Below are 57,528 nucleotides of genomic sequence, written 5' to 3'. Positions count from 1 at the left end.
GCCTCCTGCACGCGCCAATCCTGACGCCGTGCCGGCCGCGCGATTGGCTTTCCAACACTGGCGTAAAGGTCCGGGTTGCCGCCGGATGGATACTTGTACCCACGCTTCGTCATTCCCGCGCAAGCGGGAACCCAGTTCAACGGTTGCTGCTGGGTTCCCGCCTGCGCGGGAATGACGAAAGGGAGGAACTCACCCACACCCACACCCACACCCGCTCATCCTGAGCCTGTCGAAGGACACGCGCTGAGTTCTGGACTGGGCGCACTGGAACATTGCGATTGGGGAAATGTTTCGCATATCCTTCGACAAGCTCAGGACGAACGGAGGTTGGAGGGCTCGGAGATTGGAGGGCTGGGCCAACCCATCCCTCACCCGAATCCCGGCATAACCTCCGCCGCGAACAATTCCGCCGAGCGGGTCACTTGCGGCAGGCGCATGTCCCCGAAGGCGAACCAGCCGACCATATAGGTAATGCCGCGCTCCACTTCCCGTTCCACAAAGGTACGGACCGTGGCGGGCGAACCGGCGCAGCAATTGCCGCGGGCCTGCAATTCGTCCCAGCTATCGGGATAGATCTCGGTGAAGGGCCGGGGATAACCGCGCTCGATCCACAATTGGGCAAAGCTGTCGCGCCAGCGCAGATAGGCCGGGCGGGCGATGGCCAGTGCCTCTTCATCCGTATCGGCCACCACCATGTGGCGGCTCACCCCCACCAGCGGCATATGGGCGAGGTCCCCGCCATGGCTCAGCCATTCGCTGCGATAGAGGTCCGCCACCTGTCGCACCCGTTCCCCATGGGCGAGCGTGACGATATTGATCCCCTCGCGCGCGCACCACTGGATCGAGGCCGGGCTGCCCGCGCCATACCACAGCGGCGGGTGGGGCTGCTGGACCGGCTTCACGCGCATCGGCACCCGGTCGAAGCGGAAATGCGCGCCTTCGTAAGTCAACTCATCGCAAGTGAGGCCCTGCAGCAGCACCTCCAGCGCCTCGTCGAACAAGGCGCGCTGATCGTCCATCTCCACGCCGAAGAACCCCGCCTCGATCAGCGAGGCCCCCTTGCCCACCCCCAGTTGCAGCCGCCCGCCCGAGAGGCTGTCGAGCATCGCCACTTCCTCGATCAGGCGCAGTGGATGGTAGAGCGGCAGGCAATAGACCAGCGGGCCGAATTTCAGCCGCTGCGTCCGCTGGGCCAGTGCCGCCAGCAGCACCGAGGGCGAAGGGGATCGGCCCAGCGGCGTGCCGTGATGCTCGGCCACATGATAGGCGTGAAAGCCGCAGCGATCGTAGACTTCCGCCATGCGCAGCCGGTCTTCCAGCTGGCGGTGGAGCGGCTGCCCGTCATCGTCCACATGGTCGAAAATGCCGAAGCGCATGGTCCCTCCCCCTTGTCCTTTGGGCGGGAGGCTAACCCATTCGCCGCCTCAGGAATAGCGGCGGGCGAGCTTCACCAGCAGGGCGATCAGCGGCGGCACCAGCACCAGCGAGAGCACCACCTTGGCCAGTGCCTGCCCGAGGATCAGATTGCCGATGGGGCGCACGCCCAGGAAGGCGATGGTGATGAAGATCAGCGTATCGACCACCTGGCTCAGCATGGAGGCAATCGCGCCGCGCACTGCCACCAGCCGCCCGCCAAATGCCGCCAGCCTGGAAAAGATCAGCACGTTCAGCGTCATGGAGACGCCATAGGCCGCGATGCCCGCCAGCATCAGCCGCCAGCTCTGCCCCAGGATGATCGGGAAGGCTTCCTGCGCCGGGGGATACATGCCCGGATCGGTGGGCAGTTCGATCACCAGCCAGGTGAGCAGGATCGCGGTCGCCAGCGGTACGAAGCCGAAGCGCACCAGCCGGTCCGCTACCGGGCGTCCGTAAAGCTCCGCCACGGCGCTGGAGATCGCCACCAGCATCAGAAAGGGGAATATCCCCGCCTCCACCGCCAGTGGCCCCAGCCCCACCTGCTTGGCCCCCAGCACGCCTGCAATGCAGGTCATCCCGCCATAGAGCAGGGCGAACAGGAACAGCGGCTGCGGGATGGCCTTGAGGGCGGCGGAGGATGCGGCGGCTTGAGGCGCGTGATCGGCAGAGTCCATGGCCCTGCCTATTGCGCGGCGCGGCATTTGGGAAGTGGTTCGGGCTGCAACCTGTTTGACCTTGCTGCACTGCACACGGCATAGTCGCCCCAAGACGGGATTCGGGCGCCGCCGCGGCGCCGCCGTGGAACAGGGGCCGCCCACTTGCTCATCAACCTGGCCGGGATCGCCGCGATCCTCCTGATTGCCCTGTTGCTCTCCACCGGCAGGCGGCGCATCCGCCTGCGCGTGGTGGGCGCGGCCTTTGCGCTGCAGGCGGGCATTGCGCTGATCGTGCTGCGCACCCCATGGGGCAAGGCGGCGATCCAGGGCATGGCGAACGGCGTCTCCGCCCTGCTCTCCTATGCCGACAAGGGCACGGAATTCCTGTTCGGCGCCCCGGCGGACAATCCGCTGGCCGGCACATTCGCGCTGGGCGCGCTGCCGGTGATCATCTTCTTCGCCTCGCTCGTTTCCATCCTCTATTATCTCGGCATCATGCAGCGCGTGGTGCGCTGGGTGGGCGGCGGCATCGGCTGGGTGACCGGCATCGGCCGGGTGGAATCGCTGGGCGCGGCGGCGAACATCTTCGTCGGCCAGTCGGAAAGCCCGCTGGTGGTGCGCCCCTATCTCGCGGCGCTGTCTCCCTCGGGCATCTTCACCTTGATGACCGTCGGCATGGCCGGCGTGGCGGGCACGATCCTGGCCGCCTATGCTGGGGTACTGGGCAGCGACTATCTGCCCTATCTGCTCGCCGCCGCCTTCATGTCCGCCCCCGGCGGCATCCTGATGGCCAAGATCATCATGCCGGACGAGAGCCCCACTCCGCCCGAACCGGAAGGCGAGATCGCGCTGCCCAAGGCCCGCATCAGCGCCGAAGGCCCCGCAGCCCTCACCGAAGGCGGGGAAAAGCCGCATGAAGTGGAGGTCGCCCAGACTTTCGAGGAAGGCGAAAAGCCCGCCAACATCATCGAAGCCGCCGCGCAGGGCGCGCAGACCGGGGTCAAGCTGGCCGTGGCGGTGGGCGCGATGGTGCTGGCTTTCGTGGCGCTGGTGGCGCTGGCCAACGGCATACTTGGCGGGATCGGCGGCTGGTTCGGGATGGACGGGCTGACCTTCCAGAAACTGATCGGCTATGTCTTCGCGCCGGTGATGTATCTGCTGGGCATTCCCTGGAACGAGGCGCAGATCGCGGGCGGATTGTTCGGCACCAAGGTGGTGCTGAACGAATTCGTCGCCTTCATCGAACTGGGCGGGATCGATGCCGCCACGCTGTCTGACCGCAGCCGGGCCATCGTCACTTTCTCGCTCTGCGGCTTTGCCAATTTCAGCTCGATCGCGATCCAGATGGCGGTGACGGGCGGCCTTGCCCCCAACCAGCGCCCGGTGATCGCGAAGCTGGGCCTGCGGGCACTGGCCGCCGGTTCGCTCGCCAATCTGATGAGCGCCGCGCTGGCGGGCCTCTTCCTGTCGTTCTAAGGTAGTTCAATGGACAAGATCGCCACCGTCTCCCTCGCCCGCCCCCTGCCCGACATGGCGGACGAGCTGGGCCAGAGCTTCCGCGACTGGGGCTTTGCCGTGGTGTGCGACCATGGGCTGCCCGCCGATCTGGTGGCAAAGGCATGGGACCTGACGCGCGAGTTCTTCGCCCTGCCCGACGGGGTGAAGCGCGCCTATCACATTCCCGGCACCGGCGGCGCACGCGGCTATACCCCCTTCGGCACTGAGCGGGCCAAGGATGCGCAGGTCCACGATCTCAAGGAGTTCTGGCATATCGGCCGCAGCCTGCCGCCTGGCGATCCGCTGGAACAGTTCATGCCGCCCAATATCTGGCCGACCGAAATCCCCGAATTCCGCGAAACCTTCGAGGCGCTCTATTCGGCGTTCGAAGTGGCGGGCGGGCGTATCCTGGCCGCCATCGCGCTGCATCTCGGCCTGCCGGAAGACTGGTTCGCACCCACGGTGAAGGACGGCAATTCGGTGATGCGCCTGCTGCATTATCCGCCCCTGCCCGAAGGCGCGCCGGAAGGCGCGATCCGCGCAGCCGCCCATGGCGACATCAACACGATCACCCTGTTGCTGGGTGCGGAAGAGGCGGGGCTGCAGGTGCTTTCCGCCAAGGGCGAATGGACCTCGATCACTCCGCCCGAAGGCGCCCTCGCGGTGAATATCGGCGACATGCTGGAGCGGCTGACCAACAACCGGCTCAAATCCACGCTGCACCGCGTGGTGAACCCGGTGGGCGAGGCCGCGCGCCGCTCGCGCTATTCGATGCCCTTCTTCCTGCATTTCCGGCCGGACTTCACGATCGAGACCCTGCCCGGCTGCGTGGACGAGGCACATCCCGACCTCTATCCGCAGCCGCTATCCAGCCACGAATTCCTGCTGCAGCGCCTGCGCGAGATCAATCTGGCCTGAGTCGCCTGCGCTGCCCATAGGCATTGCAGCGCAGCAAATGGGCCTGTCCGGCCTGTGGATTTGCTGTGGGAAATGGCGCGCGAGCGAAAATTCCCAGATTGTTGCAACGCGGCAACAAGACGCAAAAAAGCCGCGGAAATCAAACATTGCGGCGACAAATTCCGCTGCGTTGCAATAGCCGGTTCCGCCTGTAACCAACCTGTCACGAAAGAGACATGGTTGCGTCTCGAACCATCCATACGCACCCCGGCATCACGCTAACAGGGAGCGTCAGCCCAATGAAACTGAAGTATCTTCTCGCCGCCAGCGTCGCGAGCCTCACGGCCGCCGTTGTGCTCCCGGCGCCTGCCGCCGCCCAGCAGATCACCTCCGGCATCCAGGGCCGCGTGACGGCCGAGGATGGCAGTGCACTGCCGGGCGCCATGGTGACGGTGCGCGACGACCGCACCGGCGTGGAGCGCACGCTGATCGCCGATGGCGAAGGCCGCTTCCGCGCGCCCAACCTGACCACGGGCGGTCCGTACACCGTAACCTCCGACCTCGACGGCTATGAGGGCCAGTCGGTCGGCGGCGTGTTCCTGACCCTGCAGGGTGAAACCAGCCTGACCTTCACGCTCATGCCCGGCTCGGGCGCGATCGTCGTTTCGGCCGCCCGCGTCAGCGCCACTCAGCTCGCAGTCGGCCCCGGCCAGAGCTTCACCAGCGAATTGCTGACCGACGCGCCCAGCTTCAACCGCGACGTGCGCGACGTGATCCGTATCGACCCGCGCGTCAGCCTTGACCGCGATGACACCGGCTCGGGCCAGGACCGCATCTCCTGCCTTGGCGGCAATGATCGCGGCAACGCCTTCACTGTCGACGGCATCAGCCAGGGCGACATTTACGGCCTGAACGACACCGGCTTCTCCTCGCGTAGCTCTACCCCGATCCCCTATGACGCGGTGCGCGAAACCCAGGTGCAGTTCGCCCCGTTCGACGTCGATTACGGCGCCTTCACCGGCTGCTCGATCAATGTCGTCACCAAGTCGGGCACGAACGACTACCATTTCGGCGGCTTCTTCGAATATTCGGATGACGGCCTGCGCGGCAACACGGTCGACGGCACCGCCGTCGCCCCGGTCGAGCCGGAAAAGCGCTGGGGCGCCTATCTCGGCGGCCCCGTCGTCAAGGATTACGTCTGGCTTTACGGCGCTTACGAGCATCAGGAAGCCGGTCAGTCGCAGGACGATGGCCCCGCGGGTGACGGTTATCCCCTGCCGATCACGCAGGTCAGCATCGATCAGTTCAACGAGATCGCAACCGTCCTGAAGGACGTCTACGGGATCGAAGCCGGCGCTCCGATCAAGAGCCGCCCCTACAGCAACGATCGCTATTTCCTCCGCGGCGACTTCCAGCTTTCCGACCGCCATCGTGCGGAGCTGACCTATCAGCGGCTCGAGGAAAGCACGACCCGCTCGGACGACCAGGCGCGCACCGGCACCTTCGGCGGCACCGTGGTGGGCGGCAACACCTTCTACCTCAGCGGCACTCGCTCGAACTATTATTCGGCGCGCCTCTATTCGGACTGGACCGACAATCTCTCGACGGAAATCCGCTACTCGCGTTCGGAAGTACGCGACGTGCAGGATCCGGTCGGCGGCGGCGAGGCGCAGGATGCCAACCCGATCCCGCGCATCATCGTGGGCGTGGCGAACGGCGCCGGCAATGCCGATGACGGCGCCGTGGAAGTGGGTCCGGGCTTCTCCCGCTCGGCCAACGACCTTCGTACCAACGTCAATCAGTGGCGCGTCGCCGCCAAGCTAGACCTAGGCGCGCATAAGCTGAAGTTCGGCGGCGAAATCAACCAGGCGAACCTGTTCAACCTGTTCGTCCAGAACGCCACCGGCACGCTGGTCTTCCGCAATATCGACGATCTGAAGGCTGGCCTGCTTTCCCCGGGCACCGGCAACAACAATACCACCAACACGCCCAACGGCGTGGTCTCGGGTGCGGTCGAAGGTGCGTTCGGCAACTTCTCCAGCACTGGCGACATCAACGATGCGGCGGCCAGCTTCCGCCGGACGATCTACTCGCTCTTCGCGCAGGACGATTGGGAAGTAACCGATCGCCTCTCCGCCACGGTCGGCCTGCGGGTCGACTGGTACGATGGCGGCCATCCGGCGCTGAACCAGAACTTCGTCGACCGCTACGGCTTCGGCAACGACACCGGCTTCGACGCGCTCGCGCCGGTATGGATGCCGCGCCTCGGCCTGACCTACGATCTCGATGATTTCTCGGTCTTCAGCCGTACGCAGTTGCATGGCGGCATAGGCATGTTCTCGGGCGGCGACCCGGTGGTGTGGTTCGGCAATGCCTTCCAGAATGACGGCCGTGGCTTCGCCCAGGGTACCACGCAGGATGCCCCCTGCCCGGCGGGCCAGATCGACGTGGTGGTGGACGGCCAGTTCACCGGCGTTCCCGAATGCTTCAAGGCCGCAGGCGTCGCCAGCGCGGCAGCGGGTCGCGGCGATACGCAGTCGATCGATCCGAACATCAAGATGCCGTCCGTACTGCGCGCCAATTTCGGCATCGGCACCGATCTGAACTTCACTGACAGCGGCTTCTTCAGCGGCTGGCACGTGGATCTGGATTACATCTACAGCCACTACATGGACCCGTTCAACGTGGTGGACCTGTCGATGGTGCCGGACATCGCAAAGGGTCTGAACGGCTATACGATCGACGGCCGTCCGATCTACGCAGCGATCGATCCGACCCGCGCGGGCTGCGATGCCACGCTCGTCGACGTTCAACCCAAGCCGACCTACAACAACGTCACCGCAGCCTGCTTCGGCACCAGCCGCGACGACGAACTGATGCTGACCAATACCGGCAGCTATGACAGCCACATCGCCTCGATCATCCTGTCCAAGCAGTTCGACGGCGGTATCTTCACCTCAGGCGGTTCGACCAACTTCACCTTCGGCTATTCCTATACCGATGCCCATGACCGCCGGAGCATGTACAACTCCACTGCCGGTTCGAACTACGACAACGTCGCCGCTTTCGACCGCCAGAACCCCGCGGACTCGACCGGCTTCTATTCGAGCAAGCACAACTTCACGCTCAGCACGAACTTCCGCGAGGAATTCTTCGAGGATCTCGATACCCGGCTGGGCATCACCTTCATCGGCCGTGCCGGCCGTCCCTACAGCCTGACCTTCGCGGGCAGCGGCGTATGGGGCGATTCCGTCTCGGGCTCGGACAATGCGCTCGTCTACCTGCCGACCGGCGTCGACGACCCGAACATCGCACCTTCGTCCAACATGACCGCCGTGGCCGACCTCGCCAGTTGGGCTTCGTCGCTGGGCTGTGCCAAGGGCTATCTCGGCAGCACCATCGCCCGCAATACCTGCGCGGGCGACTGGTACTTCGATGTCGACCTCTCCTTCTCGCAGGAGATCCCCGGTCCGGGCCATCTGTTCGGTTACAAGGAAGACAAGATCAAGCTCTACGGCACGATCGACAACTTCCTGAACCTGCTTGACGACAGCTGGAACGTGCAGCGCCGCCGCGATTATCGCGGGCTGCAGGATGTCGCCTCCTCGAGCGGGGTCGACGCTCAGGGCCGCTACATCATCACCGGCTTCAACGGGGCAGCATCGATCGACAACGACAATCCGATCAACTTCAGCTCTTCCGTATGGCGGATCAAGATCGGCCTCAGCTACGATTTCTGATTGCGGCACCGGTCAATTTGAACAGGAAGCGGCGGCACCTTCGGGTGCCGCCGTTTTCGTTTGCGCGCATCACTCGCGCCGTTACTCTCCCGACTCGATAACGGACCGCGCTTCACGCGGCCGATTGCTTGGGAGAGACTTGTGAATCCACGCCGTGGGGAAGAACCCGCGCTCGTAGCGCTTATCGAAGGCCTGCGTCAGGGCGGCCCGAATTTCGCCGATGATCCGGCAAAGGCACGAGCCGATTTCGAAGAAACGCTGGCCATGGTGCCAGTGGCGGAGGACCTCGTGTTCACGCCCGGCGAACTGGGCGGCATTCCGGCCCTGCACGGCACCTATCCCGGTGCGGACCCGGAGGCGGTGCTGGTCTATATTCACGGCGGCGCCTTCGTGGCGGGCAGCGCCCATGGCTATCGCGCGCTGGCGGGCGAGTTGGCGCGGGCCGGCGGGCTGACCCTGTGGTCGATCGATTATCGCCTGGCCCCCGAACACCCCTTCCCGGCCGCGCTCGACGATTGCATCAATGCCTATCGCGCCTTGCTGGAACAGGGCATCGCGCCGGATAGGATCGTGCTGGCAGGCGACAGCGCGGGCGGAGGGCTGGTCATGTCCGTGCTGCTTGGTCTGCGCGAAGCTGGCGATCCGCTTCCCGCCGCCGCGATCCCGATCTCGCCCTGGGCCAACCTGCTGTGCGACGGTTCGACTTACGAGACCAACGCCAAGGCGGACCCGTCGCTGACGGCCGAAGGCCTGCTCACTGCCGCCATCGCCTATATGGCGGGCAATGATGGGCGTAACCCCTATGCCTCCCCGGTCTTTTCGAGCCTGCACGGACTCCCGCCGCTGTTGATACAGGTCGGCTCGGCCGAGATCCTGCTGGAGGATTCGATCCGCCTCGCCGCCAATGCCGCCACCAGCGGCACGGCCGTGCGGCTGGATGTATGGCCCAACCTGCCGCATGTCTTCCTGGCATTCCACTTCATGCTCGAGGCCGGGAAACTGGCCATAGAGGACGCCGGCGCCTTCATGCGCCAGTCGCTCGGGAGGGCCTGATGAGCCGCAATCCCGTCCCTTCGACACTCGACGTGCTGGTTGTGGGGGCGGGGTTCACCGGCCTCTACATGCAGTTGAAGCTACGTGAGGCCGGCTTTTCCTCCCATGTGGTGGAGGCCGGCTCCAGCGTCGGCGGCACATGGTACTGGAACCGCTATCCGGGCGCGCGCTGCGACATTCCCAGCATCGAATATTCCTATTCCTTCTCGCCCGAACTGGAAAAGGAGTGGCGCTGGAGCGAGCGCTATGCCGCGCAGCCCGAAATTCTCGCATATCTAGAACATGTGGCGGACCGTTTCGACCTGAAGCGAGACATCACCTTCGACACACGCGTCATTTCCGCCCGCTGGAACGAGACGCAAGCGAACTGGACGGTCGAAACCGATATGGGCGACACCGTCACCGCCCGGTTCGTAGTTCTGGGCACGGGCGCGCTTTCGGCCCCGAAGACGCCTGACCTGCCGGGGATCGAGAGTTTCAGGGGACGCATCCTCCATACGGCGACGTGGGACGATACAGTCGAGCTAGAAGGCAAGCGGATCGCGATCTTCGGCACTGGCTCGTCCGGCATTCAGGCGATACCGCAGCTGGCCAGGGTCGCCTCGCAGCTCACCGTATTCCAGCGCACGCCGAACTATGCCGTGCCGGCCAATAATCGCGACCTGTCCGACGAGGAATTCTCCGCCGCCCAGGCCACCTTGCGACAAGACCGTGAGGCCGCGCGCAATTCCCCGCTGGGCTTCTTCGGCGCGCCCCATCCCGGCGCCGCCAAAGCCCAGAGCGAGGATGCCCGCTCGGCACGGTTCGAGCAGCAATGGGGCGCAGGCACGACCGGCATGCTGATGGCCTATGAGGATCTGCTGTTCGACGAGGAGAGCAATTCCTACGCCGCCCGCTTCATCAACGACAAGATCGCCGGGATCGTGAAGGACCCTGCGAAAACCCGCAAGATGAGCCCCCAATATCCGCTCGGCTCCCGCCGCATGTGCTCCGAGATCGGCTTTTACGAAACCATGGCGCAGGACAACGTCACGCTGGTGGATGTGCGCGAGGACCCGGTGTCCGAAATCACCGCCGATGCCATCGTGACGAAAAGCGGTGCGCATTATCCGGCGGATGTGATCGTCTTCGCCACCGGCTTCGATGCCTGCGTGGGCGCGATCAAGGCGATCGACATTCACGGGCGCGGCGGCGTGAGCTTGCGCGACGAATGGGAACTGGGGCCGCGCTGCTATCTGGGGCTTGCCGTCGCGGGCTTCCCCAACCTGTTCACCGTCACCGGGCCGGGAAGCCCTTCGGTGCTGTCCAACGTGGTTGTTTCCATCGAGCAGCATGTGGAATGGATCGCCCGCTGCCTCGAAGATCTGCGTGAACGGGGCGCAGCGACCATCGAGGCCGATCCAGATGCCGAACAGGCCTGGATGACCCATGCCGACGAAGTGGCGAACATGACGCTCTTCCCCCGTGCCGACAGCTGGTACAAGGGCCGGACGCGCGACGGGCGCGAAGTGTTCATGCCCTATGTCGGCGGCGTGGGCGCCTATCGCGAGAAATGCGATGCAGTCGCCGCAGAAGGCTACACAGGGTTCGCCATAACTGCCCCTTCCCCCGGCTGATCGCCTCCCGACTCACTGACAACGCCGACGCGCGCGGAGCCCCGGTTCCGCGCGCGTTTTCCTGTGCGGCGCCAGCCCTCACTTGGGAGCCCGCAAGCCCGGTTAGCTCCCTTCGCGACTTCCCTCATCGCTCCGATTGACGTTTTATGAATATGTATTCATATTCATATTAGCGAGTGAGGCTTCGAACCATCGTAGCCGGCTCGCCGCCTGAGAGGGCGAAGGGGATTGGAGCCGGGGCGCGGGATGCACCGGCCAACAGGATTGGGGAGGTAATTCCAGTGAACCGGAAGATGCATTTTGCTGCCCGCATGACCTTGCGCGGCATGTTTGCCTGCGGCGCGAGCGCGGCGGCACTGAGCCTGGCGGCCACTGCCGCCCATGCGCAGGACGATCCCGCAAGCGAAGAACAGGCCACCATCGTGGTGACGGGCTCTCGCCTGGTCACCAGCGGGATGGAAACACCTGTGCCAGTCACCGCCGTGCAGGCGGAGGAACTGGAGGCGATGGACCCCAGCTCGCTGATCGCCTCGGTCAGTCAGCTACCGCAATTCTATGCCAACCAGACACCGGGCAACGCGGCATTCTTCACCCGCTCCGGCACCGGGACGCTCAATCTGCGCGGCCTTGGCGTCAACCGCACACTGACCCTGCTCAATGGCCGTCGTTTCCCCTCCTCCAGCGCCTTTGGCGGGGTGGACATCAACGTCTTTCCCGAAGCGATGATCAAGGGGATCGAAACGGTCACCGGCGGCGCTTCGGCCGCTTATGGCACCGATGCCGTGGCCGGCGTGACCAACTTCCTGCTCGATACCGATTTCACCGGGGTCCAGCTGGACCTGCAGGGCGGCATGACCTCGCGCGGGGATAACGAGAATTATGAAGGCAAGCTGGCCTGGGGCACCAATCTGGGAGACCGGGGCCATCTGCTGATCTCCGGGTCCTATGCCAAGACCGAAGGCGTCCACTCCTATGAAGGCCGCGACTGGTACAATGCGACCGGCGCGCTGCAGATCAACGGCGTGTGGACAGACTATGCCAATGTCCGATCCATGCATGGCAGCTTCGACGGCATCATCTCATCCGCCAACCCGCTGCTCAACGGCCTGCAGTTCAACGCCAATGGCACCACGTCGCCCTTCGTGCCCGGATCGATCTCGACCGGGGCAGTCGGCACCAGCGGCGCGCGCAGCGTGGGTGGCAGCGGCGACGATATCGGCGGCGGCGAGGTCAACACGCTCTATCCCGATACGGACCGCTATTCGATCTTCGCCTATGGCGATTACGAGCTGAGCGACAATTTCAAGGTCTTCGCCCAATATGTTCGAGGCTATAACCGCCAGTGGCAGCACAGCTTCCCGCGCGGTTATTTCCTCGGCAATCCTCAGGGCACGATCACGATCTTCAAGGACAATGCGTTCCTGCCGGACAACATCCGCGACATCATGAACGACAACAACATCGCGTCGTTCAACCTGCGGCGTGTGGGCAGCATCGAGGATGTCGGGCAGTCTTACTGGGAAGACCGGGTGACGCAGAATGTCGGCACGGCGGGCTTCGAGGCCGAGATCGACGGCGACGGCTTCCTTGGCGGGTGGAAAGTCGAAGGCTTCTACCAATACGGCCATTCGCGCCGCGTGTGGGACCAATATACGATCCGGCTCGACCGTATCTATGCCGCGCTCGACGCAGTGGACGACGGGTCAGGCAACATCGTCTGCCGCGTCTCGCTCGATCCCGAAGGCGCCGCTGCTTTCCCGGGCTGCAAGCCGCTCAACCTGTTCGGCCGCGGTAACGCCTCGGCAGAGGCGGTCGACTATGTGTTGGGCAACGATGTCGGCGTGCATGTCGATACGCCGCTCTATTTCGCCAATCTCGGCTATACGGGCGAAACGCTGTCCTATGACTCCGTTGCGCCGAAGCGGAACATTACGACTTTCGAGCAGCATTTTGCCGAAGTTTCTGCACGTGGCGCATTGTTTGAAAATTGGGCCGGCCCCGTCTCGCTCGCGCTGGGTGCTTCCTATCGCGAGGAATCGATCCATCAGGTCGTGCAGGATACCACCAACCGCACGTCCGACTTCGACACCAAGCCCTACACCGTAGTGAAGTGCGACAGCGCGGCGCTGGGCCTGCGCGGGGTGCCGGCGGGCGATTGTGCGAACAATGCGGTGGGCTTCCAGTTCTCCAAGGTCTCCAACATCCAGGGCGCGACCAAGGTCAAGGAAGCCTTCGGCGAACTGCTGTTCCCGCTGGTGAGCGACCAGCCGTGGATGGATTCTGCCGTCATCAACGCGGCGGGGCGCTGGGCCAACTACTCCGGCGCGGGGGACATCTGGGCCTATAAGGTGGGCCTCGACCTCTCCTTCTCGGACTCGTTCCGCCTGCGCGGCACCTATTCGCGCGACGTGCGCGCGGGCAATCTTTCCGAACGCTTCGACAAGACCGGCGGCGCCGCCAGCGTGGACGATCCGCGCACGCCCGCGCAGGAATCGATCTCCATCACCACCTTCAGCGGCGGCAACCCCAACATCAAGCCCGAGAAGGCCGATACGCTGACCGCCGGAATCGTGTTCCAGCCCAAATTCCTGCCGGGCTTCTCCGCCTCGGTCGACTGGTATCAGGTGAAGATCAAGGATGCGATCGGCCGCGTCGGCCTCAACGAAGTGCTGCGCCGCTGCCTGGTCGATAACGAGGCGCAGTTCTGCGATCTGGTAACGCTGGTGAACGATGTGCCCACCAATGTGGGCGACCAGTATGTAAACGTAGCCCAGTCGAAGGTGGAGGGCATCGACGCCGAGATCGGCTATCGCAGCGACCTCAAGCTGTTCGGCGGGGACGAATCCATCTCCGCGCGCATCTTTGCCGCCTGGCTGCTGGATCGCAGCGACACGGGTGCGACCGGCACGGTCACTCAGTTCGACGGGATCACCGGCCTTGCCCCCGACACGGCGACGGCGGGCCTGTTCCCCAAGTTCAAGGCGACCGGCAATGTCACTTACCGCAATGGCCCCCTCACGGGGTTCCTGCAGGGCCGCCTGATCGGATCGGGCGTCCGCACCTATCTGATCGGCGGTGCCGACGCAGTGGAGGGTACTAATATCGCGGACAATTCCGTGCCCGCGATCTTCTATCTCGATGCGCGGCTGAGCTACGATTTCGAAGTCGGCGGAAGCGAGATCCAGGCCTTCGTCTCGGCAACCAACCTGCTCGACAAGGACCCGCCGACCACCGGCGCCTTCCCGGTCAGCCTGGGCGGCTATGCTGTGCAGACCAATGCCAGCATGTTCGACCTTCTGGGCAGCCGCTTCACCGTGGGGCTCAAGCTCAAGATGTGACCTCTCCTGAAAGGAACATGCCGATCGGGGCGGGTGGCGACATCCGCCCCCTTCTTTATGCGATCCTATCGATTACGCACTGTTCGCAGGCCGTTTTTGTAATGCCGAACTCGCTTCGGCATCCATCCCCCTGATCAGGCGGCGTGGACAAATTCTAGTGTAAGCTTCCATAACCGCTTTTCAGAATTTCGACCAAGAAGCCGCCATTCCGGATAGCGCGCCTTTGCAGAGGCATGCACCATCGTCATCCTGAACTTGTTTGTGCAAGCACAGCTTCGCTTCCAGGATCTATTTCTCCGGATCGAACCGCGCCCATGAGGATGGATGCTGAAACAAGTTCAGCATGACGAGTGTAACGATTTCCGCCTCCCATCCAATTCTTGCCGAATGCTGCCGTTCCGGACACGACAACATTGCGGACATTGATCTAATCGAATTAGCGAGTGAATGTAGCAAGAAATGCTGAGGTGACGGGGGATGACGATGGGTGATGAACTGGAAATGCGCATGTCGAGAGAACGTCTGGAAAATTTGGTCGCCATTGCGGAGTCTAGACCAGAGGATGGATTTGAGCTGGATGTCATAGAGGCAGCACGTAGGGAAATAATAGCCAGAGAAGTCGATTCTGAAGTCCTGTCGGATGTCCGAAGCAATCATGAAGCACTGCAAAGTGAGGAAAATAGCCGATCCGGAATATCGTTAAGTCACTCAGCTTGGATTGGCTTTGCCGCAATTGGCCCCATTCTGATTTTATCCATTCCTCTGGCGCTGTCTCTTTTGGCGAAGGGGTATAAGCAAAAGGGCAAGGATGCATTTGGTGGAATTCTAGCCGGATTTATGATTTGGGGGATTGGAATTCCAGCGATCCTGTTTGCTTTGGACTGGTTTGGGATTGCATAGGCGCACTCAGCTTGGGCGCCATTCAATGTGCCAGCAAGCCATATCTTCGAAGATGACCTCTCACATTCTGAGCCTGAAAGGTGAGTGTCCGCTTTCCACAACCAGAGCGCCGAAACCCGCCTTTCCGGACAGACAACGTTGCGGACGTTAATCCTTCTCCCGCCAGCGGGAGAAGGATAGCGCAGCTTGCTCCGCAGGAGCTAGCGTAGCTTGGATGAGGGTGCCCGCGCGTCTGTCAGACCGGAAACCCTCACCCAACTCCGGCTAGGCCGGTTCCGGCCAAGCCTTCGTAACCCTCTCCCGCCAGCGGGAGAGGGTTTTGAACTGCTTTCCACCTCAAACCTGTCAATGCTGCCGTTCCGGACACGACAACAAGTCGGTCATCGAGAGGCTTACAGGCGCTTCCCAAAACCGACCGATTGGCTAGACATGCCGTGAACGCCTTGAGTTGACGAGAACATGAAGCATCATTTCGGTGACATGCTAGATCGAAGTGGTGGGCACTGGAAATTTGTGCCGAACGCCGAGCGCCATGCATTTCACATGACGGAATGGAACAGTGGGCAAAATCTTATTTCAATTGCGACCATAAGCGGCAAAGATAGCAATTGGGAACTGATCAGTACGTTTCCTAACCTAGAAGAACTGACGCTTCATTCTCCTAGCAATGAGCAGCTTCAATTTTCTTCGCAACTTTGGCGTTTGAAGCGGCTACGCATTACTCACGCAAGGCCAAAAAATCTTGAATTTTTGGCCCGCCTCCAGAACCTAGAGGAGATAATTCTAGAATATGTATCTGGCTTCGATGATGTTTCGCCCCTCGGGGAACTCTCTAGTTTGAGGGCTTTGCATCTTGAGAACTTACGGCGAGTTTCCGATTTTTCAGGACTCAGAAATTCGCAGAGCCTGGCATATCTGAGTATCGATGGAACTATGGATTGGGCGCAGCCTGTCGAGGAATTCGATTTTCTCGGTTCCATGAAAAGTCTCGAATATCTACGCTTGATGAATGTGAGGTCGCCAAAAACATCGCAACCTCTATCCAGTCTTGTCGAACTCAAGAATCTTTCGAAGATTATAATTGGAATGGGAGCGTTCCCGCTCGAAGTGTTTGCTTGGCTTGAAGCAAATATTCCTCATGTCGAGGGCGCAGTAAGACCAGCCTTCGTCAAGTTCGGAGGGGAGAACCGGGAAATCAACCCAAGAGATGTGCGCTTTCGAATGCCCATCGAACAATTCGAAAGCCATCAAGATCTCTTCATCGGCAAAGACGGAAAGCGATATCAATGGGTCCCGCATCAAGCAGCGCTGCTCGGTAAAGGGCAGCGTGGCCCCACCGGCTCACAACAAGCTGTCGATCAGGCGTGTGAAAAGCAGGCGGAGAAATACAAAGAACTAGTCGAGCGATTCAGCCGGGATTGATGTCGACTTTTGTCACAAGCTCTCCCGAATGCTGCCCTTCCGCTTCCCAAAACGTTCGGTCATTTAGGCCGCAGGCTGCACCCCCAGATATCAAACGCTCATTCAGGCCCGAATTTGTCCACGCCGCCCGGTGGCAGTCTGAGCGAACGGAATAGACCCTGGAAGCGAAGCCGTGCTTGCACAGACAGGTTCAGGGCGACGAGAGATGCAGATCGATCCCCTGGTCTGAAATGGATACGCAGGCCTTCTTTTGCGCTGGATCATTCCTTTGTCATCGCGGCTCGCTATTGTAGAATTCTGGAGAGGTGTTCCTACGGCCGGAACGCTGCGGCAATTCGGGAGGGTGGCAGGCATGAAATCGGTACTCGTACAGATCAATCGCGACACCGGGCAGGAAGCCCGCTTCCAGGTAGCGCTGGACATCGTGCGCCATTTCAAGGGGCATCTCAGCTGCCTGCAGGTCGCCCAGGTGGAAGCCTTCGCCGCGCTCGATCCCTATGGCGTGGGCCACATGCTGTCCGAAACCATCTCCATCGTGCGCGAGGCGGAGGAGGCCGAGAAGAAGGCCTTCGAAACCCGCCTGAAGAACGAAGGCGTCAGCTGGGACTGGATCAGCGAGACCGGCGATCCTTCCCGCATGATCGTGGACCATAGCTGGCTGTCCGATCTGGTGGTGGTCAGCGCCCCTTCCGGGGAATGGCTGCCCCGGATCGATGCGCCGCCGACCGCCGCCGAAGTGCTGGTGCGCAGCCGCGCGCCCGTGCTGGTGGTGCCCGACGCTTGCCGTGGGATCGATTGCGATGCCCCGGTGGCCATTGCCTGGAACGGATCGCCCGAATCCTGCGCCGCGATTCGCGGGGCGCTGCCGCTGCTGCGCCATGCCCAGTCGGTCTGTCTGCTCAATGCCGTCCTGCCCGAAGGCGATTACGATCTGCCCTCGACGGAGGCCGCCACCTATCTCGCCCGCCACGGCGTGACCTGCGAGCTGGTCGAGCTCCATCCCGGCTCCGGCCCTGTGACCGATGCCGTGCTGGAAGCGGCCGAGGCCCGCAAGGCAGGCATGCTGGTAATGGGCGCTTACGGCCATTCGCGCCTGCGCGAGAACATCCTGGGCGGAGTGACGCGGGGCATGTTGCAGAAGGCCAGGCTGCCGCTGCTTCTGGCGCATTAATCGCACGGGCGACCGCCCCGGCCACCTTTCCTGCTGCTTGAGTGCGGGTTGCGATGCCTGCACAAAAGTTAGCATTCTATATGTTTACTTTTCACCTATCGTGCCTCTAGACATGGCCCGGAACCGATGGCCCGCGCGGCCGTCTGTCTGGAAAGACTTGCCCTGGGGAGAGGCACGAAAATGCGGATTCGGATTGCACTGGCGCTGGGCGCCGCCTGCCTTGCCATCGGCTCGCCGGCGATGTCGGGCGAGGATCTGACCAGGCCGGCCGACTGGCCACGTTATGCCCGCGACATGGGCGGCACGCGCTTCTCGCCGCTGGACCAGATCAATACCGGCAATGTGAAGGATCTGCAGCAGGTGTGGTCTTTCCGCCTGCGCCCGCAGGGCGGTGCCGGGCTGCTGGGCGGCAGCGTGCCCATTGTGATCGACAATGTCCTCTACATGCCGCTGGGCGATGCCGTGGTCGCGCTGGAAGCCGATAGCGGCAAGGAAATCTGGCGCCACAAGGCCGAAGGCGGGCTGGTGCGCCGTGCGGTCAGCTACTGGCCGGGCGAAGGCAAGATCAAGCCGCGTATCTTCTATTCCAGCGGCGATGCGATCTGGGCCCTGTCGGCGAAGACCGGCGAGGTCGACACATCCTATGGCGAGGGCGGCAAATCGGCCATTGACGGCACGCCCTATTCCTATCCCCCTTCGGTCTACAAGAACGTGCTGGTGATCGGCGCGAACACGGCCGAGGATTCCAAGGGACCGGCGGGCGACAGCCGCGCCTATGACGCGCGCACCGGCAAGAAATTGTGGCAGTTCCATACCGTGCCGCAGCCGGGCGAAGTCGGCCACGAGACCTGGCTGGACGATGGCTGGAAGGAACGGTCCGGCACCAATATGTGGGTGTGGTACACCACTTACGATCCGAAGACGAACCTGCTTTACATGACCATCGGCGGCCCCAGCCCGAACTATTACGGGGGCGACCGGCCGGGGGCGAACCTGTTCGGCAATTCGCTGGTCGCGGTGGACCTCGATACCGGCAAATATCGCTGGCACTTCCAGACGATCCACCACGATCTGTGGGACTGGGACCTGCCCGCCCCGCCCGTGCTGTTCGACGTAGTGAAGGACGGCAAGACCATTCCGGCGCTGGCAGAAACCGGCAAGCCGGGCCTGATGTATATATTGAACCGCGAGACGGGCGAGCCGATCCACGGCGTGAACGAACATTTCGTGGCCGCCGCCAATGTGCCGGGCGAATGGTATTCGCCTACTCAGCCGATCCCGGTGAAGCCCGAGCCGCTGAACCGCGTGCGTTGGACGCCCGACGATGTGGTGACGGAAGCCGACACCAATGCCGAGCATGTGGCGGCCTGCCACAAGCTGCTCGATTCCTATGGCGGCACTTTCTTCAATTCCGGCCCCTTCACGCCCTTCTTCCTGCATGAGGAAGGCGATCCCCCGCGCGCTTCGATCAACATGCCGCATAATGGCGGCTCGGTCTGGGGCGGCAGCGCGGCCGATCCGCACAAGGGGATCGTCTATATCAACACCAGCGAAGGCGGCTCGATCGGCTGGATCGAGAAGCGCGATCCCAAGGGCGATTATGGCCGGGGCACCACCACTTCCTCCCAGCCTTACGATCGGGGCAGCCTGACCGGGCCCGGCGCCTATTCCGGCTTCATGGCCGCCTTCACCAATGCGGATGGCCGCAAGGTCACTCTGCCCTGCTTCAAGCCGCCATGGGGCCGCCTGCTGGCAGTGGACGGCAATACGGGCGACATCCTGTGGGCCAGCAAGCTGGGCATCACCGAAGACCTGCCCAAGGAAAAGCAGGATACCGGCGCCAATAACGGTTCCGGCGGGCCGATCGCCACTGCGGGCGGGCTGGTGTTCATCGGCGCCACGTCCGACCGCTATTTTCGCGCCTTCGATGCCGCCAATGGCGAGATCCTTTGGGAGCAGCAGCTCGATTACGCGCCGCTTACCGTTCCCATCACTTACAAGGGCAAAGACGGCCGGCAATATGTGGCCGTGATGGCCAGCGGATCGAGCCTGGCCCCGGCAGCACGGACGCCGGAAGGTCGCCCGGCCAATAATGAAGCACTCGTCGTCTTCGCGCTCCCCCAACAGGGCAAGAAGTGAGCGCCGGACGGTGGCAGGATTAAGTGGAGAGGCAAGAATGATCAGGAAGTCCGCCTTCGCCCTTGCGGCAGGCATGTTCGCCATCGCAGGCTGTGCCGCATCGGCCCAGAACGGCCCGGCACCCGGCTCGACGCCCGGAACCGTTACTACGCCCGAAGGCGCACTGATGAACGTCAATCCGGATCTGGCCTACAAGCCGGGCGAGTTGACGCAGGAACAGCTGATGAGTTCCACCCGCGATCTGATGGCGATGGACGCGATGAACGTGTTCCGCCGCTTCCCGAACGGCAAGACGCCGGAGATGGTGAAGTTCTATGTCGAGGCGCTGGCGCTGCGCTCGCTTAGTCCGATCCAGCTCACGTCCACTCAGCAGATGATCCTGACCGGCGTGGGCAAGGCGCAGATCAAGCTATCCGCCGGGCAACAGGGCAATCGGAAATACAATCTCGAAGGCGGGGTGAAGGGCGGCACCGGCATCCGCTATTTCGCGCTGAGCTATCCTGACAAGCAGGCCGTGACCGAACGGTTCAAGGCGGCCGGGCTTGCCGCTCCCACCTTTGTCGATCAGGGCAACGGGACACAGGCCGCACTGGTTACCGATCCGGGCGGCTTCCCGATCCAGATCGTCATCCGCCCCGGCGCGAAGGATAGCTCCAACGATGGCGTAGGCGTGGGCATCAGCGTCTCCGATCTGGAGAAGAGCCGCGCCTTCTATCGCGAATTCGTAGGGCTGGACGAACTTGCGCCGGTTACGGACAAGCTGCTGGGCCTGACGCTCTATCCCTATCGCAACGGGGAGACGACGCTGTATCTCTATCACGCGGGCGACAATCTGCCGCAGGATAACGGCAGCGCGGGCATCCAGTATGTCGTGAAGGATTCACCCATGGCCAATGCCAAGGCGCAGGCGCGGGGCATCGCGGTGGAAACGCCGCTGAACAAGCTCAACGGCTTCGATCTCATCACTGTCTGGCTCAACGATCCGGACGGGGTGACGAATTACTATGCCCAGGTCGGCCCCAATTCGCGGACCGCGCAAGGCCGGAACTGACATGCAAAAAGCCCCGCCACTGGCGGGGCTTTTCAGTCTGGTGCTGACGGGGCAGCGCCGAAGCACTCGCCCGCAGCAGCTTACTTGTTCGATTCAGCCGAGATGTAGGTCGCCAGCTGGTCGATTTCCTCGTCGGTCAGCATGCCGCCGAAGCTGGGCATGGCGCCCTGCCCGTTGGTCACGCGGCCGAGCACGAATTCCTTGGTCAGCTTGGTACCGTCAAGCTTGGGCCCGACATGGCCCGTGCCGCCCGCATCCTTCAGCTCGTGACAGCTGCCGCACGACCAGTCGTTGAAAAGCTGGCGGCCCTTTTCGGCCACGGCGGTCGCTTCATCATTGGCCTTGGCCTGCCCGGCCTGCATCATGCTGCCGGAGATTGCCGCAACAGCCAGCGCAAGCGAAGCCAGGCCCATTCCGGCGAGCTTGCGATTCGAAACTTTGTCACCCATTTCTACCGATCCCAATCTATTGCGCAGGTGCAGAAAGCCGCCCTCCGAGCGGATGTGCCCCACTATTCCAACTGAATTGCGTGTCAAGCAAAGCCGGACAAAATCATCAATCGGGCAGATGACATTGACCGACGCTTAACGGCAGAATCGGCAATTTGTCAGGATAATGCAAGCTTGAGCCGCAAGAGACACGACAGGTAGAGCGCCGAATCCCGGGAGAAGAACATGATCAAGAAATCTATCGTAGCGCTGGCCGGGCTGGCGCTGCTGGCGGGCTGCGGCGCCAATGAACCCGAAATGGCTTCGGTGCGCGATCTGATGAAGGATGAAGTCCAGCCGACCGCCGAAATCTTCTGGAACTCCGCCGGCGCGATCACCGACGAGAACGGCACGAAGGACCTGACCCCGACCACGGATGAGGGCTGGAAGAAAACCCAGGATGCCGCGAAGAAACTGGGCGAACTCGGCAAGAAGCTGATGGAACCGCAATATTCCAAGGATCGCGGCGAAGGCTGGATGCGCCTGTCGCAGGGCATGATCGACGTGAGCAAGCTGGCCGAACAGGCCGCAGCGGAAAAGAGCGGCGACAAGGTGTTTGAGGTGGGCGGCACGGTCTACAACGTGTGCACCGCCTGCCACCAGGCCTATCCGCAGAGCGAGGCCCCCGCGGCCGAAGGCGAAAGCGCAGCCGGTTAAGGGCGCCAATCCCAACCGGAGTCGGGAAGCAGGATGTATACGCCGCGAGGAAAATGGAGGGCAACCATTTCGCCCCCTACGGCACCCTTCACGACCGGCACCGGCAGAACCAATCGATGGACAATGTCACCCTGGCGGCGGAAGCATGCGCCGGAATGATCGAATCCCCGCTCTTCCCGACACCGGCGGGCACAGGCGCCCCGCCCCGTCTCCGCACTGACACGGTGCCACCAAAATTCGCGAGGTGCGGGGAACCGGAAAGGCGCAAATGCGTTGCGCCGCACCTTCCGGATTTTGTCAACGAAACGGTATTTTCCGCCTTGTTGCCGTCGCGCGATCTCGTATAGGCTTTTCGCGCCGGCCCGTGCCTACGGGAACGGCCGTAGAGATATAGGCAAGGGGAGTCGGGAGTGTTTGGCCTAGTGCACCAGCATCGTGAAGTTCGCTCGCGTCGCCGCCGCGTGGCATATTGCCTCGCCGCAGCAGCGCTCGGCCTCGTTTCGGCCAGCGCCGTGCAGGCGAAGACGCCGGCCGCACCGGCCAAGGTTCCGGGCGCGACTTTCGATCTCGCCGGCTGGGATTCCTATCTCGGCGGCAGCGAATCGTCGCAATATTCGTCGCTGGACCAGGTCAACAAGGCCAACGTCTCGCAGCTCAAGCTCGCCTGGACCTACAAGACCGGCGAAGGCCAGCCTCCGCACTTCAATCCCGTGATCGTGCACGGCAAGCTCTACATCCTCACGCCCGACAATGCGCTGGCCGCGCTTGATCCGGCTTCGGGCAAGGAGCTGTGGAAGCGCAAATATAGCGGCCGCGTGGCCGGCCGCGGCATGAATTACTGGGAGAGCAAGGACGGCAAGGACCGCCGCCTGTTCTTCATGATGGACGGGATGCTGACCGCGGTCTCGGCCGAAAATGGCGATCCGGTCGCCACGTTCGGCGAACAGGGCGGCGTGGACCTGCGCAAGGGGCTGGATGTCGACATCAGCCAGTTGCGCCCGCTGCAGACCGATAATCCGGGCCGTATCTACAAGGATACGATCATCATGTCCCTGCCCGCCGGCGCCTATGACTATGCGTCCGCCCCGGCAGACATCCACGCCTATGACGTGCGTACCGGCAAGCTGAAGTGGAAGTTCCACACCGTACCGCAAAAGGGCGAGTTCGGTTACGAGACCTGGCCCGAGAAGGACCACGAGAAGTTCGGCGGCGTCCACAACTGGTCGGAATCCACCGTCGATCCGGAAACCGGTATCATCTACATCCCCACCGGCACTGCCCGCTATGACTTCTACGGCGGCAACCGCGAAGGGCAGAACCTGTTCGCCAACTCGATCGTCGCGCTCGATGCGCAGACGGGCAAGCGCATCTGGCACTATCAGGTCATCCATCACGATCTGTGGGATTTCGACAATCCACAGGCGCCGAAGCTGCTGACCATCAAGAAGGACGGCAAGGACATCCCGGCGGTGATCCTGGCCACCAAGATGGGCCTGATCTTCACTTTCAATCGCCTGACCGGCGAACCGATCTGGCCGATCGAGGAACGCCCTGTTCCCGCATCGGATGTGCCGGGCGAAAAGGCCTGGCCGACCCAGCCCTTCCCCACCTGGCCCGAACCCTTCGCGCGCCAGTCCTTCACCGAGGCGGACATCAATCCGTACATTCCGGAAGAGGACAAGGTGAAGCTGCGCGAACTGTTCAAGACGGCGCGCAACGAAGGTCTCTACACCCCGCCCAGCGTGATCGGCTCCATTTCCGCACCCGGCCACAATGGCGGCGCGAACTGGGGCAGCTCTGCGGTCGACCCGAAGAACAACCGTTTCTTCGTCGTCTCCAAGCAGATGCCGACCTTCGACAAGCTGAACCTCGACAAGCGGCCCGAAGCGCTGGCAGCCATGCCCAATGGCGGCGGCGATGTGCAGCCCTACAAGTCGGGCGTGAACTTCATGCTGCAGTCCAACGGCCTGCCGGCGATCAATCCGCCGTGGTCGCTGATCACCGCCTATGACATGAACAGCGGCAAGAAGATCTGGGAACTTCCCAATGGCGAAGTGACCGAGCTGGTGAAGATGAACATCAAGAACACCGGCAGCACCGCCCCGCGCGGCGGCCCGGTGGCCACTGCGGGCGGCATCGTTTTCGTCGGCACCTCGTCGGATCGCAAGATCCGCGCGCGCGACGCCGAAAACGGCAAGGTCCTGTGGGAATTCGAACTCCCGGCCGCCTCGGAAGGCGTACCGGCCGTCTATGAAGCCGATGGCCGCCAGTATCTGGTGATCGCCGTGGGCGGTGACGGTCTGTTCGCCCCGCAGCTGGGCCAGACCCCTCCGGGCGAGAGCCAGTATATGGCCTTCGCCCTGCCGCAGGCCCCTGCGGGCGGGAGCAACTGATGCGCCTTCGCAGCCTTGTCCTTGCTTCGGCGGCCGTCATGGCCGCCCTCGGCGCCACGGCATCCGCCGTCGCCGAGGAGCAGGATCTCGTCACCATCCCGGCAGTCCCCAAGGACTTCAAGCCGAAGACGACGCCGTGGGGCGATCCCGACCTGCGCGGCAGCTGGCCGATCGACCATCTCAACGCCACGCCGTTCCAGCGCACGCCCGAACAGGGCAACCGCTATTATCTGACCGATGAGGAATTCGCCCAGCGCAACGCGCGCATGACGGCGATGGCGGGCGGTTACGACAAGGAAATCCAGACCAACACGCTGGGCATGGGCGCATGGATGGAAGTGGGTACGGCCAATCGCCGCACCTCCTTCCTGATCGACCCCGCCAACGGTCGCCTTCCCGCGAAGACCGCCGAGGGCGAGCGCCGCTCCAAGCTGATGCGCTCCAGCTATCGCCAGGGCCAGAGCTTCGACTGGGTGACGGATTTCGACAGCTGGGACCGCTGCATCACGCGCGGCCTGCCTGCCTCGATGTTCACCATCAATTACAATAACGGCATCCGCCTGTGGCAGGCCCCCGGCCTGGTGGCGATCCAGCTGGAAATGGTGCACGAAACGCGCATCGTCTACACTGACGGCCGCCCCTCCATCTCGCCCAAGATCGGCAACTGGATGGGCGAGAGCCGCGGCCATTGGGAAGACGGCAACACGCTGGTCGTCGAAACCACGAACTTCACGCCCGGGCCTTCGGCCACCAATGTCGGCACCTGGGGCGCTCCGCCCGAGAACGACACGCCGGTGAGCACCGAAGCCAAGATGACGGAGCGTTTCACCATGACCGGGCCGGACACGATCGTTTACGACGTGACCTGGAACGATCCCACGATCTTCACTGCCCCCTGGAGCGCAAGGCTCGATTGGCGGCGCAATGACGATTATCAGTTCTTCGAATATGCCTGCCACGAGGGCAATGTGCAGGTCCGCGGCTATATCAGCTCGTCGCGGGCCGAACGCGCAGAGAAACAGGAGGGTGCCAATGAGCAGTAAAGTTTCCAAGATCCGCGCCGCGATGGCTTCCGCCTCGCTGGCCGTGGTCGCGCTGGCCGGTTTCAGCGCCGCACAGGCACAGCCCGTGCCTGCGGACCTCACCACCATGCCGCCGGTTCCGACCGACTACCAGCCGGCCAAGACCGCTTGGGGCGATCCCGACCTGCGCGGCACCTGGCCGATCGACAATATCGCCAGCATCTTCTTCAGCCGCATGCCGCAATACGGCAATCGCTTCTGGCTGACGGACGAGGAATTCGCCCAGCGCCAGGAACAGGCCAACCGTTCGACCGAAGCCTACAAGGCCGAAGAAGAATCCGGCAAGATGGGCATGGGCCACTGGGTGGAATCCGACGCTTCGGGCCGCCGCACCTCGCTGCTGATCGATCCGGTCAACGGCCAGCTGCCGGAATTCACCGATTACGCCAAGAACATGATCAAGATCGGCCGTTCCAGCTGGGTCGCTGGCCAGACCTATGACTGGGTAACGGACTTCGACAGCTGGGACCGCTGCGTCACCCGCGGCTTCCCTGCCTCCATGTTCCCCTTCCGTTACAATAACGGCATCCGCATCCATCAGGCTCCGGGCTATGTCATCATCAGCCTCGAGATGATCCACGATGCGCGCATCATTCCGATCGGCAAGAAGTCGCACAACGACAGCCGCGTGAAGGAATGGATGGGCGACAGCATCGGCCACTGGGAAGGCAACACCCTGGTGATCGAAACCACCAATATCCAGCCCGGTGCCTCGCCGCTGAACATGGCGACCATGGGCGTGCCGCCGAACAACGTCATCCCGACCAGCGAGGAAGCCAAGGTCGTGGAACGCCTGACGATGACGGCACAGGATCACATCATCTACGAACTGACCTATTCGGATCCGAAGGTGTGGACCAAGCCGTGGACCGCCCGCATGGACTGGACCCGTAACGACGATTACGCGTTCTTCGAATATGCCTGCCACGAAGGCAACGTGCAGGTCCGCAACTACATCAACGCATCGCGCGCAACGCGTGGCACTGACGCAGCCCAGAAGGCTGACGAGGCCTCCGCAGAGTAAGCATGATGCGTTCTGCAAAATTCGGCATCATTCTGGCCCCCGTCGCGCTTGTCGCGGCGGGGGTCATGTCTGTCCCCGCCTCTGCCGAAGGGGAAGACCTGACTGTCGTTCCGCCCGTGCCGCGCGACTACAAGCCCGCCACCACCTCGTGGGGCGAGCCCGATCTGCGCGGTGGCTGGCCGATCGACCACCTGAACGGCCGCACTCCGCTGGAGCGCGATCCGAAATACGGGAACCGCGTGTTCCTGACCGATCAGGAATTCGCCGAGCGGGACGAGGCCGTGCAGGCCCTGTCCAAGCGCTATGAGAACGAAGAAGCCAGCGGCACGATGGGTATCGGCCACTGGGCCGAAGTCGCCTCCGCCAACCGTCGCACCAGCTGGATCATCGATCCGCCCAGCGGCCGCCTGCCCGCCTATACGGAAGAGGGCAAGCGCCGTTCGGACGCCATGCGGTCTACCTGGGTGCCGAACCAGCCCTTCGAATGGGTAACGGATTTCGACAGCTGGGACCGCTGCATCACGCGCGGCCTGCCGGCTTCGATGTTCCCCTTCATGTACAATAACGGCATGCGGATCTTCCAGGCGCCGGGCCTTGTCGCCCTGCAGATGGAAATGGTCCACGAAACCCGCATGATCTACACGGACGGGCGCAAGCCCATCCCCTCGCAGATCCAGAACTGGCTGGGCGAAAGCCGCGGTCATTGGGAAAACGGCAACACGCTGGTGGTGGAAACCACCAACCTCAAGCCGGGGCCGTCTGCCACCAATATCGGCACCACGGGCTCACCGCCGACCAACAACACGCCGATCAGCGAGAAGGCCAAGATCACCGAGCGCTTCACCATGACCGGCAAGGACGCCATCGTCTATGAAGTGACGCTGGACGATCCGGTGGTGTTCACCAAGCCGTGGACCGCCCGCCTGGACTGGCAGCGCGACGATGGCTTCGGCATTTTCGAATATGCCTGCCACGAAGGCAATGTGCAGGTTCGCAACTATATCAACGCTTCGCGTGCCCAGCACGCAGAAGCGGGCAAAACTGGGGAGTAAGCCTGATGAAAACCCGCGCAGCCGCGCTTCGCATCGCCGTGGCCTCCGCCCTGCTGGCTTCGGCCGCAGCGGCACAGGCCGGCCAGCCCACGCTGGCCAAGCCCGTCAGCACCAAGCAGGGCAAGATCCAGGGCGTGGCCGGCAATGAAGACGGGATCACTGTCTTCAAGGGCATTCCCTTCGCCGCGCCGCCCGTTGGCGACCTGCGCTGGGAACAGCCGCAACCGCCCGCGAAGTGGAGCGGCGTGCGCGACGGCAGCAAGTATGGCGCGCCCTGCATCCAGAACCCCGCGCCGACCCGCTTCCCCAAGAACGGGGCGACCGATTTCAACAATGCGCCCGAGATGTCGGAGGACTGCCTCTATCTGAACGTCTGGACACCCGCGAAGACCGGCAAGGAAAAGCTGCCGGTGATGATCTGGCTCTATGGCGGCGCCTATAATGAAGGCGGCGGCAACGCGCCCTTCAGCGAAGGCGACAAGCTGGCCAAGAAGGGTGTCGTCCTCGTCACCTTCAACTATCGCGTGGGCTCGCTGGGCTTCATGTCGCACCCTGAGCTCACCGCCGCCTCGCCGCACAAGGCATCGGGCAATCAGGCGCTGGGCGACTCGATCGCGGCGTTCAAATGGGTGAAGGAAAATATCGCGGCCTTCGGCGGCGATCCCGATCGTGTGACCCTGTTCGGCGAGAGCGCCGGCGCGGCCATGATCGGCGGCCTTGTGGGCGCTCCGCCCGCACGCGGCACGTTTGAGCGCGGCATTCCCGAAAGCGGCGCCTGGATGGGCCTTGGCATCGCCAAGATGGGCACCCGCGAGGCTTCCGAAGCCCGCACGCTGGAAGCGGCCGAAAAGCTTGGCGCCAAGAGCCTCGCCGAACTGCGCGCCTTGCCCGCCAAGGACGTGTTCAACGGCATTCGCGGCCAGGGCATGATCATCGACGGCTGGATCATTCCGCAGGACGTCTCGATCACCATTGCCGAGGGCAAGCAGAACCCGGTCGACATCCTGGCTGGCTCCAATGCGGAAGAAGGCTCCTTCACGGCAGGCTTCGGCCCGCCGGTGACGAAGGACAGCTGGGCCGCCGGTGCGCAGCAGCGCTGGGGCGATCTCGCCGAAACCGGCATGGCTGCCTATCCGGCTGCGAGTGATGCCGACGCAGCCACGGTTGCCACCCTGCCCTTCTCCGACGCGATGGCGTGGCACATGCGCCTGCTGGCCGAAAGCCAGTCCGCCATCGGCAAGAATGCGTGGCACTACTGGTTCACGCATCGTCCGCTGTACGACGAAGGCCAGAAGGATCTGGGCGCCGGTCACACCGCCGAAATCCCTTACGTCTTCAACAACCTCGCCGCTCCGCGCACCTATCCCGCCGGCAGTTCGGTCGATCTGATGAAGAACGATCCGGTGCAGCTCGCCTTCGCGGATCAGGTCTCGCAATATTGGGTCAACTTCGCCGCCACCGGCAATCCCAATGGCGCAGGCCTGCCCGAATGGCCCGCCGTGAAGGACCTCGGCTCCACCGAAGCCATGCTGCTCGATGGGGTCAAAGGCTCCGCCAAGGGCCACTGGACCACGGATGCCAAGCTCAAGCTCTATGAGGGCCTGTTCGAACGCGACGTGGCAGGGCCGCTGGGCCTCAAGGAAGGGGAATAAGGGCACCGCCCTTTCCCGTCCGGGATGGAATTGAAAAGCCGCGGGACCGCAAGGTCTCGCGGCTTTTTGCTTGGGCAAGGTGAAGCAAATGAGCGACTGCCCTGTCGCCAAGAAGACATGTGCCTTCCAACCTCCGTTCGTCCTGAGCCTGTCGAAGGACGCGCGCGACATCTGCCTGCATCGGTACATGCCACTGTTAAGTTGCACAGAGAGCCCCTTGGGCGAACGGCTGCGCGTGCCCTTCGACAGGCTCAGGACGAGCGGAGGGGAGTAATTTGGGCAAGCCTTCATCCGTCGCCCCTCAAGCAGCGGGATGGCCCGCCCGCTCTCCACGCAAAAGAAAAGCCGCGAAACCCGGTTGGGATTCGCGGCTTTCTCTTGCCGGGCCGGTCCTTGGGAAACCGGCCTGTGCGATTTCAGGCGATCAGTAGAAGATGCCCAGCGTGAAGCCGATGGTACGGCCCATCATCACCACGCCGACCCACAGGATCAGCGAGAGCACGCCAGCGACCTTGGCCGCGACGGGGATCAGGCCGCCCGTGTCCCACTGCTTCACGGACTTCCAGGTCAGCACATGGAACACGCCCATGTTGACCCCGGCCAGTGCCAGCAGGATCATCTTCCGGATGAAGTACGGATTGATCATGTAATCATGCGCCTTCGCGGTGAAGAGCAATGACCCGGTGATGGCCGCACAGATGAAGGCGATCCAGGTGATCTTCAGCGTATCGTTGCTGATGACAGTGACCGGATAGTCGGTCGAGGTCAGGCCCAGCAGGCGGATATCGACGATCACGATGGTGCCAAGCACGGTGACCAGCGCGATCACGTGCAGGGTTTCGAGCGTCGGGAACGCCCAGGTGGAGGTGGCGATGAAATCGCCGACGGCGGAGGCCTGCAGGGCCTGCCAGAAGGATTCGAGAATCATGAGAAGTCTTCCCCCTTAGACCGGTGCGTAGGCGATCCAGCGACCGCCGAACATGACCGCGCACCACAGGATGAGGAGCAGGATGGCTGCGAGACGCAGGCCGCCAGTGGCGCCGCCATTGTCCCAGTTTGCCGCGCGACGCTTGATCGCGCCGTTGAATGCCAGGGTGGCAATCACGGCGACGACGATCAGCACCATCTTGATCCAGAAGATCGGGTTGATCAGTTCGCGTACCGGCTCACCGATGATCAGCAAGGCCCCAGAGAAGACCAGCAGGCCGAAAGCCCACCAGATCCAGGGAATATAACGCTGAGTCGTCTGAGCCATGGTGCGGCTCATACCCGTGACGCCAACCGCGCGAAGGCTGAGCATCATGGCCGCGCCGAACAATGCGCCGATCGAGAGGATGTGAAGCGACTGAATGGTCGGGATCGCCCAGAAATTCGACTGAATCGAAAGGCTGAGCGGCCAGTCATTGATCGCAAGCGAGAGTTCAGTGAGCGACGTGCCGCGAAGCCAGTCGGTGAACTCAAAAAGAAGGTCGGATATCGACATCAGAGCATCGGTCCCTTTCCCCGAGGCGTGGCTGCCCAAGCTGGCCACGCTCCAATTGTTTGGTTACAGCCCCGCCCCCCAGCGGTGCCAAAATTTGCCTGCCCTTAGCGAAGCACCGTTGCCACGGCAAGCTTCCGCGTCTAGGACAAAGTCAAAGAAGGCGAAGGGGGCGTCTTTCGGGCGCCCCGAATCATACCCGTTGGGAGAGAATTTAATGCGTCTTGCAGGCACCGCGCTTCTCGCGACGATATCTGCTATCGGTTTGTGCGCTGCGGCATCGGCGGAAGTGACAATTCCGGATGGCGACTGGCGTACCATTAACCGCGATCTTGCCGCGACTCGCTATTCGCCGCTGGACGAGATCAACAAGTCCAACGTCACACAGCTCCAGCAGGCATGGACCTATCCGCTGCGTACCTTCAGCAACGCCGTGCCGCTTGTGGTGGACGGCGTGATGTATGTCCCGGCCGGTTTCAAGGTTGCCGCGCTCGACGCCGCCACCGGCAAGGAAATCTGGGTCCATGAGGAACCCAAGCCGGAAGGCCAGGGCGGATTCGGCGGCGGATTTTCCGGTCGCGGTCTGGGCTACTGGGCCGGCAGCGGCAAGATTAAGCCGCGCATCCTGGTGATGCTGGGCAACAAGCTGACCGCGCTCGACGCGAAGACCGGCAAGCCGGTGAGTTCTTTCGGCGCCAAGGGCTATGTCGATGTCGGCGTATCCTATGGCGGCACGCCCACCATCGTGGGCGACGTGGCCGTGATCGGCGCCGCCTCGCTCGAAAATCCGCGCGGTGCCCCGGGCAATCCGCGCGCTTTCGACGTGAAGACCGGCAAGAAGCTGTGGGAGTTCCAGACCGTTCCCAAGAAGGGCGAGCCCTTCAACGAAACCTGGGGCGACGGCTGGGAAGGCCGCGGCGGCACCAATATGTGGGGCTTCGCCGCGACGGCGGATGTGGATACGGATACCGTCTATCTCCCGATCGGCGGCCCGGCTCACAATTATTATGGCGGCGACCGTCCGGGCTCGAACCTGTTCGGCAATTCGGTTGTCGCGGTCGATGCGAAGACCGGCAAGTACAAGTGGCACTTCCAGTCGGTCCACCACGATCTGTGGGATATCGACATGCCCACCGCCGGCCCGCTGATCGACGTGACGATCGACGGCAAGCGCCAGAAGATCCTGGCCAACATCAACAAGAACAGCCTCTTCTTCGTGCTCGGCGCGAATGACGGCAAGCCCGCCCTGCCAGTGGAAGAACGCCCGGTTCCGGCCGGCGACGTTCCGGGCGAATATTACAGCCCCACTCAGCCATTCCCGGTTAAGACGCCTCCGCTTAGCCGTGTGGCGATGAGCTACGACGATATCGTCACTGCCAAGGATACCAACCCGGAACATGCGGCCGCCTGTATGGCGATGTGGCAGAAGGCCGGCGGCTTCGTGAATCTGGGGCCCTACACGCCCTTCTCCTATCGCGGCGAAGGCGATCCGGTGCGCTCCACCATCCAGTTCCCCGGCGGCATCGGCGGCGTGAACTGGGGCGGCCCGGCGGCCGACCCGAAGACGGGCATCGTCTACATGAACGCGCTCGACACCTCGCTGGTTGGCTGGGTTGAGAAGGTGCCTGCAGATTCCAAGCCTTACAGCTTCGACGCCACCGAATCGCCGGAATACGACCGGGCGAGCGTGGACGGAAAGGGCCCGTTCTTCAGCTTCCAGGCTCCGCTGAGCGGCAAATACGATGCGCAGGGACGCCCCGAAGGCACCAGCGCGCCGTGCTACAAGCCGCCATGGGCGCGCCTGACTGCGGTCGATGCGAATACCGGCGAAATCAAATGGGCGGTTCCTCTCGGACTTTATGAGGAACTTCCTGCGGGCAAGCAGGTTGTTGGCAATGCCGGGAGCGCAGGTCCGACGGTAACCGCAGGCGGACTGGTGTTCGTCGGCGCCACCAACGACAAGCGTTTCCGTGCCTTTGATGCCGCAACTGGCAAGGAATTGTGGGAGGCATTGCTGTCTAACAACGCCAATGCCAATCCGATGAGTTATAGGGGCAGCAACGGCAAACAATATGTTGCCATCAATGCAGGGGGGGCGATCGTGTCCTTCGCGCTGCCCGGAACAGGGACCTAAAGGAGAGTTTATGCTGGGAAAGGACAAGTTCGTGAAGAAATTCGTGCTGGGCGCGTTGCTGCTTGCGGGGGCTAGCACCGCTGCGATGGCTGAAGAGCCCGCGAAGCTTGGCGGGCATCCGAACCTCAACGGCGTGTGGCAGGTGCTGAACACCGCCAATTACGACCTGGAACCGCATTCGGCTTCGACCAACACCACTGCCGAGCGCACCATGGGCGCGCTGGTGGCCACTCCGGCCGGCCTGGGCGTGGTCGAGGGCGGCTCGATCCCGTACAAGCAGGAAGCGCTCGCGCTGCGCAACGCCAACAAGGCGAATGCGCCGGGCCACGATCCCGAAGCCATGTGCTATCTGCCGGGCATTCCGCGCGCGACCTATATCAACCTGCCGTTCCAGATCGTGCAGGGTGAGAAGGACGATCTCCTGATGGTCTACGAATATGCGTCGGCCAATCGCGTCGTCCACATGAAGGACGTGGAAGTTCCGCCGATCGACACCTGGATGGGCACTTCCTACGGCAAGTGGGAAGGCGATACGCTGAAGGTCGTGACCCTGGGCCAGAGCCCGGGCGACGTGAAGCTGCCGGGCGGCGCGCTCGAGCCGGGCGTGACCTGGCTGGACCGCACGGGCAACTACCTGACCAACACCGCCGCGGTGACCGAAACCTTCAAGATGATCGACAAGGATCACATCGAATACACCGCCACGATCGACGATCCGTCGGTCTACACCAAGCCCTGGACGATCAAGATGCCGCTTTACCGCCGCGTCGAAGACAACGCCCAGCTGCTTGAATACAAGTGCGTGCCTTTCTCCGAGATGTTGCTCTACGGCGATCTCCTGGAGTCCAAGAAGTCGGGAGAATGAGGGGAACAAATAACTCCCCCACACGTTGAAATTTCAAAGGAGTGACCACACAATGCGTATGAAGACCCTGCGAGCGGCGATGATCGGCGCCGTTCTGGCGGTGAGCGGCGCGGCGGGCACGGCATATGCCCACCACTCGTTCGCGGCCGAATTCGATCGCAACAAGCCCATCAAGATCGAAGGCACCGTCGTGAAGTTCGAGTGGGTGAACCCCCACTCCTGGATTCACATCAAGATGGCCAACGGTCAGACCTGGCGTGTTGAAGGCGGTGCGCCCAGCGCCCTGCTGCGTCGCGGCTGGAACCGTAACTCGCTGCCGGCCGGCACCAAGATCATCGTGAACGCCTTCCGCGCTCGCGACGGGGACACCCGCGCCAGCGCCGCGGAAATCAGCTTCCCCGATGGTCGCTCGCTCTCGCTCGGCAACCCGACCACGGAAGCCGTGGCCGCTGCTGCGAAGCGCGCCGGCGGGAACTGATCGCCGCAAGGCAATCGTTCCTTACGAACGCAAGAACCCCCGCAAGCCACCCGGCTTGCGGGGGTTTCTTTTTGGGCTGGGCAGGAACCGGCCAGCGTTGAGCTGCCGCGTCATTTTGCACTGAAGCGCTCGTATTCGACAGCTTCGTCATTGCGAGGGACCGAAGGTCCCGCGGCAATCCAGGGCGCAATGCGTGGGCACTGGATTGCCGCGCGGCTTCGCCGCTCGCAATGACGATCTAGACGGCCCGGCGATGGCCACCCCTACTCGTGCCGCAGCGCCTCGATCGGGTCGAGCGCCGCCGCGCGGCGGGCGGGGAAATAGCCGAAGATCACCCCGATCAGCGCCGAGATCAGGAAGCTCAGCACATTGATCGTGGGCGAAAAGACGAAGGGAATGTCCACCGCGCGGGCGAGGCCGAAGGAGAACAGGAAGCCCAGCACGATCCCCATCACCCCGCCGAAGCAACACAGCACCACCGCCTCGGTGAGGAATTGCAGCCGCACTTCGCTGGCCAGCGCGCCGATGGCGAGGCGGATACCGATCTCTCGCGTACGCTCCGTCACCGAGACGAGCATGATGTTCATGATCCCCACCCCGCCTACCACCAGGCTGATCGCGGCGATGGCCGAGACCATGGCCGTCAGCAGCCCCACGGCGGTAGAAACGGCATCGTTCACCTGCGCCGTATCGAGGATGTTGAAATCGTTGACCTGCCCTTCCTGCAGCAGGCGCCGCTCGCGCAGCAGGTCCACCAGCGAGCTTTGCATCGCGGCGCTGTCGTAGGCAGGGTCATAGCTGATGACCATGTAGAAGACATTGTCATTGCCCAGGAAGCGGCGCTGGACGTTCTTGATCGGCATGAACACCGAATTGTCGTCGTCCTGGTTCTGGGCACCCTGCGCGCGCGACTTGAACATGCCGATGACCGTGCAGGAGACATCGTCCAGCCGCATCCGTTCCCCGATGGGGCTCACGCCGGCCACGAAGATCTCTTCATAGACCTTGGGCCCGATGATGCAGACATTGGCCCCGGCGGCTTCCTCCGCGGGAGTGAAGCGGCGCCCCTCATCCATGCCGATGCCGCGCGCATCCATGAAGGCGTTGGACACGCCTTCCACGCGCGAGGACCAGTCCTGCCCGTTATGGATCGCATTGACGTCGCGGTTCACTTCGCCCGCCACGGCCTTCACCCCGGCGATCTGTTCGCGCACGGCGGTGACGTCATCGTCCTTGAAGGGGCGCGGCTGGCCGCGATCGGTTTCCTGCGGGAAGACGATGAACACGTTGGAGCCCAGCGCGCTGATCTGTTCCTTGATCGAAACGGTGACGCCATTGCCCAGCGTCACCATGGTGATCACGGCGGAGACACCGATGATGATGCCCAGGGTGGTGAGGAAGCTGCGCAGCAGGTGGCGGCGGATTTCCCCCAGGGCGAGCATCAGCGTGGTGCCCAGCATCAGTGCGCCCCCCCGGCCGGGGTTCCGGCCTGTGGCCCGGTGGTATGGGCCCCGGTGGTATGGGCCCCGCTGGTATGGGCCCTATGTCGATGGCCCTTCTCGACCCGCTCCACCAACCCGTCGCGGAAATGGACGATGGTCTTGGCATAGGCGGCCATTTCCGCCTCATGCGTCACCATCAGGATCGTGATGCCCTTGCGGTTGAGATCGGACAGCAATTCCATGATCTCGATCGAGCGTTCGGTATCGAGATTGCCGGTCGGCTCGTCGGCCAGCAGCACTTCCGGATCGCTCACCAGCGCACGGGCGATGGCGACGCGCTGCTGCTGCCCGCCGGACAGTTCGGCCGGCGTGTGATCCGCCCAGGGCCCAAGCCCCACCTGATCGAGCGCCCGCATCGCCGCCTCCTTGCGCGCCGCCTTGCCGAGGCCGCGATAGAGCAGCGGCAGTTCGACATTCTCCAGCGCGGAGGTGCGGGCGAGCAGGTTGAAGCCCTGGAACACGAAGCCGAGATAGCGCCGCCGCAGCAAAGAGCGCTGGTCGCGATTGAGCGCCTGCACTTCCACGCCGAGAAAGCGGAATATTCCGGTGGTGGGCGTATCGAGGCAGCCAAGGATATTCATCGTAGTGGACTTGCCCGAGCCGGACGGGCCCATCACCGCCACGAAATCCCCGTGATCGATAGTAAGGTCCACGCCCTTCAGGGCCTGGAACGCGGCCGCACCCTGGCCGAAGGTCTTGGTTATCCCCTTCAGCTCGATCAGCGGATTTGCGGGTGCCGTCTGCGTCACTTCTGGTCCGCCTTGACCCCCGTCACCACCTTCATGCCCGGCTTGAGTTCCGAGGACTGGACCACGGTAAGCTTGCCGTCGCTCTGGCCGGTAGTGACCTGGATCGCCTTGAGCTTGCCGTCATCGCCCAGCACATAGACCTGCTGGCGGCTACCCACCCCGATGGTGGCCTTCTGCTCTTCCTGCTCCAGCCCGATCTGCGGATTGAGCGCCCCGCCGCCGGCCAGCTTCTGCGCATCGGGCTTGAAGCGCAGCGCGCCGTTGGGAACGAGCAATTGCACGCCGGTGCTGTCAGTGGCGATATTGGCCGTGGCCGTCATGCCCGGACGCAGCAGCCCTTGCGGATTGGCGACCGAGAGGCGCGCTTCATAGATCACCACCGCGTTCTGTGTGGTCGTGGTGGTCTGCGATGCGCTGACCGTGTTGTTGGAACCGAGATTGATCCGCTCCACCGTGGCGGGGAAGCGGCGGCCGGGATAGGCATCCACGGTGAAGTTCGCCTTCTGCCCGGCCTTCACCTGCCCGACGTCGGCCTCGTCGATCGAGACGCGCAGCTGCATCTGCGACAGGTCTTCGGCCAGGATGAACAGGGTGGGCGTGCTGAAGCTCGCCGCCACGGTCTGCCCCGGTTCCACCTGCCGCGCCAGCACCACGCCGGACACGGGCGAGACGATGATCGCCCGGCGGCGATTGGTCTCCGCCGTCGAAAGCTGGGCCTGAGCGGAAGTGACATTGGCCTGCGCAGAAGCGAGCGAGGCGCGATCGCGCGCGACATTGGCCTGGGCGATGTCCAGCTCGCTCCTGGACGGGACCTTGCCGCCCGAAAGCCGCGCCACTTCCTGCAACCGCGAAAGCTGCGCCTGATCGAGACTGAGCGTCGCCTGCGCCTGCGCCACCGATGCGCGGGCCGAGGCGAGGCTGGCGCGGGCCTGCTTGATCTGATCGTCGATCACATCCGTATTGATCCGCGCCAGCACCTGCCCGCGCGTGACCCGGTCGTTCACGTCGACATAGATCTCGTCGATCTTGCCCGAGACTTCCGAACCGACATCCACCTGATTGGTCGGCCGCAGATTGCCCGTGGCGGTTACCTCCACATCCAGCGAGCGCCGGACGATCTCTTCCGTGACATAGCCCGGCCCGGCATTGCGGCCCAGTAGCAGCGCGGCGACGAGCAGCCCGCCCACCAGCACCACGGCGGGAACCCAGAACAGGGCCCAGCGCTTCCAGCGCGGGCGGTCCGACGTGCCGAGGAATTCGTCGATCGAGGTCTGGCCGTCACTCATGGCGTGTTCCCATCATCGGAAAAGGCAGGCGCGCTCTCGTTCCAGCCACCGCCCAGCGCCTGGGTAAGGCGCACGAAGGCAGTGGCGCGGTCGGCCTCGGCGGAAGCCACCGAATTGCGCGCGGTAAGCAGCTGGCTTTCGGAGGAAAGCAGCGTCTGGAAATCGGTCAGCCCGGCCTGATACTGGCTGCGGGCAAGGATCGCGGCATTGTTCGCGGCATCCAGCGCCTCGGCCAGTTCCGCCAGCCGCGCATCGGCGGCGCGGCGCGCGGCAATGGCGCTCTCCACTTCCTCCAGCGCGGTGAGGATCGACTTGCGCCACCCGGCAAGCGAACCTTCCGCCGCGGCCTCTGCCGAACGAATCTGCGAACGCGTGCGCCCGCCATCGAACAGCAGCTGGCTGATCGTGGCGGAGATCGAGCCGGTCACCATGTCGAACAGGTTGAGCGCCCCGGCATCGTTCGTCCCGATCGTACCGGCCAGCCGCAGCGCGGGGTAAAGCTGGGCACGGGCAACGCCGATCCGTGCACTGGCGGCATAGAGGCTCGCCTCTGCCCCACGAATATCCGGGCGGCGGCGCAGAAGGTCCGCCGGGGCATCCAGCTTGGCCAGTTCGGGCGGCGCGGGAATGGCCTGCGGCAAGGCCAGCAGGGCGCGCACCCGGCCGGGCGTTTCCCCGGCGAGAGTGGAAATGGCGTTGGAAGTGGCCGCCAGATTGCTCTCCAACAGCGGGATGCTGGCCGCTGTCTGCGCCCTCTGGCTACGCGCCTGCTCCACATCCAGGCTGGAGACCAGCCCTGCCTGATTGCGCCAGCGGGCAATCTGCAAATTCTCGTCCTGAATGCGCAAAGTGTCGCGCGCGATGGCCAGCTGGCTGGCGGTTGCACGGGCAGAAATCACCTGGCTTGCCACCTGCCCCGCGATCGCGCGGCGCAGATCGTCGAGCGAATATCCCGCCGCTTCGTAATCATAGCGGGCCGCACTGGCGGAATTGCCGATCCGGCCGAACAGATCGGCTTCCCAGCTGGCATCCACGCCCAGATTGAGCAGCGGATCGCCGCCCCCGCCATCCAATATGTCCTGCCGTGCCCCGCCGCTGGCGTTCAACTGCGGCAGGAAGCCCGCGCGCGCCTGCGCCAGCGCCTCGCGTGCCTGGGCGAGCCGGGCGGCGGATTGCGCAAGATCGAGATTATTGGCCAGCGCAGCTTCGACGATTTCGGTCAGCGCCGGATCGCCCAGCGCCTGCCAGTAAGCCGCTTCGTCATAGGCCGGAGCGGCGCGCCCTTCATCCGACCATGCTGCGGGCAGCGCGACGGCGTGATCGGGAACAGCAGCGCCCCCGTTCATGGTGCCGCATCCGGCAAGGCCCAATGCAAGCAAGGCGGCGGGCACAGCCCGGTAAGCCCAACAAGCCCTAGCCCTTGCCCGCATTGCAAATCCCCCGCTTCCGCAGCGCCCGCAACCTAAACCACAACGGCACAAGGGCCAGTCACGAATTGTCGCAAGGTACCGCGCGGCAACTCACCGCGCCTGCTTCGGCAAGGTGAGTTACTCACATAAGACAGATGGGCATGGGCAGTGTCAATTTCCCGCGCCGTTCTGCAAACGGCCGACGGCACCTGATGAGCGACATATACTCGCCGCGAAGGGGGGGCCCTCAGTTGCTGGCCGAGCGTCGCTCCTGGGGAACATTGGGCGCCGGCCCTTCGGCGACTTCCACCCGGTCGCGCCCATTGGCCTTGGCGCGCAGCAGCGCCGCATCCGCGCTCAGCACCAGCCGGCTGAGCCGGCACTGGTCGGGCGCGCAGGCCACGCCGATCGAGGCGCTGATCCGGCCGAGGTCGCGGCCGCCATGGGCGATCTGGATCGCGCCGATCCGGGCGCGGATTTCCTCGGCACGCTCGGCCGCCTGCTCTGCATCCAGCCCCGGCATCAGCATGGCGAATTCCTCGCCGCCATAGCGGAACACGAATTCCGGCTCGCGCGTGACATTGCGCAATACCGCGCCCACTTCGCGCAGCACCGCATCTCCGGCATCGTGGCCGAAAGTGTCGTTGAATTTCTTGAAGTGATCGACGTCGATCATCACGCAGCTGAGCGGCTTGCTGTCGCGATGGGCCTGATCCAGCTGCTGCTCCAGCACGGCATCGAACTGGCGGCGATTGGAAAGGCCGGTCAGCGTATCGGCCATCGCCATCTCGCGCAGGGCATCGCGCAATTGCAGATTGGCCAGCGCCAGCCCGATATTCTCGGCCAGCATGTTGAGATAGATTTCCGGCGTGAGATCGGCATCGTCATTGCCCGCGGCCGGCTCCAGATAGAGCAGCCCCAAGGTCTCGCGCTGGGCCGTGAGCGGAAGGCAGAGCGTGTCGGGAAGGTGCCCCGTCTCGAATTCCAGATGCTGGCAGGGAACGTCAACCATCCCTCCCGAAGGACGGTGGGCAAGGCCCCGCCGCAGCGCCCAGCACGCCGCGGGCACGAATTCGCGCGGCGAATGGGCAGGCGAGAGCCAGCTGCAGGCCGCAACCACGGCGTTGCGCTCCTTGTCCACCAGATAGAGCCGCCCGGCGCGCGCCGGGGCGATTTCCGGAACGAAGCGCTGAACCACGTCCTTCAGGTCGTCCAGCGTATCGCAGCCCTGCATCCGCTGGGTCATGCGCGAGAGCAGATCGCGGATCGCGAGATCGGCATTGCGCTCGTTCTCCAGCCGCTGGCGCTCGATGCCGTTTTCCCGGAAAATCCGGATGGCCTGCGCCATGTCGCCGATCTCGTCGATCTGCGCGATCTCCGGCGGCTCGACCGCGAAATCCTGCGCGGCGAGGCGGTTGACCACGTCGCTCAGCTTCACCACCGGGCGCAGCACGCGCTGGCGGAACACGAAGAACAGCACGCACAGGAACAGCAGGCCGGTGACCGCGATGGCGGCTTCCGACAGGCCGCGCCAGATCTTCGCCACGCCGGTCGCCTCGCGCACTTCGTCATCAACCCGGCGGTCGAGCAGGTCCTGGAAGCGAGTGATCAGCGTATCGACCCGGTCCAGTTCCCGCTCATATTCGGCACCGAACAGAATCTTGCGCGCCCCGGCCTCGTCGCCCGCTTCGTGAGCGGCAAGGGCGGCGGCCTGCTCGTCATGCAGGGTATCGGCCCAACGCACGGCCTCTTTCAGCGCCGCCAGCTCGTCCGGCCCGGCCCCGGCATCCTCGATATGGGCAATGCGCTTCTCGACCGTACCAAGATCCGCCAGCTCGCGCCGATAGGCGATGAGATAGGACTGATCGCCCGTATCGAGGAACTGGCGCGCATGGTCGGTAAGCGCCCGGACATCGACGTTTAGCCGCGCAGTCGCCTTGCCCAGTTGATGCCGCAAATCCACGGCCGCACGCTCTTCCTGCTGAGCGTTGGACGCAAGCAGCATGGTAACGCCGGAAACAAGCGTAAGCCCCACGGTGATCCCGTAAGCCCAGTTAGTGATGGTAGCGAGCCGCATGATACGCGGTTATACGGTCCACACGCGCTAAAAAGGTTAATGCGGAAGTGAGACCCGACACGCCGCACCGCAGCGCTCGATCATCGCGGAAACAATGAAATGCAGGAAAAGTGGTGCCGCTTACGTGACTCGAACACGTGACCCCATCATTACGAATGATGTGCTCTACCAACTGAGCTAAAGCGGCACTCTGCCGCGCCCCTTAATGGCCTTGCGGTGGTGCCGCAAGCCGGGGCGTGGAAAGTGGAGGCCCGAGCCGGAATCGAACCGGCGTATACGGATTTGCAGTCCGCTGCGTCACCACTCCGCCATCGGGCCTCATCCCCTACTTGCGGAAGATTCCGCAGGCATGGGAAGGCGCGCCCTAGCGGAGAGGCGGCAGGCACGCAATCCGCTTTCGTGCATGAGATCGCCTTGCGTGGCGCGCGCCATATGATTAGCAGGCTAGCAAACAGATGAGGATCCGGGAAATGGCCGACGACAAGCCGAAGATGCACCGCGTGGAAGGGCACAGCGAAGACCGCTTCCTGGGATCGGATGTGTTCGAATCCACCAGCCACACCCTGCCCCCGCGCAACGGCACCGGCACCATCCGCGAGGATGCCCGCGAGGTGGACATCTATCATCGCTGCGACGTGGCGGTGATCGGCGGCGGCCCTGCCGGCTGTGCGGCAGCCTGGGCGGCGGCCAAGGCGGGCGCCGACGTGACGCTGATCGAACGCTATAACTGCCTTGGCGGCCTTTCCACCGGCGGCCTCGTCATGTGGATCGACCGCATGACCGACTGGCAGGGCAATCATGTGATCCAGGGCTTTGCCCGCCAGTTCATCGACCGCATGCCGCCCGAGGCCGTGGCCGGCCCGCCGCGCGAGGACTGGGGTTCGCAGGACCCGATCAAGGCCGGTTACTGGGGCCAGCGCACCACGGCTTTCCACGGCATCGTGCAATGGGCGCCCACGCTCGATCCCGAGCGGATGAAGCTCAACAATCAGGAAATGCTGCTGCAGGCGGGCGTGCGAATCGTGTTCCACGCCTGGGCCGCACGGCCGGTGGTGGAAGATGGCGTGGCCAAGGGCGTCATCTTCGAATCGAAGGCCGGGCGCCAGGCCGTGATGGCCAAGGTGGTGGTGGACACCACGGGCGATGGCGACATGTTCGCCCGCGCCGGGGCCGCCTTCGATACCGATATCGAGGAAGGCGATGTCCACCATTCGATGAATACCGGCTGGGTGCTGGGCGGCGTCAACATGGACCGCTGGATCAACTGGAAGGTCCTCTATCCCGAGCAATTGCGCGAATTGATGGCGCGCGGGCGAGAAGAACTGGGCTTCTTCCAGACGCCCTATGTCAGCTGGCGGCCGGACATCGCTTTGTTCCTCGGCCCCCGCCAGTCCGGCCTTTCGGCGCTGGACGTGGACGACATGACCGAAGTGGAATTCCGCAGCCACCGGCTGATGGAAGGGCACTGCCAGTTCTTCCGCCGTCACGCGCCTGGCTTCGAGAATGCCTATTCGCTGCAGAGCGCCAGCCAACTGGGTGTGCGCCACACACGCCGCCTTGCGGGCATCGGCCGGATCGAGCGCCAGAACTGGGGCAATGGCACGCCAGTGGCGGACGAGGTGGGCGTGAGCCCCTCGATCAGCCCGAAATTCCCGACCGTCTCCGTGCCCTATGGCAGCCTCGTGCCGCGTCAGCTGGACGGGATGCTGGCCGCCGGGCGCCACATCAGCTGCGATGCGAACAGCCACGGCTTCATGCGCGAAATCCCGCAATGCTGGCTGACCGGCCATGCGGCAGGCGTGGGCGCGGCAGTGGCAGCCAATCGCGGCGTGCAGCCGCGCGAGGTGGACGTGGCCGAAGTGCGCAAGATCCTGCGCGAACAGGGCGCGCATCTGAGCGACGATGCGGCGGTGGCGGCAGTGGGGAGCGAGGCGGTTCCGGCGGAGTGAGGTTTGTGCGGCAATGACGGAAGGAAGGGCGGACCTGCGATTTGCACAGCCCAGCCCGCCCGCCTTCCAAACTGTCACATCGCCCGGCTAGGCTGGCCACAGTCGCCCGATTCCTCGCACAGCCTCTGGTCGCCGCCCGCATGCTATCCGGACTTTTCAAGCCCCTGCTTGGCGCCCGCAACCGGGCAGTGCGCAATGCCTTCGCGGGTAATTGCCGGGCAATCTTCCTGCATGGACAGGGCGAGTTCGCGGTGAGCGTGGCCGGGGCGGCCCGCCATCAGGCGACGATCCGCGAGATCGTACCCGCCAGTGTCGATGCGGGGCAGCCTTTTGCCTGCCTTGCCGAACTGATCCTGGATCAGGGCAATGGCTGCAGCGTGGCGATCGGCGCGCGAGTGATCGGCTATTGCCCGGCCTATCTGGCCACGCGCTATCGCGAATGGCTGCATGAATGGCGACTGGAGGCAGCACAGGTGCATTGCCGCGCGATCATTCACACCACGGCCAACCGCTCCGGCGAGGAGGCCCTGTTCGCAGTGAAGCTGGATATCGAACAGCCCTTCAAGCTCACCACGATCCAGCCCGGCGCGTAACGCGACGGGTGAAGCGTGCCGACATGGCGGAAATGATTTTCCTACAGGCAGCCTGCCGTGGCAGGGACTGCGCCGCTCCTTGACATGGTGAGAATCCCCGACTGGCTGTGGACCGACGGCCGTGCGGAGAATGACCCGTCAGACATCGTCATGCTGAACTTTTTCAGCATTCATAGTGCCTCACGTTTTGTCGCTCGATCCGGAGCCATAGATCCTGAAACAAGTCAGGATGACGTTTGCGGATATTTTGCCGTGAGCGCCGCTCGACCCATTCAGCGCGAGGATTGCGGCCTGCAACACTCTGCAAATGGGCCAAATTCAAAGGTCACACGGCGCACCCTTCCAAATCACACCAACCGCCTGTAAAATCGCGATAATACAGCCGGATGGTCACATGGTTTCGCAGGCCGTTCTGCGTCAACCTTCGCCCGGCTCGCCTCGCCGCGAGTGAAGCGCCATAAGGCAGCCTATCGAGTCATTTTTCCGTGGAGCCACGCGATGCCCGAAGACCATGCAGCCCAGCTGAAGGCGCGGATGCGGCTTGATCTGAAGGAGGCGATGAAGGGCAAGCGGGCCGAGGAGATCACGGTGCTGCGCGTGCTGCTGGCCGCGATCGACAATGCCGAAGCGCCCGAGATCGGATCGGCCCCGCTGCAGGTTTCAGGCCTGTCGAACGAAGTGGAGCGGCTGGCCCTCTCGCCGGAAAAGCTCGAAGCGATCCTGGCCGCCGAACTGGAGGATCGCGAACAGGCAGCCGCCCAGCTTGCCCCTCTGGGACAGGCCGAGCGTGCCGAGGCGCTGCTGCGGGAGGCGGCGATCGTCAGGCGCTATTGCGGCGAGTGAGCCCTATTCGTCGAGCGGCAGCAGCACCCCGCCCGTGGAGAGCGGATGCACTGCCTCGCGGAAATTGCTGAGATAGCCCGTCGCCGGAATGCGGAAGCCCGGCCCTTCGCGTGCCGCCAGTTCTTCCGGCGAAAGCGCCACATCGATGCCGCGATTGGCCACGCTGATGGTCACGATGTCGCCATCGCGCACCTTGCCGATCGGCCCGCCAGTGGCCGCCTCGGGCGAGACTTCGGCCACGGTCAGCCCCTTGAGGCACAGGCCGGAAAGCTGGCCGTCCGTCACGAAGGCAGTCGTCTTGGCAAGGCCTGCCGCATCAAGCGCGAACAGCACCATGGAAGCGCCGCCACCCATGGCCGGGCCGCCTTTCAGGCCCTGGTTGCGCGCGATCACCACGTCGCCTGCCACGACCTTGCCATCCTCGATGGCCTGAAGGCATTCCAGCGAATCCTCGAACACCTTGGCAGGGCCGCTGAATTCCTCGGGCCGCGAGCCGTCGCGGATGCCGAGGCGGACCACGGCGGTATCGGCGAAATTGCCGCGCAGGATGGCAATCGCCGGCCCCTCGCCCACCGGATCGTCCACGGCATGGATCACGTCGGGACCGGGGATGACATAGCCTGCCAGATTCTCGGCCAGCGTCTTGCCGGTGCAGGTCATTGCCGAGGTGTCGATCCGGCCTTCCAGCCGCTTGAGCACGGCCCGCGCGCCGCCCGCATCCTCGAACTGCTCGATCCGCACCGCACCGGTGGGGCGCACGGCGGAGAGCACGGGCACGTCGCTCATTTCCTCCCACAGGGCGTAGACGTCGATATCCGTCTCCGCCTCGATGGCGGTCGCCTGCAGATGCTTGATCGCGTTGATGGAGCCCGAAACGCCCAGCACGGTGGCCACGGCATTGCGGAAGGCCCCTTCGGTCAGGATCGTGCGCGGGCGCAGGTCTTCGTGCACCATCTCCACGATGCGGCGGGCAGCCGCGCGGGCGCCTTCCTTCATCTTGGGCGAATTGGCGCGCACCGGGGCGCTGCCCGGCAGGCTCATGCCCAGGGCCTCGACCACGGAATGCATCGTATTGGCCGTGGCCATCCCGGCGCAGACGCCGGGGCCGCGAATGGCGTTCTCGGCCATGTCGGCCACCGGGAATTTGGGCTTGGCGCCGAAGCGTTCGCCCACGGAGCCGGACCACACATCTTCCACGTCCACCGGCTCGCCATCGATCTCGCCTGCCTGCTGATAACCGCCGATGACCAGGATGGTGGGAATGTTGAGGCGCGCCGCGGCCATCAAATGGCCAGGCGGGGTCTTGTCGCAGCTGGTCAGGCAGATCATCCCGTCCAGCAGGGCGGCTTCCACCTGCACTTCGATATCGTTAGCGATGATATCGCGCCCGGCAAGAATGTAGCTGCCGCCCTTGGCCGCACCCGTGATGAAGTCCGAAGGGGCAGCAGTGCGCACCTCGAACGGCACGCCCCCAGCCTTGCGGATTTCTTCCTTCACGATGGCCGCGATACCATCGAGATGGGCATAGCAGATCGCCAGTTCGGAGGAGGAATTCACCACCGCGATCTTGGGCTTCAGCATGTCTTCGGCGCTGAGGCCCAGCGCCTTCCAGTTGGCACGGCGGCCGGGCGAATTGGCGGCGATGCTGCGAAGGGTCATTTGGGTACTCCGGTCAATCTGGTCAGGCAGGTTCAGGCTCGGGATCGGTATGGACATGTGCTGCGGGCAATTGCCGGGCGAAGAAGGCCAGCGCCACGATGCCCACCACCACGCCGGCCAGGCACAGGCCGGTGAAGAGATAGCCGTCCAGCACGGCCTGCCGGTCCGCCAGGAACCAGGCCGCCCCGATATTGGGCGCCGCCACTGCCGCGAACTTGGCCATGAAGCTGGCCATGCCGCCGCCGGTCGAGCGGATCGCGCTGGGATAATAGATGCTGGTGATGGAAATCACCGCCGCATGGCCCACGCCGATAGTGATCGAGCCGAGCAGAATGATCGGGATGAACAGCGGACCGCCGTCGATATGGCCGGCACCGATGAAAACGGCCAGCGGCACACCCAGCAGTGGCGCGATGGCGATCCAGATCGGCCCGCGCTTTTCCGTGAAGCCCAGCAGGAACACGCCGCCGATGGCACCGATGATGCCGCCGATGGAGCCGAGATTGGTTGCTGTGGCCAGCGGGATGCCGAGCTTTTCGAGGAACAGGATACCGAAGCTGGACTTGAGGTAGATCGCGAAGGACGAGAAGAAATAGGTCGCCCAGATGATCGGGGTGATGAACAGCAGCGGCCCCTTGAACAGCGCGAAGAACTTCGTCCACGGCGCCTCGCCGGAGCTTTTCTTCTCGTCCGAAAGGATCAGCGATGTGATCTTGCGGGCCGCCAGCGAGGGATCGAAGCGCTGCAGCAGCGGCAGCACCTTTTCCACCGGCTTGCCCCGCGCCACCATCCAGCGGGCGGATTCGGGCAAGGTGAATTGCAGGACCACCGCCAGCACGAACGTGGCCGCACCGCAGAAGAAGAACACGCCTTCCCAGCCATAATGCGGGGCGATCAGATTGGTGATCTGCCCGGCCGCCGCACCGCCAAGGCTGAAGCCCAGCATGATGATCGTCACCGAAGTGGCCCGCAGCGAGAAGGGCATTGCCTCGATATTGAGCGACCATGCCGGCGCCAGCAACCCGCCAATGGCGAGGCCACCCAGGAAGCGCAGCGCGATCAGCATTTCCGGGCTGTTGGCATAGCCGGTGATGAAGGTGAGCACCGCACCGAGCACGGTGCACAGCAGGATTACGGGACGGCGTCCCATCACGTCTGCCACATAGGAACCGGCCAGCGAACCGACCATCTGCCCGGCGAACGCGGCCGAACTGACCAGCCCCATCATCCCGGTGGTGAGGCCCATCTCGTCCCGCACATAAGGCAGGGTGAAAGTCATCAGCGAGAAGTCCAGCCCGTCAAAAAAGGTGACGAGGCAGGACAGGAAGATCAGCCATTTGTGGAAGGGGGTGATTTTCAGCCCGCCGAGGAAGCCGGCGACATCGAGAGTCGCGCCTTCCGCTTGCGCCTGTCCGGCCATTTCGTGATTTCCTCTCCAGTTCCCTGGCGCCGGTGCTAACTTGAAAACCGCTAGCCTGCTATCGTTTTCCGGTGCCTTATGCTTTTATTGCGGTCAGGGATCGTCGAATCTCGGCGCCCTGCCCTGCAGCTGGCTCATAACAGCCTCAAGCTGGTTCTTCGAATAGATCAGTTCGTGTTGACCGCGGGATTCTTCGAGCAGGATCTCGGCAACCGTAAGGTCATGGCAGACATTGGCCAGGTGCTTTGCCTTGCGAATCGCATGGGGGTTCCTGCTCGCGATTTCATGCGCGATGGCGGTCGCGCGGCCGAGCGGATCGGGGTCGAGGATCGTCACCAGCCCCAGGGCCTGCGCCTCTTCGCCTGTCAGTTCCCGGGCGGTGTAGATCAGTTCGCGCAGCACATCCTCGCGCACCAGCCCGCGCCACAGGGCGAAGCCTGCCATGTCGGGGATGATGCCCCACTTCAGTTCCATGATCGAAAGGCGCGCATCGGGAGAGGCGACGCGGAAATCCGCCCCGCTGGCGATCTGCAAGCCGCCCCCCAGGCATGGCCCGGCAATCGCGGCGATCACCGGCACGGGCAATTGTCGCCACTGCAGAACGACATGCTGGTAGATATTGGCAATGCCATGCGTGCGCTCGGTAATGTCCGGCGCTTCCGGGCCCGGCCAGCCGGCAAAGCTGGCAAGGTCGAGCCCGGCGCAGAAGGCCCTGCCCTCGCCCGCCAGAACCACTGCCCGCAGGCCGGGCATACGGGCGAGGATTTCGCCCGCCTCGACCAGCGCCTCGAACATCGGCCGGTCGAGCGCATTGAGCTTGTCGGGCCGGGCGAGGCGAACCTGCGCCACCCCGCCCTCTTCAAGGGCAATGGTGACGCGGCCTGCCTCCCCGACCGACTGGATCATCCCGCGGCCCCGCAATGCCGCCAGTCCCCGATGGGCATCGACGGGCGAGACCGCAGCACGATCATGCGGCGCTGGAATTCACGCCCATGGAGGCGAGATAGCGCTTCACGTTGCGTGCCGCCTGGCGCAGGCGCTGCTCGTTCTCCACCATGGCGATGCGGACATAGCCTTCGCCATCCTCGCCATAGCCCACGCCCGGCGCGACGGCGACGTCCGCATGGGTGAGGAGCTGCTTGGAGAATTCCAGACTGCCCATTTCCTTGAGCGCCGGCGGAAGCGGCGCCCAGGCGAACATGGACGCCTTGGGCGGGGGAATGTCCCAGCCGGCACGGCCGAAGCTCTCCACCAGCACGTCGCGGCGCTTGTGATAGAGTTCGCGGTTCTGCTGGACGATGTCCTGCGGCCCGTTCAGCGCGGCACAGGCCGCTGCCTGGATCGGCGTGAAGGCACCGTAATCGAGATAGGACTTCACGCGGGTCAGGGCCGAGATCAGCTTCTGGTTGCCCACGGCAAAGCCAATGCGCCAACCGGCCATCGAGAAGGTCTTGCTGAGCGAGGTGAACTCCACCGCCACATCCTTCGCGCCCTTGACCTGCAGGATCGAGGGAGTGGGGTTGCCGTCGTAGTAAAGCTCGGAATAGGCAAGGTCCGACAGGACCCACACCTTGTTCTCCTTCGCCCAGGCGACCAGCCGTTCATAGAACGCCAGATCGACCGTTTCGGCCGTGGGGTTGGAGGGATAGCCCACCACCAGCACGCTGGGCCGCGGCACGGTGAAGGCCATCGCCCGGTCCAGCGCGCGCCAGTAATTCTCGTCCGGCGTGGTCGGCACGGAGCGGATGGTGGCCCCGGCGATGATGAAGCCGAACATGTGAATCGGGTAGCTGGGGTTGGGCGCCAGCACCACGTCGCCCGGCGCGGTGATCGCGGTGGCGAGGCTGGCGAGGCCTTCCTTCGAACCCATCGTCACCACGACTTCGGTTTCAGGATCGAGATCCACGCCGAAGCGGCGGCCGTAATAATTGGCCTGGGCCTTGCGCAGGCCCGGGATGCCCTTGGACTGCGAATAGCCATGGGCGCTGGGCTTCTGGGCCACTTCGCACAGCTTGTCGATCACGTGCTGCGGCGGCGGCAGGTCCGGATTGCCCATGCCGAGGTCAATGATGTCGCGCCCCGCCGCTCGTGCTGCTGCGCGCATGCCGTTCACTTCGGCGATGACATAGGGCGGCAGTCGCTTGATGCGGTAGAATTCGTCTTCCATGACCTCATTCAATCCAAAAAAATTAACGCGGCGAAATTGCCGCGCGCGCAATTGTGGAGGAATCGTGCGCTTCGCGCAATTGATGTGTTCGCAATCGGTGTTGCGAGGCGCTTTTGGGCTCACATTCTCGGCAATTGCCGTTATGCAGTAAGGCATGGCACGCCGCAGCACGTCCGACGACGATTCCGCCCGCCTCTACACTGAAATGCTCAAGGCCCAGGGAGAAGCCGCCTGGGCCATGTTCGGCCAGTTCCTGCCCGATGCGGACCGTCCGCTGCCGGTCGGCGAAGAGATCGAGCAATGGGCGCATACCATGGGCGAGGCAGCCGCTGGATGGCAGGACATGTGGCTGAAGTTCCAGCAACAGCAGGCCTTGCCGGAGCAATTGCCCCCGATGATGGCCAATCCCGCCGAATGGTGGGAAGCGCTGGCCGCTTTCTATCGCCAGGTGCCGATCGCCAATCCCGAAAAGCAGCAGGAAATGTGGCGCGAGGGGATGGAGCTTTGGGAAGAGGTGCTGGGCCAGTACGGCATCGGCCCCAAGGCGAAGAGTGCTGAAGAGGCCGAAGACAAGGACGGAAAGCACGAGCCGAACCTGCCGCTGCATGATCGCCGCTTTGCCGACCCCAAATGGCGTGAACAGCCGGTCTTCGCGCTGATCCACCAGAGCTATCTGATGTTCGCTCGCCAGATGATGAAGCTGGTGGACGAGACAGAGGGGTTGAAGCCCCATGAGCGCGATCAGCTGCGCTTTGCCACGCGCACCATGGTGGACGCGATGTGCCCGGCCAATTTCCCGATGATCAATCCGGTCGTGCTGGAACGCACAATGGAAAAGCACGGGGAGAATCTGGTCAAGGGGATGAGCCGCCTGGCATCCGACCTCGAGAAGGGCCAGCTTACCCATACCGACGCGACTGCCTTCAAGCTGGGGGAGAACATCGCTGTCACCCCCGGCAAGGTGGTGCACGAGACGCGACTTTATCAGCTGATCCAGTATTCGCCCTCTAGCGAAGAGGTTCTGGAAACGCCGCTGGTGATCTTCCCGCCCTGGATCAACCGCTTCTATATCCTCGACCTCAATCCGAAGAAGAGCTTCGTGAAATGGGCCGTCGACCAGGGCGTGACCACTTTCATGGTCAGCTGGAAGTCCGCCGACGAAAGCCTGGCCGATGTGACCTGGGACGATTACGTGCGCGCCCAGCTCGACGCGATCGAGCATATCCGCGCGCGGCTGAAAGTGCCCAGCGTCCATGCGATCGGCTATTGCGTGGCGGGCACCACTCTGGCCGCCACGCTGGCGATCCTCGCCCGCCGCGGCGAAGCGGACAAGGTGAAGAGCGCCACCTTCTTCACCGCTCAGGTCGATTTCGAGAAGGCCGGGGATCTCAAGGTATTCGTGGACGATGCCCAGCTCGACATGATCAGGCAGGCCAGCCAGAAGGGCTTTCTCGACGGGCGCTACATGGCGGCGACCTTCAACCTGCTGCGCGGGCCGGAACTGATCTGGAACTACGTGGTCAACAATTACCTGCTGGGCGAGGACTATCCCGCCTTCGACCTGCTCTACTGGAACGGCGACGTCACTAACCTGCCGTCCAAATGGCACATCGAATATCTGCAGGACCTCTATCGCGACAATCTGCTGGTCCTGCCTGACAGGCTGAGCGTGGACGGTACGCCGATCGACCTCACCCTGATCGAGACCCCGGCCTATATCCAGGCAGGCAGGGAAGATCACATCGCCCCGGCCGAAAGCGTGTTCCGCATGACATGGTTCCTCAAGGGCCCGGTGCGCTTCGTGCTGGCGGGCAGCGGCCACATCGCAGGTGTTGTGAACCCGCCCGATGCTCACAAATACCAGTTCTGGACCCATGAAGGCCGGTTCAAGAATCTCGACGGCTTCCGCAAAGGCGCGAAGGAACATCCCGGCAGCTGGTGGCCGGACTGGATCAAGTGGCTGGAGCGCCAGGACAAGACGCGAGTGCCCGCAAAGGGCAAGCGCAAGCCCGGCAGCAAGGGCGACAAAGTGATCGAGGACGCGCCCGGCCGCTATGTCACGATGCGGTAGCCTTTTGCGGCCATAGAGGCAGAGTGCCGTAGGGTAACCCTGCGGTACTCAGTCCATTCCGGATATTGTGCACTGCACAAAAAATCCTTGACTCTGGACGCACAAGTCTTATTTTGTGCACTGCAACATGAGGCCGGAAGGCCCCTAATGCAGGAACCAGGAACCTATGGCTGACGAAGCCGACAAGGCCGCTGAATCCGCCGAAAAGGCTTATGCCGCCGCAGCCGGGGCTGCCCCGGACAAGGCCGAACCGGCCAAGGCACCCGAACCCGCCCCGGCGGTGGAGGCCGCGCCCGCTCCCGTAGCGGCAAAGGCCGAACCGGCGCCGAAGGCAAAGCCTGCGCCCAAAGCCCCTGTGGCTGCAGCGAAGGCTCCGGCGGCAAGGGCAAAGCCGGTCGCCGCCAAGGCCCCGGCAACCGTCAAGGCAAAGGTTCCCGCAAAACCCAAACCGGCCGCAAGGCCGCCCAAGCCGATGACGGCGCCAATCGCTGCCAAACCGGCAAAAAACGCAACCGAGAAGGTGCTTCCGAAGAGAGCCCCCGCCCCAAAGAAGCCCATTTTCGAAGCGAAGGAAATTTTCATCATGGCCAAGACCACCGATTTCACCAAGCCCATGACCGATGCGATGAGCGAGATGCAGACCCGCGCCAAGGCTGCCTATGAGAAGAGCAGCGAAATGGCCGGCGAGTTCGGCGATTTCACCAAGGGCAATGTCGAAGCCCTGGTCGAAAGCGGCAAGATCCTGTCCGAGGGCGTGCAGGAAATCGGCAAGACCTATGTCGAGGAAGCCAAGTCGGCCTTCGAGACCATCACTGCGGATATGAAGGAAATGGCCGCCGTGAAGTCGCCCACCGAGCTGTTCCAGCTTCAGGGCAAGCTGATGCGCCGCAATTTCGACTCCATGGTCGCCTTCGGTTCCAAGTCGAGCGAAGCGATGGTCAAGCTTGCGAATGAGAGCATGGCTCCGCTTTCCAGCCGCATGAGCCTGGCGGCCGACAAGATTTCCAAGGCTGCCGCCTGACGCGCAGCTTACGCGGATTTCGCCCCGCCGGCTTCCTCTCCATCGGCGGTGCGGCGAGACGAGCCGGTTGGCCTAGTGCCGACCGGCTCGTTTACTTTCAGGCTTCTTCGGCCACTATCCGTGCCTTGCGGAGCACTTTTTGCGGCAGCGCATCTTGCAGCCTCGCCCGCCGATACGATATTCAGGCCCTATGAAGCTTCCTGCCGCCCCTGAAGCGGACGCGATGAGCGTTGCGCATCTTCCCTTCGTGGCGGAGCTTGCGCCGCGCGCGGGCGAGGATGAGGGCGCCGCGGACGATGGCGGCACTGACGGTGCCGGGCAGGTCGGCCTTGCCACTCGCACCCGGGCCAAGCCCAAGAAGCCGAGCCAGTACAAGGTGCTGATGCTCAATGACGACTACACCCCGATGGAATTCGTGGTGATGGTCCTCAAGCGTTTCTTCCGCATGGATCTGGAACAGGCCACTCGCGTCATGCTTCACGTCCACCAGCGCGGCGTCGGCGTGTGCGGCATCTTCCCCTATGAAGTGGCCGAGACCAAGGTCCATCAGGTGATGGACTTCGCGCGGGAGAATCAGCACCCGCTGCAATGCACGCTGGAAAAGGCCTAAAGGCCTGAGGCTCAGCGCCGCCTAGCGATCTCCGCGTCAGGACACGCTGGCGCCGAACAGCTTCCCGATCCCGTAAGTCGCGGCCATCGCCACTGCACCCCAGAAGACCACTCGCACCACGGCTTTGCCGACCGGCGCATTGCCCGCCCGCGCGCCAAGCGCACCGAGCACCATCAGGAACAGCAGCGAAGCGACCGACACGCCGATCGGAACGCTGGCAAAGGGCAGCAGCACTGTAGCCAGCAAGGGCAGGGCTGCCCCGGCCGAGAAGGTCCCGGCCGAGGTTAGCGCCGCCTGCACCGGCCGGGCGCGTGTCATGTCCACGATGCCCAGTTCGTCCCGCAGGTGAGCCTTGAGCGTGCCGGCCTGCTCCAGCGCTGTGGCCACCTGTTCGGCAAGGTCCGCCGGCAAGCCGCGCGCGGCATAAATCCCCACCAGTTCGTCATGCTCGGCCTCTGGCATCGTTGCCTGTTCCTGCTTTTCCCGCGCCAGATCGGCTTCTTCCGCGTCGGACTGGCTCGAGACCGAGACATATTCGCCCGCCGCCATCGACATGGCGCCCGCCACCAGGCCGGCGATGCCGGAAACGAGCACCGGGCCCTTGTCCGCGGAAGCCGCGGCCACGCCCACGATCAGGCTGGCGGTGGAGACGATTCCGTCATTGGCACCCAGCACGGCGGCGCGCAGCCAGCCGATCCGGTCCACGGTATGGCGTTCACGGTGCGTGGTCGCTCGTCCGGTCATCGATTTCCTCCCGGCCGCATGGGCGAATGCGCTGGCGGCAGCCAACCTTTCTTGCCTAATTGCCGGATTCTCGGCAAGGAGTCTCAATCACGGGCACTGTCCCAAGCCATGCGCCGGTAAGGTCCAAATCCGCGAAAGACGCTTCGACCAAGTGAAATTCCTCACCGCCATCGACCGTTATATCTTCCGGCTGGTTCTCACGCCGATGCTGGCGGTGTTCGTCATCGCCGCATCGCTGCTGGTGCTGGACAAGATGCTGCGCCTGTTCGACTTCGTCGCGACAGAAGGCGGGCCGGTAAGCATCGTGTTCAAGATGCTGGCCAATCTGCTGCCCGAATATGCAAGCCTGGCAATTCCGCTGGGCCTGATGCTGGGCATCCTTCTGGCCTTCCGCACATTGGCTGTTTCCAGCGAGCTAGACGTGCTGCGGGCCGTAGGCCTGGGCTATACGCGCCTGCTGCGCGTGCCTTTCCTGATCACCTTCGCGCTGGTGGCGCTCAATTTCGCCATCGTCGGCTATCTCCAACCCTATGCCCATTATTACTATGCCGAGCTTCAGCATGAGCTGCGCACCGGCGCGCTGGGCGCTTCGATCAAGGTGGGCGAGTTCACCACGCTGGAAGACCGCATGGCCTTGCGGATCGAGAAGAGCGAGGATGAAGGGACCAAGCTGATCGGCATCTTCGCCCGCGTCGCGGACGATAAGGGCCAGGTCCTGTCCATTTCCGCGCGTGAGGGGCGGTTCCTTGCGAACAAGGAAAACCGCGACACAATCATCCTGCGGCTGACCGACGGCACAATCGTGCAGGATACGGGCGGGACGACTCCGCGCGTGCTGAGCTTCTCCTCGCACGATTTGCCGATCGACCTGCCGGCGATAGAACAGTTCCGCCAGCGCGGCGGGGAGGACAAGGAATATATCCTGCCCGAATTGCTGCGCATCGGATGGGCGGACGATTCATCCGGCGCGGCGCGCGCAGAAAGCCAGGCGAGCTTCAACTATCGCATGGTGGAAGTGGTGATGATGCTCCTGCTGCCGTTCCTGGCCGTGGCGCTGGCGATCCCGCCCAAGCGTTCCACCTCCTCGCTCGGCGTGTTCGTCTCCATCGTGATGGTCGTCGCCTATCACAAGGTGAACCAATACGGGCAGTCGGTCGCCGCGCTGGGCCGGGTAGATCCGGTGATCGCCCTGTGGGTGCCTTTCGTGCTCTTCGCGGCGTTGATCATCTGGATGTATTACCGTGTGGCCTTCGTCCCCGGCGCCCAGGCGATCGGTGCGCTGGAAACGCTGTTCGCCAAACTGACCAAGCGGCTGAAGGCGCTGGTGCGCCGCCGCCATTCCCACCAGATGAAGGCGGCCGAAGATGCGGCTTGATTTCTTCCCTTCGCGCACGCTGACAATCTACCTCGCCAAGACATTCGTCATACGCATCCTGGCGGTGCTGCTGATGCTGGTCCTGGTGCTGCAGATGCTCGACCTGCTGGGCGAGAGCGGCAAGATCCTGGGCTTTCCCGGCAATGGCGAGGCGCAGCTGTGGCATTATGTCTCGCTGCGCTTCCCGCAACTGGTCGCACGATTCCTGCCCTATTCGGTGCTGCTGGCCACGATCCTGACCCTCGCCACGCTCAACCAGAACAGCGAGGTGATCGCGATGAAGGCGGCGGGCATGTCTGCCCATCAGGTGCTGGCACCGCTGCTGATATCCGCCTTTGTCGTCTCGCTGGCGAGCTTCGCCTTCAACGAACGGGTGGTGACCCGCGCCACGGCTACGCTCGATGCCTGGCAGGATGTCGATTACGGCGCCATCCCGAAGGATTCGGGCGTTCGAACCAATATCTACATGGCCGACGGGATGAATATCCTCACGGCGGGCTCGCTGACCGGCAGGGGCGCGGATGCCGTGCTGGAAAATGTCAGTTTCTATGTCCGCGACCGTAACGGCATGATCGAGGAGCAACTGCGCAGCCCGCGCGCGACCTATGCCAATCCGGGCTGGCTGCTGGATTCGTCCACGCGCTTCGACGTGGAAACCGCCGCCACGAGCAAGCTGGGCCCGATGGTGGTAGCCAAGGACCTCACCCCCACGAATGTGGCGCTGAGCAAGGTCAACGGCGACTCGCAGGACGCGGTCGAGCTGCGTGAATCGATCAGCCTGCTGAAGGAATCCGGCCGCCGTACCAGCGAGCTGGAAAGCAAGTGGTGGCACAAGTTCTCCGGCCCGCTTTCGGCCACGCTGATGCCTCTGCTGGGCGCAGTGGCGGCCTTTGGCCTTGCACGCTCGGGCCAGCTCTTCCTGCGCGCCGTGATCGGCATGGCACTGGGCTTTGCCTATTTTGTGGTCGACAATGCCGCGCTGGCGATGGGCAATTTCGGCGGTTACCCGCCGCTGCTGGCCGCCTGGGCCCCGTTCTTCCTGTTCGCCCTGGTGGGCGAGACAGTGCTGATCAGGACGGAAGAATAGGCAGGTAGCGAGGCGCCTCAGCGCCCTCGCACCATCGTGCTCTTCGCGATCCGCATCACCAGCATCGCCATCCCGGGATAGTTCGAGCGGGTGTAGGTCGAATCATTGCCCAGCTTCGCCACCAGACGGCGGTTTGCCTCGGCCAGCGAGTGATAGGGCAGGCTGGGCAGCAGGTGGTGCGTGGCATGATAGCGCAGGCCCACCGGTGCCCACAGCTCAGCCCACGGGCTCGGCGGAGGGACGTTCACCGAGTCGAGATATTGCGCCGTCACCGTCATCGCATCGCCCTCATTCTCCCACAGATGGGCAACGAGAGTGCGCAGCTGGTTAAGCACTGCGGTCAGCGACAGCACCGCCATGGCCACCAGCAAGGGCTTCCACCCCAGCACGAAGATGCTGGCGATCAGCGCCATGGCCCACAGGGTCGCGCCCAGTTCCTGCCAGAACACCATCCGCGCGAAATCGCCTTCGGGCGGGCGACGGCGGAAGTCCGGATTGATCGAGAGAGCCGAAAAACGCTCCCACACGAATTTGCGCAGGGGCGGGAAAATCACGCTCAGCGGATTGAGAATGCCGAAGCGCAGGATCAGGGCCGGCGGCGCCAGCAGCGCCACCAGGATGAACAATGGCAGCGACCACGGCTTCATCAGCGCCAGCGGAAGATATTCCGGGTCTTCCGCCGTGCCGTAACGCGTGCGGGCATGATGCAGCGTGTGGACGCCTTCATACATGAAGCTGGGCGTCAGCACCGGAATGCCGACCAGC

At 63.6% G+C, this 57,528-nt stretch carries 45 protein-coding genes and 2 tRNA genes (1 of these 47 only partly in view); 28 read left to right on the top strand and 19 right to left on the bottom strand.

Translation table 11 applies throughout. The features are described 5' to 3' along the window. The 3 genes from WFP36_RS09640 to WFP36_RS09630 form a co-directional block, all read right to left on the bottom strand. Positions 1–197, bottom strand: a 197-nt coding sequence (locus WFP36_RS09640) for a hypothetical protein (RefSeq protein WP_336980016.1), incomplete at its 3' end; no start/stop codon positions are given. Positions 198–368: 171 nt separating this feature from the next. Then, positions 369–1,376 carry an LLM class flavin-dependent oxidoreductase gene (locus WFP36_RS09635; protein WP_336980015.1) on the bottom strand — a complete coding sequence of 336 codons (1,008 nt, stop codon included), beginning with the start codon at positions 1,374–1,376 and terminating at the stop codon, positions 369–371. A 48-nt stretch (positions 1,377–1,424) separates the two neighbouring features. Further along, entirely contained in the window at positions 1,425–2,090 is a 666-nt protein-coding gene (locus WFP36_RS09630) for a queuosine precursor transporter (RefSeq protein WP_336980014.1), read from the bottom strand. A gap of 144 nt (positions 2,091–2,234) precedes the next feature. Between WFP36_RS09630 and WFP36_RS09625 the strand changes: the two genes are divergently transcribed. From WFP36_RS09625 to WFP36_RS09575, 11 genes are all read left to right on the top strand, one after another. Then, entirely contained in the window at positions 2,235–3,548 is a 1,314-nt protein-coding gene (locus tag WFP36_RS09625) for a NupC/NupG family nucleoside CNT transporter (RefSeq protein WP_336980013.1), read from the top strand. 9 nt (positions 3,549–3,557) lie between these two features. Next, positions 3,558–4,487 (top strand): isopenicillin N synthase family dioxygenase, encoded by a 930-nt coding sequence (locus WFP36_RS09620; protein WP_336980011.1) that lies wholly within the window; start codon positions 3,558–3,560, stop codon positions 4,485–4,487. Positions 4,488–4,765: 278 nt separating this feature from the next. Continuing rightward, a complete protein-coding gene (locus WFP36_RS09615; RefSeq protein WP_336980009.1) occupies positions 4,766–8,206 on the top strand; it encodes a TonB-dependent receptor in 3,441 nt (1,146 codons plus the stop codon). 141 nt (positions 8,207–8,347) lie between these two features. Continuing rightward, entirely contained in the window at positions 8,348–9,259 is a 912-nt protein-coding gene (locus WFP36_RS09610) for an alpha/beta hydrolase (protein ID WP_336980007.1), read from the top strand. Then, complete coding sequence (locus tag WFP36_RS09605; protein ID WP_336980005.1) at positions 9,259–10,875, top strand: flavin-containing monooxygenase; 1,617 nt, start codon at positions 9,259–9,261, stop codon at positions 10,873–10,875. The genes WFP36_RS09610 and WFP36_RS09605 overlap by 1 nt, the downstream gene beginning before the upstream one ends. A 281-nt stretch (positions 10,876–11,156) precedes the next feature. Further along, positions 11,157–14,213 carry a TonB-dependent receptor domain-containing protein gene (locus WFP36_RS09600; protein ID WP_336980003.1) on the top strand — a complete coding sequence of 1,019 codons (3,057 nt, stop codon included), beginning with the start codon at positions 11,157–11,159 and terminating at the stop codon, positions 14,211–14,213. Positions 14,214–14,696: 483 nt separating this feature from the next. Further along, positions 14,697–15,113, top strand: a complete 417-nt coding sequence (locus WFP36_RS09595; RefSeq protein WP_336980001.1) for a hypothetical protein — start codon at positions 14,697–14,699, stop codon at positions 15,111–15,113. A gap of 459 nt (positions 15,114–15,572) precedes the next feature. Further along, a complete protein-coding gene (locus WFP36_RS09590; RefSeq protein ID WP_336979999.1) occupies positions 15,573–16,535 on the top strand; it encodes a leucine-rich repeat domain-containing protein in 963 nt (320 codons plus the stop codon). Between the two features lie 352 nt (positions 16,536–16,887). Beyond that, positions 16,888–17,706, top strand: a complete 819-nt coding sequence (locus WFP36_RS09585) for a universal stress protein (RefSeq protein ID WP_336979998.1) — start codon at positions 16,888–16,890, stop codon at positions 17,704–17,706. Positions 17,707–17,886: 180 nt separating this feature from the next. Then, entirely contained in the window at positions 17,887–19,845 is a 1,959-nt protein-coding gene (locus WFP36_RS09580; protein ID WP_336979997.1) for an outer membrane protein assembly factor BamB family protein, read from the top strand. A gap of 37 nt (positions 19,846–19,882) precedes the next feature. Next, positions 19,883–20,896: a VOC family protein gene (locus WFP36_RS09575; RefSeq protein WP_336979995.1), complete on the top strand. Its 1,014-nt coding sequence runs from the start codon at positions 19,883–19,885 to the stop codon at positions 20,894–20,896. A gap of 80 nt (positions 20,897–20,976) precedes the next feature. Here WFP36_RS09575 and WFP36_RS09570 read toward each other — a convergent pair whose 3' ends face one another. Next, positions 20,977–21,345, bottom strand: a complete 369-nt coding sequence (locus WFP36_RS09570; RefSeq protein WP_336979993.1) for a c-type cytochrome — start codon at positions 21,343–21,345, stop codon at positions 20,977–20,979. 225 nt (positions 21,346–21,570) lie between these two features. On the opposite strand from WFP36_RS09570, the gene WFP36_RS09565 reads away from it, so the two are divergent. The 6 genes from WFP36_RS09565 to WFP36_RS09540 all read left to right on the top strand — a co-directional run bounded on the left by WFP36_RS09565 (position 21,571) and on the right by WFP36_RS09540 (position 29,244). Further along, a complete protein-coding gene (locus tag WFP36_RS09565; RefSeq protein WP_336979990.1) occupies positions 21,571–22,041 on the top strand; it encodes a hypothetical protein in 471 nt (156 codons plus the stop codon). A gap of 461 nt (positions 22,042–22,502) precedes the next feature. Continuing rightward, positions 22,503–24,434, top strand: coding sequence for a pyrroloquinoline quinone-dependent dehydrogenase (locus WFP36_RS09560; protein WP_336979988.1), 1,932 nt, complete (start codon positions 22,503–22,505; stop codon positions 24,432–24,434). Continuing rightward, complete coding sequence (locus WFP36_RS09555; protein WP_336979986.1) at positions 24,434–25,477, top strand: hypothetical protein; 1,044 nt, start codon at positions 24,434–24,436, stop codon at positions 25,475–25,477. Before WFP36_RS09560 ends, WFP36_RS09555 begins: the two co-directional genes overlap by 1 nt. After that, a complete protein-coding gene (locus WFP36_RS09550; RefSeq protein WP_336979984.1) occupies positions 25,467–26,540 on the top strand; it encodes a hypothetical protein in 1,074 nt (357 codons plus the stop codon). The genes WFP36_RS09555 and WFP36_RS09550 overlap by 11 nt, the downstream gene beginning before the upstream one ends. 5 nt (positions 26,541–26,545) lie before the next feature. Next, positions 26,546–27,592 (top strand): hypothetical protein, encoded by a 1,047-nt coding sequence (locus WFP36_RS09545; protein ID WP_336979982.1) that lies wholly within the window; start codon positions 26,546–26,548, stop codon positions 27,590–27,592. A 5-nt stretch (positions 27,593–27,597) separates the two neighbouring features. Further along, complete coding sequence (locus tag WFP36_RS09540; protein WP_336979980.1) at positions 27,598–29,244, top strand: carboxylesterase/lipase family protein; 1,647 nt, start codon at positions 27,598–27,600, stop codon at positions 29,242–29,244. Between the two features lie 424 nt (positions 29,245–29,668). On the opposite strand, the gene WFP36_RS09535 is transcribed toward WFP36_RS09540, so the two are convergent. Continuing rightward, entirely contained in the window at positions 29,669–30,172 is a 504-nt protein-coding gene (locus WFP36_RS09535) for a DUF6644 family protein (RefSeq protein WP_336979978.1), read from the bottom strand. Between the two features lie 15 nt (positions 30,173–30,187). Then, the gene (locus WFP36_RS09530; protein ID WP_336979976.1) at positions 30,188–30,727 is read right to left on the bottom strand and encodes a hypothetical protein; all 540 of its coding nucleotides are present in this window, start codon (positions 30,725–30,727) and stop codon (positions 30,188–30,190) included. Positions 30,728–31,013: 286 nt separating this feature from the next. Between WFP36_RS09530 and WFP36_RS09525 the strand changes: the two genes are divergently transcribed. Genes WFP36_RS09525 through WFP36_RS09515 form a run of 3 tightly spaced genes read left to right on the top strand, consistent with a single transcriptional unit; the run spans position 31,014 to position 34,201 of the window. Further along, a complete protein-coding gene (locus tag WFP36_RS09525; RefSeq protein ID WP_336979975.1) occupies positions 31,014–32,858 on the top strand; it encodes an outer membrane protein assembly factor BamB family protein in 1,845 nt (614 codons plus the stop codon). Positions 32,859–32,868: 10 nt separating this feature from the next. Further along, the gene (locus WFP36_RS09520) at positions 32,869–33,723 is read left to right on the top strand and encodes a hypothetical protein (RefSeq protein WP_336979974.1); all 855 of its coding nucleotides are present in this window, start codon (positions 32,869–32,871) and stop codon (positions 33,721–33,723) included. A 52-nt stretch (positions 33,724–33,775) separates the two neighbouring features. Further along, positions 33,776–34,201, top strand: coding sequence for a DUF6152 family protein (locus WFP36_RS09515; RefSeq protein ID WP_336979972.1), 426 nt, complete (start codon positions 33,776–33,778; stop codon positions 34,199–34,201). A 263-nt stretch (positions 34,202–34,464) separates the two neighbouring features. Here the strand turns inward: WFP36_RS09515 and WFP36_RS09510 are convergent, their stop codons facing one another. The 7 genes from WFP36_RS09510 to WFP36_RS09480 form a co-directional block, all read right to left on the bottom strand. Next, on the bottom strand, positions 34,465–35,661 hold the full coding sequence (locus WFP36_RS09510; RefSeq protein WP_336979971.1) for an ABC transporter permease: 1,197 nt from the start codon (positions 35,659–35,661) through the stop codon (positions 34,465–34,467). Beyond that, on the bottom strand, positions 35,661–36,452 hold the full coding sequence (locus WFP36_RS09505) for an ABC transporter ATP-binding protein (protein ID WP_336979969.1): 792 nt from the start codon (positions 36,450–36,452) through the stop codon (positions 35,661–35,663). Before WFP36_RS09505 ends, WFP36_RS09510 begins: the two co-directional genes overlap by 1 nt. Next, positions 36,449–37,738, bottom strand: a complete 1,290-nt coding sequence (locus WFP36_RS09500) for an efflux RND transporter periplasmic adaptor subunit (RefSeq protein WP_336979967.1) — start codon at positions 37,736–37,738, stop codon at positions 36,449–36,451. Before WFP36_RS09500 ends, WFP36_RS09505 begins: the two co-directional genes overlap by 4 nt. Continuing rightward, positions 37,735–39,168: an efflux transporter outer membrane subunit gene (locus WFP36_RS09495; RefSeq protein ID WP_336979966.1), complete on the bottom strand. Its 1,434-nt coding sequence runs from the start codon at positions 39,166–39,168 to the stop codon at positions 37,735–37,737. Before WFP36_RS09495 ends, WFP36_RS09500 begins: the two co-directional genes overlap by 4 nt. Positions 39,169–39,394: 226 nt before the next feature. Further along, the gene (locus WFP36_RS09490) at positions 39,395–41,224 is read right to left on the bottom strand and encodes a diguanylate cyclase (RefSeq protein WP_336979965.1); all 1,830 of its coding nucleotides are present in this window, start codon (positions 41,222–41,224) and stop codon (positions 39,395–39,397) included. Positions 41,225–41,335: 111 nt separating this feature from the next. Further along, a tRNA-Thr gene (locus WFP36_RS09485) sits at positions 41,336–41,411 on the bottom strand. 57 nt (positions 41,412–41,468) lie between these two features. Further along, positions 41,469–41,542 (bottom strand) — tRNA-Cys (locus tag WFP36_RS09480). Between the two features lie 152 nt (positions 41,543–41,694). On the opposite strand from WFP36_RS09480, the gene WFP36_RS09475 reads away from it, so the two are divergent. The 3 genes from WFP36_RS09475 to WFP36_RS09465 all read left to right on the top strand — a co-directional run bounded on the left by WFP36_RS09475 (position 41,695) and on the right by WFP36_RS09465 (position 44,609). Continuing rightward, positions 41,695–43,173, top strand: a complete 1,479-nt coding sequence (locus WFP36_RS09475; protein WP_336979963.1) for an FAD-dependent oxidoreductase — start codon at positions 41,695–41,697, stop codon at positions 43,171–43,173. 140 nt (positions 43,174–43,313) lie between these two features. Next, complete coding sequence (locus tag WFP36_RS09470; protein WP_336979962.1) at positions 43,314–43,766, top strand: hypothetical protein; 453 nt, start codon at positions 43,314–43,316, stop codon at positions 43,764–43,766. A 498-nt stretch (positions 43,767–44,264) separates the two neighbouring features. After that, entirely contained in the window at positions 44,265–44,609 is a 345-nt protein-coding gene (locus WFP36_RS09465) for a GatB/YqeY domain-containing protein (RefSeq protein WP_336979961.1), read from the top strand. Between the two features lie 3 nt (positions 44,610–44,612). Here WFP36_RS09465 and WFP36_RS09460 read toward each other — a convergent pair whose 3' ends face one another. From WFP36_RS09460 to WFP36_RS09445, 4 genes are all read right to left on the bottom strand, one after another. Beyond that, the gene (locus WFP36_RS09460; protein ID WP_336979959.1) at positions 44,613–46,268 is read right to left on the bottom strand and encodes a dihydroxy-acid dehydratase; all 1,656 of its coding nucleotides are present in this window, start codon (positions 46,266–46,268) and stop codon (positions 44,613–44,615) included. A 22-nt stretch (positions 46,269–46,290) separates the two neighbouring features. After that, entirely contained in the window at positions 46,291–47,688 is a 1,398-nt protein-coding gene (locus WFP36_RS09455) for an MFS transporter (RefSeq protein ID WP_336979957.1), read from the bottom strand. Positions 47,689–47,781: 93 nt separating this feature from the next. Beyond that, complete coding sequence (locus WFP36_RS09450; RefSeq protein WP_336979955.1) at positions 47,782–48,594, bottom strand: crotonase/enoyl-CoA hydratase family protein; 813 nt, start codon at positions 48,592–48,594, stop codon at positions 47,782–47,784. Between the two features lie 61 nt (positions 48,595–48,655). Beyond that, positions 48,656–49,855 carry an LL-diaminopimelate aminotransferase gene (locus WFP36_RS09445; protein WP_336980052.1) on the bottom strand — a complete coding sequence of 400 codons (1,200 nt, stop codon included), beginning with the start codon at positions 49,853–49,855 and terminating at the stop codon, positions 48,656–48,658. Between the two features lie 154 nt (positions 49,856–50,009). On the opposite strand from WFP36_RS09445, the gene WFP36_RS09440 reads away from it, so the two are divergent. The 3 genes from WFP36_RS09440 (at position 50,010) to clpS (ending at position 53,557) form a co-directional block, all read left to right on the top strand. Continuing rightward, positions 50,010–51,926 carry a PHA/PHB synthase family protein gene (locus WFP36_RS09440; protein ID WP_336979953.1) on the top strand — a complete coding sequence of 639 codons (1,917 nt, stop codon included), beginning with the start codon at positions 50,010–50,012 and terminating at the stop codon, positions 51,924–51,926. Between the two features lie 166 nt (positions 51,927–52,092). Beyond that, positions 52,093–52,947, top strand: coding sequence for a phasin family protein (locus WFP36_RS09435; RefSeq protein WP_336979951.1), 855 nt, complete (start codon positions 52,093–52,095; stop codon positions 52,945–52,947). 190 nt (positions 52,948–53,137) lie between these two features. Further along, complete coding sequence (gene clpS / locus WFP36_RS09430) at positions 53,138–53,557, top strand: ATP-dependent Clp protease adapter ClpS (protein WP_419716626.1); 420 nt, start codon at positions 53,138–53,140, stop codon at positions 53,555–53,557. A gap of 36 nt (positions 53,558–53,593) precedes the next feature. Here the strand turns inward: clpS and WFP36_RS09425 are convergent, their stop codons facing one another. Beyond that, positions 53,594–54,301 carry a VIT1/CCC1 transporter family protein gene (locus WFP36_RS09425; protein WP_336979950.1) on the bottom strand — a complete coding sequence of 236 codons (708 nt, stop codon included), beginning with the start codon at positions 54,299–54,301 and terminating at the stop codon, positions 53,594–53,596. 151 nt (positions 54,302–54,452) lie between these two features. Here WFP36_RS09425 and lptF point away from each other — a divergent pair, with 151 nt between their 5' ends. After that, entirely contained in the window at positions 54,453–55,676 is a 1,224-nt protein-coding gene (gene lptF / locus WFP36_RS09420) for an LPS export ABC transporter permease LptF (RefSeq protein WP_336979949.1), read from the top strand. Continuing rightward, the gene (gene lptG / locus WFP36_RS09415; protein WP_336979947.1) at positions 55,666–56,763 is read left to right on the top strand and encodes an LPS export ABC transporter permease LptG; all 1,098 of its coding nucleotides are present in this window, start codon (positions 55,666–55,668) and stop codon (positions 56,761–56,763) included. Before lptF ends, lptG begins: the two co-directional genes overlap by 11 nt. Positions 56,764–56,780: 17 nt before the next feature. Here the strand turns inward: lptG and WFP36_RS09410 are convergent, their stop codons facing one another. Then, positions 56,781–57,528: the 3' portion of a fatty acid desaturase family protein gene (locus tag WFP36_RS09410; RefSeq protein WP_336979945.1), read on the bottom strand. Its footprint extends 341 nt past the window's final position; the window shows 748 of its 1,089 coding nt (coding positions 342–1,089); its start codon lies off the right edge, out of view; its stop codon occupies positions 56,781–56,783.

It is taken from the genome of Fulverythrobacter fulvus (assembly GCF_037154085.1).
Lineage (GTDB): Bacteria > Pseudomonadota > Alphaproteobacteria > Sphingomonadales > Sphingomonadaceae > Andeanibacterium > Andeanibacterium fulvum.
This window is presented reverse-complemented; position numbering and strand designations above follow the sequence as displayed.

Bases quoted from the DNA above. Each gene is read 5' to 3' on its own strand.
- WFP36_RS09470 (WP_336979962.1), top strand. From the start codon at position 43,314: ATGCTATCCGGACTTTTCAAGCCCCTGCTTGGCGCCCGCAACCGGGCA.
- WFP36_RS09465 (WP_336979961.1), top strand. From the start codon at position 44,265: ATGCCCGAAGACCATGCAGCCCAGCTGAAGGCGCGGATGCGGCTTGAT.
- WFP36_RS09590 (WP_336979999.1), top strand. From the start codon at position 15,573: ATGAAGCATCATTTCGGTGACATGCTAGATCGAAGTGGTGGGCACTGG.
- WFP36_RS09570 (WP_336979993.1), bottom strand. From the start codon at position 21,345: ATGGGTGACAAAGTTTCGAATCGCAAGCTCGCCGGAATGGGCCTGGCT.
- WFP36_RS09490 (WP_336979965.1), bottom strand. From the start codon at position 41,224: ATGCGGCTCGCTACCATCACTAACTGGGCTTACGGGATCACCGTGGGG.
- WFP36_RS09445 (WP_336980052.1), bottom strand. From the start codon at position 49,855: ATGGAAGACGAATTCTACCGCATCAAGCGACTGCCGCCCTATGTCATC.
- WFP36_RS09435 (WP_336979951.1), top strand. From the start codon at position 52,093: ATGGCTGACGAAGCCGACAAGGCCGCTGAATCCGCCGAAAAGGCTTAT.
- WFP36_RS09425 (WP_336979950.1), bottom strand. From the start codon at position 54,301: ATGACCGGACGAGCGACCACGCACCGTGAACGCCATACCGTGGACCGG.
- WFP36_RS09620 (WP_336980011.1), top strand. From the start codon at position 3,558: ATGGACAAGATCGCCACCGTCTCCCTCGCCCGCCCCCTGCCCGACATG.
- WFP36_RS09535 (WP_336979978.1), bottom strand. From the start codon at position 30,172: ATGATTCTCGAATCCTTCTGGCAGGCCCTGCAGGCCTCCGCCGTCGGC.
- WFP36_RS09515 (WP_336979972.1), top strand. From the start codon at position 33,776: ATGCGTATGAAGACCCTGCGAGCGGCGATGATCGGCGCCGTTCTGGCG.
- WFP36_RS09440 (WP_336979953.1), top strand. From the start codon at position 50,010: ATGGCACGCCGCAGCACGTCCGACGACGATTCCGCCCGCCTCTACACT.
- lptG (WP_336979947.1), top strand. From the start codon at position 55,666: ATGCGGCTTGATTTCTTCCCTTCGCGCACGCTGACAATCTACCTCGCC.
- WFP36_RS09500 (WP_336979967.1), bottom strand. From the start codon at position 37,738: ATGAGTGACGGCCAGACCTCGATCGACGAATTCCTCGGCACGTCGGAC.
- WFP36_RS09555 (WP_336979986.1), top strand. From the start codon at position 24,434: ATGCGCCTTCGCAGCCTTGTCCTTGCTTCGGCGGCCGTCATGGCCGCC.
- WFP36_RS09630 (WP_336980014.1), bottom strand. From the start codon at position 2,090: ATGGACTCTGCCGATCACGCGCCTCAAGCCGCCGCATCCTCCGCCGCC.
- WFP36_RS09520 (WP_336979974.1), top strand. From the start codon at position 32,869: ATGCTGGGAAAGGACAAGTTCGTGAAGAAATTCGTGCTGGGCGCGTTG.
- WFP36_RS09475 (WP_336979963.1), top strand. From the start codon at position 41,695: ATGGCCGACGACAAGCCGAAGATGCACCGCGTGGAAGGGCACAGCGAA.
- WFP36_RS09575 (WP_336979995.1), top strand. From the start codon at position 19,883: ATGATCAGGAAGTCCGCCTTCGCCCTTGCGGCAGGCATGTTCGCCATC.
- clpS (WP_419716626.1), top strand. From the start codon at position 53,138: ATGAAGCTTCCTGCCGCCCCTGAAGCGGACGCGATGAGCGTTGCGCAT.
- WFP36_RS09455 (WP_336979957.1), bottom strand. From the start codon at position 47,688: ATGGCCGGACAGGCGCAAGCGGAAGGCGCGACTCTCGATGTCGCCGGC.
- WFP36_RS09550 (WP_336979984.1), top strand. From the start codon at position 25,467: ATGAGCAGTAAAGTTTCCAAGATCCGCGCCGCGATGGCTTCCGCCTCG.
- WFP36_RS09530 (WP_336979976.1), bottom strand. From the start codon at position 30,727: ATGTCGATATCCGACCTTCTTTTTGAGTTCACCGACTGGCTTCGCGGC.
- WFP36_RS09545 (WP_336979982.1), top strand. From the start codon at position 26,546: ATGCGTTCTGCAAAATTCGGCATCATTCTGGCCCCCGTCGCGCTTGTC.
- WFP36_RS09565 (WP_336979990.1), top strand. From the start codon at position 21,571: ATGATCAAGAAATCTATCGTAGCGCTGGCCGGGCTGGCGCTGCTGGCG.
- WFP36_RS09585 (WP_336979998.1), top strand. From the start codon at position 16,888: ATGAAATCGGTACTCGTACAGATCAATCGCGACACCGGGCAGGAAGCC.
- WFP36_RS09495 (WP_336979966.1), bottom strand. From the start codon at position 39,168: ATGCGGGCAAGGGCTAGGGCTTGTTGGGCTTACCGGGCTGTGCCCGCC.
- WFP36_RS09595 (WP_336980001.1), top strand. From the start codon at position 14,697: ATGGGTGATGAACTGGAAATGCGCATGTCGAGAGAACGTCTGGAAAAT.
- WFP36_RS09460 (WP_336979959.1), bottom strand. From the start codon at position 46,268: ATGACCCTTCGCAGCATCGCCGCCAATTCGCCCGGCCGCCGTGCCAAC.
- WFP36_RS09510 (WP_336979971.1), bottom strand. From the start codon at position 35,661: ATGCTGGGCACCACGCTGATGCTCGCCCTGGGGGAAATCCGCCGCCAC.
- WFP36_RS09450 (WP_336979955.1), bottom strand. From the start codon at position 48,594: ATGATCCAGTCGGTCGGGGAGGCAGGCCGCGTCACCATTGCCCTTGAA.
- WFP36_RS09615 (WP_336980009.1), top strand. From the start codon at position 4,766: ATGAAACTGAAGTATCTTCTCGCCGCCAGCGTCGCGAGCCTCACGGCC.
- WFP36_RS09605 (WP_336980005.1), top strand. From the start codon at position 9,259: ATGAGCCGCAATCCCGTCCCTTCGACACTCGACGTGCTGGTTGTGGGG.
- WFP36_RS09540 (WP_336979980.1), top strand. From the start codon at position 27,598: ATGAAAACCCGCGCAGCCGCGCTTCGCATCGCCGTGGCCTCCGCCCTG.
- WFP36_RS09580 (WP_336979997.1), top strand. From the start codon at position 17,887: ATGCGGATTCGGATTGCACTGGCGCTGGGCGCCGCCTGCCTTGCCATC.
- WFP36_RS09635 (WP_336980015.1), bottom strand. From the start codon at position 1,376: ATGCGCTTCGGCATTTTCGACCATGTGGACGATGACGGGCAGCCGCTC.